This window comes from Bacillus sp. MT94, from assembly GCF_058792475.1.
In genome coordinates this window covers 173,014-230,684 of the sequence record NZ_JBXAEZ010000001.1, presented here as the reverse complement: position 1 = coordinate 230,684, position 57,671 = coordinate 173,014, and the positions used below count along the sequence as shown (strand labels likewise).

Below are 57,671 nucleotides of genomic sequence, written 5' to 3'. Positions count from 1 at the left end.
GGATGACGACTTGGTAAAAGTGTCGGTTCTACACTTAAATGAATGGCTGATCCTTGTTTTTCTGCTTTCCCAATTAACTTCATAGTAAATCCTAACTTTTCAGCCATTTGTAAATCTTCTTTTTCGACCTTTCGAATCCCTCTTACTTGCACATCATCTAATGAAACATTCATCGAAAAACCTAAGTTTGCAAGAATTGCTACCTTTCTCGCCGCATCTAGTCCATCTACATCTGCTGTCGGATCCGATTCTGCAAAACCTAATTTTTGTGCTTCCTGTAAAGCCTCTTCATAAGACCACCCATTTTGACTCATTTTTGTTAACATATAATTTGTTGTACCATTTACAATTCCCATTATTTTTTCAATTTGATCTGATGCTAGCCCGTCAGTTAGTCCTCTTAACACTGGAATACCGCCTGCTACGCTCGCTTCATAACATAAATCACAATCATTATCGTTTGCCAGTTGAAGAAGCTCTGCACCATATACAGCCATTAAGTCTTTATTTGCTGTTACGACATGTTTTTTATTTTCTAAAGCCTTAACAATATGCTGTTTTGCTTCTTCAATTCCGCCCATTACCTCTACTACAATATCAATATTTGAATCATTTAGAACTTCATCTGCATGACTTGTGACTGCAATTCCGTCAATACAAACATCGCGTTCTTTTTCCAAATCACGTACAACGACTGTTTTCACTTTCACTTCGTATCCTGTATCAAGGGCGATTTTTTTATAATGTTCTTTCAAAATATGAACAACACCACTTCCGACCGTGCCTAAACCTAATACCCCAACATTTATAACGTTATTCATCTTCTAATCTCCTCCTAAAAGTTTAATTGTTACACCTATAAATCACCTTACTCTGCTTTTTTGTCATGCAGGTGGTGGTTATTTCCGTACTTATAAATAGTTTCATGTTACCGCACCTCCCTTCAAAGTAATAAAAAAAACACACCCATCCCTAGGAAAGGGACGAATGTGTTTTCGTGGTTCCACCCTTGTTCCAATCTAGACGTATTTCTCCCTAGATTGCTCAAGTTCAGATAACGGCTGATACCGTCAATAATTACTAGATTACTCGTTCACTATTGAAGTTCAAAGGTGGTAAAATCATTTCTCGTGTTAGGAAGCTCACACCCTTGGCTTCCCTCTCTGTAAACCGTAAAAATGATTTCTTGTCCTTATCGTTACTTTTTCGTTCATGTTTATTTGTTAACTCATTATACTCGCATAAAAAACAAAATCAATACTATTTTTTAATTATTTTAAATTTTCAATCTATAAATCCGTAAAAAAACACACTCATCCCTAGGAAAGGGACGAATGTGTTTTCGTGGTTCCACCCTTGTTCCAATCTAGACGTATCTCTCCCTAGATTGCTCAAGTTCAGATAACGGCTGATACCGTCAATAATTAATAGATTACTCGTTCACTATTGAAGTTCAAAGGTGGTAAAATCATTTCTCGTGTTAGGAAGCTCACACCCTAGACTTCCCTCTCTGTAAACCGTAAAAATGATTTCTTGTCCTTATCGTTACTTTTTCGTTCATGTCTATTTGTTAACTTATTATAGTTATCAACTTTTTAAAAAGCAAGCCTATTTTTACTAACTATTTTCAAGAATTTTTTTTATTATATTTTACAATAGCATTATGCAACCGCCACTCAATTTACCTATTTTGTTATTTCTCCAGTTTATAAATCAACGGTTCATATATAAGTTCCCCATTCTAAAACCCGTACATATCCACCTTACAAAACTATATCAATAAAATTTTCAATACAATCTTTTTGTATAACTTTCTTCTAAAGAACGTGCAACATCTTCTTCTGAAGTATTCACTTTCGCATGCTCCAGCAACATTTTTGCTGCTGATGGTAACTCTTTTTTATTTAACCAAGATTCTGGATCCCACATCTTAGAACGAATAAACGCTTTTGCACAATGAATATAACACTCTTCTATTTCAACAACAATTCCAAGCAACGGATTGCGTCCATTCGCCTGCATTTCTTTCAAAATTTCTTCGTCGTTTGTAATATACGCTCGGCCATTTATTCTGAGTGTCTCCCCAAGACCTGGAATAAAAAAGATTAGTCCTACACGTGGATTTGAAATAATATTCAAAATGGAGTCTATACGACGATTTCCTGGTCTTTCTGGAATGATAATTTTATTATTATTGAGTACGTATACAAATCCAGGTGCGTCTCCTCGCGGTGAGGCGTCACACTCCCCCAACTTATTTCCAGTGGATAATACTAGAAACGGAGATTTAGAAAGAAAATCTACGCAATGGTTGTCTAATGATGAAATAACTTTTTTCAATGCTCGCTCACTTGGTTGCCCCAATATTTTCCGTAACTCTTCCTCTGTTGAAATAATCGATTTTATTTCCATACGCTCTATCTCCACTTATAATCGCCCCTTTTTCTTTATTTTCCCAAAATTCAATACGAATATTGTATAATAAAATTTGCAGAAAGGGGAATTAAAATGACAGAGTGGTTAACAATATTTGATTCTGAAAGAAATACACTTGGGAAGAAATTACGCGATGAAGTGCATCGTGACGGTGATTGGCACGAAACATTTCATTGTTGGTTTGTAGAAAAAGATAATGAAGATATGTTTTTATATTTCCAATTACGCTCTAAAAATAAAAAAGAAGCTCCATGTATATGGGATATTACTTCAGCTGGACATATTATGCATGATGAAGATGTACAAATTGGTGGTCTTCGTGAAATTGAGGAAGAATTAGGGCTTTCCTTTCAAACTAATGATTTAACATACAAGGGAATCTTTAAAATAGATTATGAAATTTCAAATCTTACTGATCGTGAATTTTGTCATATGTATTTTCACAATGTCATCAATCCACTTCCATTCGCACCAGGTGAAGAAGTAGACGATGTGATGAAAGTACATGCAACTTCTTTTCTACAACTATTAAAAGGAGAGATTTCATCTTTAACGACTATTTCAGTCTTAAACAATACATCGATTACGATAACATTTGAAGATATTTATCCGTATGATCTTGCATACTATGAATTTGTTATAGAGCAAGGAAAAGAATTATTAAAAAATAATAGTTTATAAATAAAATAGGACTCCTAGCATAATATTGCGTAGAGTCCTATTTTTTATTATTGTTCAAGTATTTTTAATCTACTCTCTACTTGTATAAATAAACGAATGATTAATAACAGCATAACCACTATAATCGCTATTATTGTATGTGGATATCTAAACAGTATACTAATAACACTTCCAATTAACATCATGATAAATCCGTTTTGCTTCATCACTTCTGCACTATACCTGTTACCCGCATCCCATAATTCCTTATTTTTCATAGATCGTTTCGTACGATAACCATATGCCGCATTAATATCGGTCGGTGGATTTTTTTGAAGAATAATTGCCGCAAGTATAAAAATAATACCAATCAATATGCTTATTCCTATGTTTACTAGTGCATCAATCAATTATATCCCCCCTAACTTACACTTTCATTATACGACACACCCCTTATTTTTCCAATTTATAACACATTCACTTTCTTTCTTTCGATGTCTGGAACATACTTGGAAGTGTTACAAAACGTGCCCCTTTCGTTTTTAACTGCGGAATGATTTTGTCTAGTGCATCAACAGATCCTTGTAAATGCCCACCTGGAGTAGAATGCTGCAGTATGACACTACCTGGAAATGAATTCCCTAACACATTATTTGTAATCGTATCGGCACTTACACCTTTCCAATCAACTGTATCAACACTCCACTGTACAATCATAAAATTTTGCTCAGTTGCCCAATTCAATTGATTTTCAAGTATTTCACCATACGGTGGACGTATAAATTTAGGAGCATAGCCGGCTAAACGTTTTAATATTTCTTCCGTTTTTATAATTTGATTACGGTACTCAGCGTCATTTACTTTCGCTAAATTCGGATGATTGTACGTATGATTACCAATTACATGCCCTTCATTTGCAATACGCTTTACTACGTTCGGAAATTTTTCTGCGTTTTCACCAAGTAAGAAAAAAGTAGCTTTTACATTATGTTGTTTTAACTTATCTAATATTTTTGGCGTGAATTCTGAATCTGGTCCATCATCAAATGTAAGAGCTACTTCCGCTTTATTATACGGTCCTGAAAATGCGTACGCATATTTTTCAACCCATGTAAATGGTGTCCACGATCCACGATCATCTGCTTTCATTTGTACTTCATAGCTTTGAGGGATATATGCGTATGGCAATGCGCTTATATAGTCTCCATAATAAAATGAGTTATATGGCATATAAGCATACGAAACATCTCGTTCTAGTCCCCATTGATATGGATCAAACATTTCTAGCGAATAAAAATAATACATGATAAAAAACCTCCCTAAATTTTCATATGTAATTCATCTGCACTTTGTTAGAGAAATTGTTATTCATAAACAAAAATAAGACTGTCCTTAATTAGGACAGTCTTACTGCTTACTATTATTAATAAATCGATGTACTATCTTTTGGCAAAGCTTTCACATGTTTTAAATAGTTCGTCACTTTATCATCATCATCTTGCGGATATTGATATTCATATGTGTTAGCGATTTCGTTCGCCACTTCCCTAAATAAATCACCCATGACAAAGAATGACTCCCATATGTTTTCATATTCTGCATTAGAAAATGTTCTTTTAAATTGCACCCACATATCTTTTTCAATATATTGCTCGAAATGCTTTCCAAACTTCCCTGCATTAACTGTAAAATCTGTTTTCATACCAATATACCATTCTAGCATTACGATGAACATATCTCGCACTGGTCCCTCAAGCATTCCTTTTGCATAAGAAAGCTCTTCTCTCCATAGCCCTTTTGCCACATTCGTACTACACCACCAAAATTCATTACAACAATCCAAAAACTCTTTTTCTGTAGGCTTTTTTATTAAGTAATCTTTATCGCTTGCTGGCGGGAATCCTTCCATACACTTATCTTTATCGAGAAGTAATTTACTTAAACTATCTTGTCCAACGAACTTTTTTATTAACTCAACTGGAACTAGCGTTAAATCAATCCGATTCCCATCCATGAACTGCATTAAATACGGAAACTTCCCATCTTCATCTGGTTGAACTAACGACATTTCTTCTGGCATTTGTACTATCATTATTTCTCCAAATCTATGAACCCAATTATGATTAGACGTAAAAGATTGTATATCATTTACAACATACATAATATCATAGTCTTGAAAACAATCTCTTTTCACATTTGGATTTACACGCGATCCATTCATGATAACTGCTCGAATTCTTCCATCCTCTTTTGCTGTATTAATAATTAAGTCTAGCATTTCTTTTTCAGTTCTCATCTACTTATAGCCTCCAATTTTTTGATATATAATATAGTGTTATGTATGTCGGAGGCCCACGAGCTAATCTCGTTATACAAGATACATGTTATAATTTTTCAAACATCTTTTTCATTCTATCTATCTCCTTACCTCATTCTTTTACGATTGCCATTACAAATCCATCGTATCCCTTACTTCCGACAGTTTGAAGCGCTGTAGCACTAACACGTGGCTCAGCAGCTATTAATTCATAGAAACGACGTATCCCTTGTACACGAGGATCGGTACTAGTATTGTCAATAACTTCTCCTTCACGTACTACGTTATCCCCAATAATTACAGTACCCGGTCGTGATAGTTTTAGTGCCCATTCAAAATAAGCAGGGTTATTTTGTTTATCAGCATCTATAAAAATAAAATCAAACGGTTCATACTTCTCGTTTTCTATTTGTTGTAAAGAATCTAACGCTAATCCTGTTCGTATTTCAATTTTATCAGTCAAATTAGCACGCTCAATATTGCTACGTGCAATTTCAGCATGTTTTTCACTTGCTTCCAATGTAACAACTCGGCCTCCAGATGACAATGCTCTAGCAAGCCATATCGTGCTATACCCGCCTAGCGTGCCAATTTCTAAAACATTACGAGCCCCTTGAATTTGTACTAATAGTTGTAAAAACTTCCCTTGCATTGGTGATACATCATGTGCTGGCAAATTAGCTGCAACATTAGTTTGAAGAACCCCTTCTAATGTAGAATCTTTCGGTATTAATACATCACTCATATATTGATCAACAGCCGTCCATTTTTCAATTGTACTCATGTAAATACCATCCCTTTCAATTTCCCAATGCTTTCTACCATTCACTTTTAATTATACCGAAAATTCTGTCTCCAATACAAAAAATAAAGAAGGGACATCTACCCCTTACAGAATAGATATCCCTTCTTTTAAAGTTAAATTTACTTCCTATGGATTAGTAGACCAAAGCCCAGCAGATTTAATAAATGTACGTTTATTTAATTTCAGCTGCGCTACGATAAATTCTGCAATATCTTCTGCTTGCATTACTTTATCAGGGTTTCCATCAGTTAACCCTAAATCTACAGCCATATCAGTCGCTACTGTACTTGGAGTTAAAGCTGTTACACGAATGTTATGTTTGCGAACTTCCATCGCTAACGATTCTGTTAGGCCAAGGACACCAAATTTAGAAGCACTATATGCACTTGTTACAGGTGCACCTTTTTGTCCTGCTGTAGATGAAATGTTAATGATATCACCAGATTGTTGTTCAATCATGCTCGGTAAAGCAGCACGAGTTGCATAATATACACCCATTAAGTTTACTTGAATGATTTTTTCCCAATCAGCAACATCTAGTTCTAAAAACTTACCGAATTTAGAAATACCAGCGTTATTAATTAAAATATCGATAGATCCTAAACCATTTTTTAACGTTTCAATCGCAGTTGTTACTTCTTCGTATGAAGAAACATCAGCAGTTGCAATAACGGCTTTTACACCTTCTGCTTCTACTTCTTTCGCTACAGCTTTTAAGTTTTCTTCTGAACGAGCTAATAAGCCTACATTTACGCCTTCTTTCGCTAATGCGATTGCTACAGCGCGACCAATCCCTCTACCTGCTCCTGTAATTAAAGCATTTTTACCTTGTAATAATTCTGCCAAGTATAACACTCCTTAATCATCTCTGTTATGTATTATATTAAAATTGTATCTATGTTTATGTAAAAAGGCAATGATGCACTTTCATGTGCGTAGGTTACTTGTAGGTAACTATAGAAAATTACTATTAATTCATTGCACATATTTATCCTTATTCATGCAAAATAAAGACACCCTCCTCATAAGAGAGTGTCTGCGTATGAAATAAAAAATGGTTCTTTATCACTACACTATTTTTCTTCATAATTAGGAATACACACAATAAATTCAGTGCCATTCCCTTCCTCACTCTCAACTTTTATTTCCCCATGATGAAGATCGAGTACTTTTTTTACAATAGCTAAACCTAAGCCACTTCCTCCATAGGCACGATTTCGTGAAGAATCCGCTTTATAAAAACGCTCAAAAATATGTTGTTTCTGTTCTTCTGATATACCGATTCCCGAATCATGGATGCGCACTTCCACTACTGTTTCATGTTCCTTTAACTGAATAGTAATCGTGCCACCGCTTGGAGTAAATTTAATACTATTATGAATTAAATTAATCCACACTTGACTCATACTTTCTTGGTCAGCAATAACATGTACTTTTTCTAAATCTAGTTCTAACTCGATTTCTTTTTCAGCCCAGAGCGGTTCACTATTTAACACAATTTGCTTTAACTGCTGATCTAATCGATAACTCACTCTTTCTGGTATATACTCTTCTGATTCTAAAAGAGTTAGCTTCAATAAGTTTTGACTTAGTTTAGATAATCTCGTTGTTTCAGTTTCAATAATGGTAAGATAATGTTTTCTTTTTTCCTCAGAAAGATTATCGTCTTGTAGTGCTCTAGCAAACCCTTTTATAGAAGTTAATGGTGACTGTATTTCATGAGAAACATTCGATACAAATTCTTGTCTCATTTTCTCCATCGTATTCAGTTCATCTGTCATATCATTTATACTTTTTACGAGCACACCAATTTCTCCATCATACTTTTCTTCATTTCGTATTTTTACGGAGAAGTCTCCTTTTGCAATTTTTTGTATCGGTTCAATAATAGTCCAAATCATTGCCTCTCGTTTTGGCCTCATTAATATTCCAATTAATGTCCAAATAAGAATAATAAATACAAAACCGACCATATCACTAATTAGAAAGGCAACAAATGGCGATACGTTTACGTCAAAAGCATTCAATATACTAGTTGCTACATAAAATGCGATAGACCAAATGATAGTAAGAAAAGAAAAGAGCGCTAATACCGCTCCAAATACTTTCAGCATCTTCAACTTACTCATCCGTTTTCTTTTTCTCATTTACTTACCTCTAAGCGATACCCTAATCCTCTTATTGTTTTAATACTAAAATTCGACTGTTCTTCTTGAAACTTCTCACGTAACCGATTAATATGAACGTCTAGTGTACGTTCATTCCCTTCAAAGTCATATCCCCATATTTCCTCAATTAATTGCTCTCTCGAACAAGTTCTTCCCGATTTAGACCCTAAAGTAAAGAGTAACTCAAATTCTTTTAACGGTAACGTAACCGTTTGTTCTCCAGATGTAACTTCGAATGTTTTACGATTTAATAATACATTTCCAACTTGAATCGATTGTGAAACTGTAATTTGGTAACGTTTCAATAATGCCTTTACTCTCACTACTAGTTCTATAGGGTCAAATGGCTTTACAAGATAATCATCTGTTCCAAGGTGAAATCCTTTTACTTTTTGTGATGTTTCCCCTTTGGCAGTTAGCATCAGAACCGGGATATCATAGTATTTTCTTAATTCAAAACATACATCAAATCCATCCATATTTGGCATCATGATATCAAGAATAACCATATCGACTTTTACGTCATCCATTTTCCGAAGTGCATCTACTCCATCAATTGCCTCATATGTTTGAAAACCTTCTCGTTCTAAAAATACAGAAACGAGTTCCCTAATGTGTGGATCGTCGTCTACTATTAAAATTTTAGGTATCAAAGGAACCATTTCCTTTCTACTTAGCATCTAATATATTTTTTTAAAATGCACCCTCTTTAATTTTCAATTGTTGCGTTGCAAACTCACGATACATATCATGCGTCTGTAATAATTCATCATGCGTACCACTACCTGTAAGATTCCCTTTTTCAATAAAGATAATTTTATCTGCATCTACAACAGTAGAAAGTCTATGCGCAATCACTAACGTTGTTCTGCCTTTCATTAAGTTATTTAACGCTTTTTGAACGACAGACTCAGATTTACTATCTAAGCTTGAAGTTGCCTCATCGAGCATAAGAATTTGCGGATTTCGAAGTAACGCTCGGGCAATGGCAATTCGCTGTCTTTGTCCACCAGAAAGCTTCACACCGCGTTCTCCAACTTCTGTTGCATAACCGTTTGGTAAGTCATGAATAAATGCATCAACATATGCCATTGCTGCTACTTTTTCAATTTCTTCATCCGTTACTTCACCTTCAACGCCGTAACAAATATTATCACGAATCGTTCCATCGATTAACGGACTATCTTGTGATACGTAACCGATTTGACGTCGCCATGACTGTAATGAATAACTCGTAATTGATTCTTTTCCTAATTTAATGGCACCACTAGTTGGCTCATAAAAACGTTCCAGTAATGAGAATAACGTTGTTTTCCCACTACCACTTGGTCCTACAATCGCTGTCACTTTTCCAGATTCAATTGTAAAATCAATATTTTTCAAAACTTGCTCTTCTTCGTTATACTCAAAATGTACATTTTCAAGAACGATCGGTTGCTTAGCATTTGTCACTTTCACACCAGTTTCATGATCTTCTACTTTATATTCTAAAATCGTACTAATTCTTTCCGTTGCACCAATTGCCTTTTGGAATTGTGTAAAGAACATAGATAATTGACTCATCGGCATTACAATTTGAACTAAATACAAAATAAACGCTACAAGTTCACCAGTTGTTAATGCACCGCTAGAAACTCTCATCCCGCCATATCCTACGATAATAACAAGTAGTGCCATTAAAACAAACGACATAACTGGCGAAATTAATGCTTGCACTTTTCCTTCTTTCAAACCAAATTGTAATAACTTTTGTATGCCTGTATTACCCGTTTCATATTCTCTTTTTTCTGTATTTGAAGATTTCACTAAACGAATTTCTGATAACACTTGCGTTAACACACTTGTAAAAGATGCCGTTTCATCTTGAAGCGCTTTTGAAATCTTATACATTTTTCGTCCAAGTGGAACTAAAATTAATACAGACAACGGAATAACCGTTAAAAGTAACGCAGTCATTTTCCAATCTAACACAAATAATACAATTAACGATCCAACAATTGAAATACCACCTGTTAATAAGTTTGACAAATGCTCAGAAATTAACGTTTTCACAACACCTGTATCATTCGTCATACGGCTAATGGTATCACCTGTTCTATTTTGATCGTAATAAGATACCGGCAAGATAAGTACCTTTTTCCACAAACGTTCTCTTAGTCCCGCTACAATCTTCTGCCCAATATAATTTAGTAAATATATAGACAACCCTGCCGCAATAGTTTGCATTACAAAGAAAGCAACTAACCCAACAATTTGTCCTGCACTAATTGAAGAAAGCGAAAAATTATCTACTAATCCTTTTGTTAGCATAGGAATAAATAAACTCGCTCCCGTAGAAAGCAAACTCATTAATAACGCAAAAATTAAAATTCCTTTCGGAGGATTTGTATCTTGAATAAGGCGTAAAAACTGCCTCCAGCTCCCTTTTTTCTTCATTTCATTTCTAACTTCCATTCCTGTTCATCTCCTCATGTTAAACCAAACTATTCTTTCTAAAATTAGAATACGATACAAATGTAAACTGAATGTAAACACACTTTTTCTATTTTTACAAAATATACATAAAAACTCATCTTTACAACAGATATAAACATCTGATATTATTACCTGGTACTTAATATTATTCTATGTGAATTATAGATAAATAATTTAAAACACGATATAAATCTCCAGTTAGTGAAAGGAGTATCCTTTTTGCAAACAAATATACATTCTGAAAAGGAAACAATTATTTTTATTCATGGATTAGTTGGCAATCGTCGCGCCTTCAAAAAGGAGCAAAAACGATTTTCTGCCTCTTACAACATTATAACTTATGACTTATTAGGTCACGGTGATGATAAAGGAGAAGCAATCGACTTTTCATTACAGCGTCTCGTAGATCAATTATTAAACTTATATGAACAAGAAGGTATTAAAAAAGCTCATATTTGTGCGCTAAGTTACGGCTGTTACATCTCTACAATTTTTGCACAAATGCATCCAGAAAAAGTATTAAGTATTTGTCATATTGGAGGACATTACAATAACCCTTCTCGCTTATATAGCGTCTTCCAAAATTTTTGGGAGAAGCGAGGGGATGAATACTCTAAATGGCTCTCTCAATACGCAAATACTATTTTTCCAAGTGGTATACTAAAAGCAAATCCGTTTGCAGTCATTTCAAGAAATATTTACTACCGTTTCGGATTACAATTACATTCATCCATTATTGCCCAGTCATTACGACATCGGTTAGAATTCGATTTAAAGTCTAAATTAAAATCACTTCCTCACCCTATACTATGGGTAATGGGAGAGCATGATCATCTCTATAAATCTTGTCTATTTGATTTGAAATCTATTTTACCTAACGTTCTATATAAGGAAATACCTTTAGCAGGACATGCAGCGAACTTATTTCGTCCTAACTATTTCCATGACTTATATGATCGATTTTTAAATGGAAATTTAAAATAAAAACTATTAAACTTCCAATTTATACAACTATAAAAAGGCTTCCCAAGTTTCCTTGGAAAGCCTTTTCTCTATACGAAAAGTATATAAAACTACTTTTTCTTAGTATGCTTTTGTGTAACCTAATAGATGCTTGCTCCAGTAAGAGTTACTTACAGAACTAATACGTACACCAGTTGCATCTGTTTCTGCACTAATGAACTGACCGTTTCCTAAGTAAACACCCATGTGAGAAGGACCTGATTTATAAGTATTTTGGAAGTATACTAAATCACCTGGTTGTGGATTGCTAGTTTTTGTTTTAGAGCTCCAGTATCCAGCAACTGTTTGACGAGCGCCTTTATGACCAGTTTGATTTAATACGTAGTGAATGAATCCACTGCAGTCAAAACCAGCAGGTGTTGTACCAGCAGTTCTGTATGGTGAACCATTTAAAGATCTAGCGAATCCAGCGATTGAAGATGTATCTCCACCTGTTGTTGGTTTTTGTACGTCTTTACCTGGTTGTTGAACGTTATTTGTAACGTTATTGTTATTGTTATTTGTAACGTTGTTTACTCCGCCTTTTACAAACTTAACGAAGTCTGCACTTACGTAACCCGTGCGGCCGTTATGGTTAATTTTGTACCAGCCATTTTCAGCGCCAGTAACGTTTAGTACTTTACCATTTGTTACTCCACCGATTACAGCGTTGTATGTAGCTGGGCCTGTACGTACTTTTAAAGCACCAGTGTTAACAACATAAGAACCACCAGTTTGAACTGTTGTAGTATTGTTGTTTGTAGTTGGTTGTTGTGTTTGGTTAGATACAGCAGAACCACCTTTTGTTACGAAGTCTTTGCTTACGTATCCAGTTCCACCATTGAAGTTGATTTTAAACCAATCTTGTACTTCACCTACAACTTGTACTGTTTTACCTTTGTTTACAGAACCTAATACTGTATGAGATGTACTTGGGCCTGTACGTACGTTAAGTGAAGAAACGTTTACTGTGTAAGTACCTGTTCCTTGTTGAACAGTCGTTCCTGTTTTGCCACCAGTCGTTACGAAGTCACCACTTACATAACCTGTTTGACCATTTACGTTTACTTTGAACCAACCGTTTTCTTGTCCAACTACTTGTAGCACTTGACCTGATTTCACTTTAGAAATAACGTTATGTCCTGTACCAGCACCTGAACGAACATTTAATACATCAGCAGTTACTGTGTATTTTAATTCAGAAGTTGTTTCTACAGTTTTTGTTTCAGTTACAGTCGTTTGAGTTTGAGTTTGAGTTTGTCCATTAATTTCTTTTAGCGCTTCATTTGAAACTTGTGCATGAGCAGAATCCATTCCTGGAACTGCAACGCCAGCTACAGAAGCTGCTGCTAAACCTGCAATTACTTTTTTCATAAGTTGTCTTTACTTCCTTTCCCTACTATCCTCTTAAAAAAAACTTAAAACTTTAATACTTTACAATATTATCAAAGTAAAATATTCATCCAGTTCCATTTTTTAGCAAGAGTTTTATTTTTCACACAGAGTTCATTTTAAATGAACAAAGTGAAATCCGTGTGAACTTCATGTGAACTTTATCATTAATTATAGTGTTTTTGCAATGATTTTTTCAAATTTCTTATATATCGCATGAAAATTCGACATTTCATTTAATATCTCAATATAAAACATCCCTTTTCTATCTTCTATAAAAAATTCTATTAACCTAATACAAACCACATTATGTATTTCCTTATAAAGCTCCTTACATGAAGTATACTTTCATCATGACAAAAATCACTCTATTTATCAATAGTATAATATTTTTAGAAAACTAAATTTCTATACTATCTACAATTTTGAAATAATTTGACGAATTGTAAGATTTATTTCACAAAAACCATTTCTCCTTTAAAGAAAACACACACTATACCAACTGTTTTCTTTTCCGATAATGGAATTTATAGGATAATCATAGTATTATATATCATAATAAAACTTTAATTAGTAAAGGTTTTATCCCCCCGCTAATTATTAACCCTCACTACTCGGGCTACCCATTAATGCGGAATTTTATTGGAATAAAAAGAGGAGGCATATTTGTGAGAAATATAATAGATGATCCAATACAAAAAAATATAGAGCTATACTATGCTTTTATTCAATTCGTTTCAATGATAACATTACAAAAAGTATCAGCTATTGAAATACGTAAAAATGAATTAAAAAATCAGATGAAAAATGCTGGACAAAAAAACCCTTATTACGTATAAAAAAGGTGAACAGGTTATATTCCTGTTCACCTTTTATCAAATTATTTTATTTATAAATTTTCACACGGTTTTCTAACGGTTGGAATTCTTTTTCACCAGCATGTACTACCGGTTTACCAAATGGCATTTGCGCAGTGAGCTTCCAATTTGCTGGAACATCCCACTCTTTTCTCACTTCTTCATCAATTAGCGGATTGTAATGCTGCAACGTAGCACCAAACCCTTCAATTTCTAAAGCTGTCCAAATTGCAAATTGTAACATTCCTGATGATTGCTGAGACCAAGTTGGGAAATTATCTTTATATAATGCAAAGTTTGCTTGAAGGCCTTCCACAACTTCACTGTCTTCAAAATATAAAACCGTTCCATAACCACTTTTAAATGCATTCATTTTTTCTTCAGTAGGTGCAAAGTTATTTTCAGGTACAATTTTTCTTAATGTTTCTTTCGTAATATCCCATAATTTATCATGTTGTTCTCCTAATAAAACAACAACGCGAGCACTTTGAGAATTAAAAGCTGAAGGTGTATGTTTTACAGCATGATAAATCACTTCTTGAATTTTTTCATCAGAAACTACTTGCTCTTTACTAATTGCATAAATAGATCTTCTGTCTTCAATTGCTGAGTAAAAATCTTTTGCCATCATAATTCCCTCCAATTTTCAATTGAGGCTATTTCATATGTATATGTCATATTACGCCCCTCAAACTTATTATTAATAAGCTTATAACTTTATAATATCACAGCAACAAATAAACTCAAATGATAACACTTGTATTTAGAATCTTTTTCCTTTTTAAAGTTAAAATAAAAAGACCGTTTGTTGTTATCTAAAATTAGTAACAACAAACAGTCTTACTTATGTAGCGATCTAGATTCGTATTTTACTTAATTAACTAATCCAAATGCATACGACATTAACTTATTTGTCTCTGTAAAACGTTTTGTTTTACTTGATGTCCCCATGACCACTGTAATAATTCGATTATCACCTTGCTTTGCAGTCCCCGTAAAACAGTATCCTGCGCTATCTGTAAATCCAGTCTTTAGTCCATCCATTCCTTCTATATATAAACTTTTATTATTTTTATTTAACATGTCGTTTGTGCTTATAACATTAATATTATTAAATGCTAGCTGACTTTGACGTAAGTGAGTCACTTCTAATATTTCCGGATAATCTTTTATAAGATGATACGCCAATTGTGCTACATCACCAGCCGTCATTTTTGTTTCACTTCCATCTGGCTCTTGTAATCCAGAAGCATTTGCAAATTTAGCATGTTCCGACATTTTTAACTGTTTCGCTTTTGCATCCATAAGCTGAACGAAATCTTTCTCCGATTTTGCCATATGTTCTGCTAAAGCCACAGCTGAATTATTAGCTGACTCAATCATTAATGCATGATATAAATCTTTAACAGTTAATGTGTCATTAACTTGTACTGGGATTCTCGCTCCCTCTGTTTGTGCCGCCTTCGCACTCATTTTAACTGGATCTTCCCAGCGAACTTTCCCGTTATGTATACTCTCTAGTAGGAGATACGCTGTCATCATCTTAGACATACTAGCCGGTGCAAAAGCTTCATTTTCATTATATTGATAAATAATATCTCCATCACTCGCATCGATAATCATAGCCGCTTTTGCGTTAATTTCTGGTGGGATGTACTTTGGCGGGACTACTTTTTCAGTAAATCCTGCTTTAGGTAGTTCTGCCACTTGCAAAGGTTGTCCTTCTACATTCGCTACGCTCTTTTGATTTCCTTGGAATAAGAACCAACATATCCCTAAAATAATGACTAATAGGACTGTCATCCTTCCCCATTTTAACCGATTCATTTCAAAACTCCTTTAGCAAACCTTTTATACACTCACATTTAACCTTAACAACAATTCCTTTATACAGTCAAGGTAAAAAGTATATTTATTCATATACAGTAATTATTATTTTAATTTGTTTATGTTACACTAATAATACTGAAATATAAGAATATTCAACAATAAAATCTTGTAAATAAACTATTTAATAGAAGGGATTCATACAAATGCTACTTCCAAAATCATTAAAATATGGAGACACAATTGGGATCTACTCTCCTTCTTCACCAGTAACCTACACTTCCCCAAATAGATTCGGACGAGCAAAATCTTACTTACAACAGAAAGGGTTTCATATATTAGAAGGTTCATTAACAGGTCGATATGATTTTTATCGTTCTGGTAGTATACAAGAGCGTGCTGATGAACTAAATGCCTTGATAAGAAACCCTAATATTTCTTGTATTATGTCAACAATTGGTGGGATGAATTCAAATTCAATATTACCTTATATTGATTATGATGCTTTTCTAAATAACCCTAAAATAATGATTGGATATTCAGATGCAACTGCTTTATTACTAGGAATTTATGCTAAAACAGGAATCCCTACATTTTATGGGCCAGCTCTCGTCCCTTCCTTTGGCGAATTTGAACCTTTTGTTAATTGTACATACAAATATTTTGCAGAAACTTTACTACATGATCAATCTCTTCCTTATCATATAAAACAACCATTATTTTGGTCAGATGAATTTATTAATTGGGAAGAAAAGACGAAGGAGAAAGAACTTCGACCAAACAATTGGATTTCAGTAATTGACGGAAAAGCTACTGGTCGTATTATTGGCGGGAATTTAAACACGATACAAGGAATTTGGGCTAGCCCCTATATGCCACATATTCAAGAAGGCGATATTCTCTTTATTGAGGACAGTTCAAAAGATGCAGCTACTATCGAAAGAAGCTTTTCATTCCTTAAAATTAACGGTGTATTCGATAAAATTTCAGGTATCATTCTTGGAAAACATGAGCAATTTGATGATTGTGGTACAAATCGAAAACCTTTTGAAATACTGTTAGAAGTACTTCAAAATCAAAGAATTCCTTTTCTAGCTGACTTCGATTGTTGCCATACACATCCAATGATCACCATGCCTATTGGTGTTCAAGTAGAGATGGATGCAACAAATAAAACGATACATATTATAGAACCTTGGAAAAAATGAATGCATGGCTTCTATTGTTTTACAATAAAAGCCATGATACTATGTAATTTGGAATGTGAAAGATTAAACAAAATAGGTTCCAATATCTATTATTAGAAAAATTAGGTATAAATATATATTTATATGCAAAAGAGAGTGAATAAATGAAACCAACTATTAAAAATTATGTATTTTTACATGTAGCTTTTTGATATATTCTATCATTATGGTTTACATGAAATGGGCAGCTCAATTCCCAATTGCTTCCACCTAATTTTTGTTACTTATTTCGGACTAGTTGTACTTTTATTCGGATATGCAATGTTATGGCAACAAGTAATTAAACATTTCGAAATTTCAAAAGCATATTCACATCGCGGGATTATTATACTATGGTCAATGCTTTGGTCAGTATTTCTATTTGGAGATACGATTTAGTGGAATCATTTACTTGGTGCAGCTATTATTATCGTTGGTGTAATCGTTTATTGTATCCAATAATAAAAAGCTCCGTTTATCACAAACGGAGCTTTTTACTATTGACCTAAATTTTGCACCTTATCTTTCAAATCTCGAACTTGATCTACCGTCTGCATAAGCTCTGAGTTTTTAAATTGCTCTACATCCACTTTTCCTTCTTCTATCTTTGTCATCGCCGTATCAATTAACGTATTTAACTTTTCGTTATATCCGACGATTTGTTGATGAAGATCCTTTGCTACATCAGGTGGCGTTAATTCATTGAATGCGGGTATATCTTGTTTAATTTCACTAAGCTTCGTTTCTAATTCTTTTCGAGCCTCGCTATCATTAACGGCCTTTTCTGCTAATGCTGGTGCATCGTTTGCAAATGCACTTATTTCATTTACATAGTCTGTCGCCTTTTGAGCATAATCTATGGAGTTCTTTCCTTCTTCCACTATTGAACATCCCATTAAACCAATTGAAACTATAAATACTAATAAAATTGATTTTATTTTCATTTTAGACTCCCTTCGTCTTTATCATTGTCTGTAATTTTCTCTATACATAACTTCTAGCTAAATTGTTTATAACCTTTTTCAAATAGCTATTTATCCTCTTACATGCCCTATTATCGTTACAACATCTATTTCTATATGTACGCTTATAATATCTTCAATTATATCCATATATCCTTGTCCTATAGCTGTTCCATAGTGTAATGTAAGCCCCTTCTTTTCATACACTGACTTTGGCACTGAAAAAATAAATCTCCTCAAGTTTCTTTCATCAGCTGGTTCCATAATTAAAACAATCCCATCCTCATCAAACATATACGCTCGCCCTCCAACTTTACATTCACTATGGCTCAGTATTGCCTTGGTCAGCAAAATTTAAAACATAATAAGTTAAGATACACTCCGCTCTATCATAAAGTGAAACTTTAATTAGCCCTCACCAGTCGAATCTTTACCAGCAAATAGCGGGATAAAAATAAAAAGCATTCATTCTTTTTTGTTAAGAATGAATGCTTTTTAAAAAATCAATTTCTAACTCTAGCATCTTTTTTTGACGAGGTTTTACTTTCCTTACGGGAACTCCAGCGTAAATATACCAATCATCTAAACTCTCTTTTACCATACTCATCGCGCCGACTGCCGTTCCTTCTCCTACCGTTACATTTGGAAAAATAATAGAATTAGCACCAATAATCACATGTTTTTTTAAAATAACTTTTTCTGCTTTCACATTCCTATATTGATTCGGGACGGTTGGCCCCATTAATGTATTTCCACTGAAATCATCAAGTACTGCATATACGATTGTTTTAGCTGAGATGTTTGCAAAATCATGCATTTCAATCCCAACTTCCCCTCCATATAACGCTGTATACGCTGATATGTGCGAATAACTTCCAATTGTGATTTTACCACTTAAAATGCAAAAATCATCAATTCTTACATGATTGCCAACTGATATAGCACTCGGATTATATATACTTGCTTTTTTACTAACCAATACATTTTTCCCAACAGATAAAAATCCAATTTTCTTTAGTTCTTCTTGACTATAAAAACTATTCATCTACCGACACCACCTTCTGCTCTAAACAGATTACAATTTGCTCTACTAGTTCTTTCGTCATTCCTTCCCATAAAGGTAAACTTACGATTCGTTTTGCTATTTTATTCGTTTTTGTTAAATCTGTAGACTTATAGTTTTTAAAAAGAACTTGTTGGTGGCAAGATGGTGAAAAGTATAATCTAGCTTCTATTTTCTGTTTTTTCAGTTCTTCTATTACTTGTATGTTGCGAACTTCTTCTGGACAAATGATAGGCATAAATTGGTGAATAACTGCTTCTGTCTTTTGGACATTCCACCCTTTTTTCATTAGCCCAGTATTTTGTAACAACTGTTTATACCATTCAGAAATACGGGTGCGTTCTTTTAATTTTTGATCCCACTTTTTTATAGTCGCAATCCCAATAGCTGCTGCGTATTCAGACATTTTACAATTAAACCCCATCATCGTGCATTCACGATTTTTATCAAATCCGAAATTCCCCATTCTTTTAATACGTTGTATATCTTCTTCGTTTTTACTATATATGAGCCCTCCTTCACCAATTCCGAACGGCTTTGTTGCATGAAAGCTATATACGATCATTCCACTAAAATCTTGACCGTAATGCATCCCTCCATTCATTAATCCAAATCCCGGCGCCGCATCTACGACAACCGGAATCCCCTTCTTCTCTAATTCTTCATATTCTTCTAAGTTCATCCATGATCCAAAGGTGGCGTACGGGACAACAATCGCAACCTCTTCTTTTAATTCTTCTATCTTATCCAAAAGTACCGTTTTATCCATATACCAATCATCTATTGAAATATCAATAAAGTAAGGTTCCAATCCACACCAAATAGCGGCTAAGGCAGTCGCAGGGAATGTAAAGCTAGGCATGAGAGCATACTTTCCCTTTCTTCTTTTCTTTAGTTGAATAGCCGCCATTAACCCTAACGTTGCGTTTGCTACTGTTGTAACAGCTCCCCTGTTTTGAAAAAATGACGACATAATTGTTTCCTCAAAACGTTGATTTATAGGTCCATAATTCGTATATATGTGAGATGTATCAATTTCCTTCAATTCGTCCAAATACTCACTTACAGGTACAGTTGAAGCACGTAAAAAAGGAATATTCTCCATATCTATCTATTCCTTCCTATCATTTTCGGACAATATAGAGCATATCTGTTTCAGATAATCCAAATTTCCTAGCACTTTTCATTCCTTGTTTTTCTGCTATGTTATATAATTCTACCTTAAATCCTGCATTCATTAATCGTTGAATAAATCCCGATTGATTATAAATTCTCACATGATCTTCTTGACCAAAAGCTAGTTTCCTCAATTGTGGTGTTACAATTAATTCATTCTCTACAATAAAATCTACATTCATTACGATTGGTACTTGAATAATTCCCCATCCATTTGGCTTTAACACTCTATATAACTCTCGCATTGCTTTGTCATCATCAGGAACGTGTTCTAACACATGACTACATAATATTACATCAAAAGTATTACTATCATATGTAATCCTTGTAACATCAATTTCCTTCATTAATGGATCCTTTGGTTCTAAGTCACCACATACATACGTAATATTTTTATACTCGTTAAACCAATCTCTTAACTTCGCTTCAGGTGCAATATGAAGCATTGTATGGTTTCTATTTAACAAGTCCGTTTCCGTTTCAATGTACGCACGATACAATCTTTCACGATCCATCGAATTACAAACTGGACATATCCCTGTATCTTTATTCCACATCTCAAATTTATATTTCGGAAAATCATAATGTGCTGGCCAAGGTGAAAATTTTTCAAATTGTTGATTGCAATATTGACAATAACAACATTCTTTCTCGAACATATGAGCAACTAACTTGTTTAAGCCTTTTTTTATCTTTTCATTATAAATTTGATCTAGTTCGCCATTTCTTACTGCATCCTTAACTATAAATCCCGCATTTTCTAAACAATAAGATAAACTCTCTTTATACTCACTTTCGGAGCTTAAAAACCCACTATTATATGCATCTATAATTAATTCAATCCACTCTTCAATTGTCATTAAAATAAAATGCATTTGTTTTTGATTTTGTCCACTATGCTGTCTAAAATAACTAAGAGGTTCATGTATATAAACTACTTTTCCTTTCCTCATCATATCTAGCCAAGTTGCAATGTCATTAATAGCAGAATAAGCCTTTCCTTTAAAATATCCAAACTTCCCGTCAAACAAATTCCGATTAAACAAAACAGTTGTCGGCTCACCAACTACATTTTTCAAGTTTTTTAACATATAATTCCCTAATTCTTTTCCTTCAAAAAGTGTAGTTTCTTTCGCGATTTTCATATTCAATGTTGAAGGTGGTAATATCTCTCCATTCTCATCAATCAGTTCACGATATGACGTCACAAATGAAATATTTTCTAACGTCAAAAAGTATTGCATCATTCTCTCGATCTTTTCATGATGAAATAAATCATCATCTAATAAAAAGTTTATATAGTCCCCATCCGCAAGTTCTACACACTTATTAAAGTTTTCGGCAACTAACGGCGTTTCATTTTTAACATATGTAATACACTCATATTCACGTAAGTACGGTTGAATCATAGCATTGACTTCATTATTTGTACTGTCGTCAGAAATAATAATTTCAATATTTTCATATGTTTGATTCAAAGCGCTGTTGAGTGCTAATTCCAAGTAATAAGGTCTATTGTATGCAGGAATAAGTATACTTACTTTCGGTAAAGAAGAATTATTATTTATATGTTGTTTTTTCTTTTCTATGTTTATTTTCTTCGCTCTAATTTTTTGGTAATAGTCTAATGTATATAATATTGATGATGGAACTATCCTTCTTGCATAATCTAGAAAATTAGTTATCGCTTTGTCTAACTCTTTTTCAGTGGATAAGAAACCATATTGTTCTCCTGCTATAATACTGTGTGAAAAATCTTCTAACCCATCCATCATTTTATTAGATTCATTTAACTGTTGATCTGGATGTAATCGAAAGTAACTAAGTGTCTCTGCTATATATACAGCTTTTCCTTTACTTAATAAAGATAACCATGAAGCTATATCTACGTTACATAAATACCGCCTCTTATCAAAAATCCCAAACGGTTCTTGTAAATCATTTTTACGAAATAAAACTGTTGTCGGTTCTCCAATATAATTTTTTTGATCCACAATTACCTTATTTCCTAATTCTGTTCCCGCTATAATGGTATCCTCTTCAAATAAACGGACAGTCGAATAAATATGTCGTAGCTCTTTCCCTTTATCATCAATGACTTGACGATGAGATGTTACAAGCTTAATTTCATTATCTAAATCATCGAAAAAATACTTCATCATTTTTTCAATTTTATTCACATGAAATACATCATCATCCATTAAAAAATTTATATATTCACCGTTCGCTTCATTAAATAACATTAGCGCATTTTCAAATTGTCCGAGAGTTGATCTATTTTTTATATAAATAATATTTGAATGATCACATAAGTATTTTTGTAACACTTTTTCTGTTTCATCATTCGTGCTGTCATCTCCAACTATAATTTCTATATTAGGGTACGTTTGTTCTAACACACTACATAGCGCCTTTTCAAAGTAACGAGGACGATTATACGTAGGAATTAATACACTTACCAACGGAAGTTGCTCTACCACCTCTTCAGTTCTTTCAATACGAGTTCTCATTTTAACTCTCTCACCTCTTCGCATATTATTTATATACGCGACACAAAAATCACATTACTTTAACTGTATGGAGCCTATATACTTTTATGCAAACATGAAACAAATTATCATACTTTTCGTTCCTGAATAAACATATTTAATAATGCGGACATTTTATTTGCACCTTTTTTATTCATATGATCACTATCATAAAAATCATCGTCACAAAATAATGGCGAATCAAATAGATCTATAATTTGAAAAGAATATTGAGTTTGAAAATCATTTATAACTTTATAAAAATCTTCTTTTAATTTTTTACTACTACAATTGAAATAATGTGAAGTAACAGGGAACACAACAATTAGTGGCTTTATATCATTTTTTAACAGTAAATCTAAATATTTTTTAAAAATCATTTTATTTTCAACTAAAGTATGAGGGTACGACAATTTAGCATGTGAAGCTGCTCTTATTTTCCCGTGTTCTTCAAAAGGAATGTGAAGAGGAGTGGTATTCCACTCAGCATTTATCCAAGGCAGTATCAATGATTCATCTTTTAGTTCATCTAATAAAATATATTCAAAATGCAAATTAAAAATAGAAAGAAGTGGTTTCGGAGTATTTAGATGTGAGAATCCATCAGTGGGTAGAGGAGAGTGAACTACAGTATGATGACCATCTTGAAACAATGGATAATATACTTTGTGAATTCTATATGATTCGGAGGATAACGACATATCAAAGTAAAACGAGAAATAGGCTATTCCTATTAAACAATATTGAAATGAATGATTGTTTGATAAAAGTTGTGACGCTATTAAATAATCATAGTATAGATCTTGCGATGGAAGTGTTAATTTTATTGACTTTTTTGAGAGAAGCTCCGTACTTATGCCACAATGCGGATAAGACAAACCGGTAGCAAACAATTCATACGTCGGATCACTCTTTGCTTTTTTCATAGAAATGTATAAAGACATAAGATCCGGATTTATTTGATAGATAGAAATTAATTTATCCTTCCATTCATACATGTATTTTGTTAAATTAATAATTTTTGAACTTTGCACGCCCCTATTTATCAAGTCATTTGTAAGTTTTTCTGCGTCCCCTCTCCAAATGACTATATATTGAAAAGAACTTTCTATACGAACAACATCTGAAACGTCCACAACATGAACTATTGTTTTACATTTATTTTTGTCTAACGTATTTCGAATCCTATCCCCTGATAATTCATCACTTAAAACAATGATTTTATATTGCTCCTTCATGTACATCCCCTCCATTATATGTATAATATGAAATTCATTTTTAATTCGTAACAATCATATACACCTGCAATCTAACAAAAAAAATAGCTCCACCATTAGGCGTAGCTATTTTTACAATTATTGCTTATTCAAATTATATTCCTTTATCTAACTCATAAAGTTTACGATACTTTTCATTTTCTTTCAGAAGTTGTTTATGACTACCTTGCATGACAATTTGGCCACGATCAAGGAATATAACTTCGTCTACATGTTCTATTCCTACAAGATGGTGCGTAATCCAAATAACCGTCTTTTCTTCCGTTGCAGAAAACATTGTTTCAATTAAAGACAATTCTGTTTTTGGATCTAAACCGATAGTCGGTTCATCAAGTACAATAATTGGTGTTTCTTGCATAAGAGTTCTAGCAAAAGCAACCCTTTGTCTTTCCCCACCAGAAAACCGCTTTCCCATTTCATGCATTTTTGTTTGTAATCCGTCTGGAAGAGAAGTAACATGTGAAGCTAATTGTGCTTTCTCTAAAGCTTTCCATATCTCTTCATCCGTCGCCTCTGGTTTGCCAATTCGTACATTATTTCCAATTGTCGTATCAAACAAATGCGGCTTTTGATTTAATACAGAAATATATTTAGATAAAAGATTCGTATGAGCTCGTTCACCATTTAGTACAACTTGGCCATTTACTGGGCTTAACGCCCCTGTTAACAATTTTAGTAAAGTAGATTTCCCTGTCCCACTTCTCCCTAAAATAGCAATTTTCTTCCCTGCTTTTATTTGTAATGATACATCTTTTAATACAATCTCATTACTATCTGGATAACTATACGATACGTGATTCAGTTCAATATCTACATGTTTTGGTTCAATATAATCTTTCTCTCCATGCAAATCCGTTTCATCATGTAAAACACTATCACTTTCTACGCCATTAAGACGATGGGTAGATTCTACATACGACGGTATTCGATCGATGGCATCTGCAATAGGAATAAGCGCGTTCGTTACAGATAAAGTCATTAATACGAAAGCTGCGATAACTGTAGGAGCAATTTGTTCACTTGCCGCTTCATTCCCAGTCCATATGATCATCGAAATAACTACAATACCTACTACTAATTGAATGATACTGTCCCGAATATGATACCAGCGTTTCACTCTCTTTTCGATTTTTAACAACTGATCATTTTGTTTTACATACTCATTAATAAATTCATCTTTACGACCACTTGCTTGCCAATCAGATAATCCAAAAACAGCATCTGTCAGTTGTTGATACAAACGGTTTCTTCCTTGCTTTAAAGTAACATGATGTTTCTTCATCAAAAGTAATGATACAAACGGAAGAAGAAAAACGATAATAGCTAACATACAACCTACAATAAGTGCAAAAACAAAATCAAATGCACCGATAACAAGTACGAAGATACTATAAACAACTAGCGCTAATATGCTAGGAAATATTGTACGTAAATATAGGTTTTGCAAATGCTCTATATCTTCGGATAACACTCCTAACATATCACCCGTTTGAAATCGAGAACGGAAAAATAACGCCTGTGGTTCTACTATTCTATATAGCCTCGTTCTCATTTTTTCTAATATACGTAGTACGACATCATGTCCAACTAAGCGCTCTATATAATGAAATACAGCTTGCCCTATACTAAACGCTCTTGTTGCAACAATAGGAACATATACAGCCATTACATTTTCTGGTCTAAGGGCAGATTTTGAGATCAAATAACCTGAAATAAAAAGTAACATCGCTCCTGAACTAACTCCAAGAAGACCAAGGAAAATAGTTAAAGTCATTCTACCTTTATTTTGTTTTATATAAGGTTTAACCCAGTTACTCATTTCTCTCCCCTCTCTTCCCTATGAAAATGTAATGTCTCATTCTCTAAAAGTTCTTCATACGTCCCACTTTCTTTCATTTCCCCTTTATTTAAAATAAGAATATGGTCCATTTGTTTCATCCAATGTAGACGGTGGGTTGCTAAAAATACTAACTTTCCATTAAATAGACGTAACATCGCTTGCTTTATTTCAAATTCGGTTTCAATATCAAGATGTGCCGTAGGCTCATCTAATAAAATGATTGGTTTTTTACTTAAAAGCGCACGCGCCATAGCAACACGCTGTTCTTGTCCGCCACTTAGCATACGTCCACCTTCCCCAATTCTTTCGTGCATCCCATTTGGAAGTGATGTAACGAGTGAACGAAGGCCGACTTCATTAATAACTCTTTCAACTTCTTCATCTGTTGCATTTGTTTCATAAAAACGAATGTTATCCTTTAATGAAAGCGGAAAAATATAAGGTTGCTGCGGAATATAAGCGATATTTTTTTGCCAATCTTCACGAGTAGATCCATCAACTTCTAGACCATTTACTAACATCTTTCCACTCGAAGGAGATAAAAAACCTGCTAATACGTCGATTAACGTCGATTTGCCTGCACCACTTTCACCAATAACACCAATAGCACCGTTACCTTCCCAAGTAAAATTAATCCTTTCTAATATAGCCTTTTCAGATTCAGTATTATTAACTTTGATATCTTGTAATTTCAAGCTACTAGAGGCATTCCATACTATGTCTTCGTTTAAATCTTTCTTTTGTATTCCTTTTTGTTGTTGCAAAATCTCTTCTATTTGCTCCATCGCAATTTGTCCATCTAATGTCGCATGATAATTTGCTCCCACTTGTTTAATCGGCAGAAAATATTCCGGAGCTAAAATCAAAATTGTAAGGGCTGGTAATAGTATAATCGTTCCATCTATTAAACGTATCCCTAATCCAACTGCCACAAACGCGATTGATAAACTCGTAAAGAAATCTAATGCAAAAGAAGAAAGAAAAGCAACTCGCAAAGTACGCATCGTTGCTTTTCTATACCTTTTACTTACTTTTTCAATCTTTCCTTCGTGCTGTTCACTTTTCCCTAAATACTTTAATGTTTCTAAACCTTTTAACGTATCTACAAAATGGTTCGAAAGTACACGATATATCTCGTACTGACTATCTGCCATTTTTTGCGCTGCTAATCCGAGAAGAATCATAAATATGATCACGATAGGAATCGTTACAACTAAAATGATTCCAGACTCAATATCTAGCGTAAAAACGTATAGTGCAATTAGACCTGGAACGATGCTACTTCTAATCATTTTAGGAATCGTTAATTCAATATATGTTTTAAATTTCTCAATCCCTTCAATTGATAAGGTAACCAGATGACCAGTTCCAACAGTTTGAACATACCTTGGACCTAATGTGAAATATGCCTCTATTAGTTGTTTTCTTAGTAACGACCCTGTTTTTTCAGCAAAACGTTCCACTAATATTTGTGATGTTCGAACTACTATGTGACGCGCTGCAAACGCGATACCAAAATAAACAATTTCACTTAATATTGTTTGTACTGTCTCTCCATGAAATAAAAACGTAATAGCTCGTGCTAAAAAGATTGTTTGCGCAATAATACTAAAAGCTTCTAAAATACTAATAATCGTTAACGCTACATATAAAATACGGCTACCGGGATAAGACGGAAGTCCTCTTTTTCTTTTCATTAGTACTCCAAATCGTTGTCTGACTTAACAGGTTGTCTAAATACATAATAACTCCATATTTGACTTCCGATAACGAAAGGCAAAATAGCAATCGCAAAGTAAGTCATAAGTTTTAATGCATAAGCTCCTGATGCTGCGTTGTAAATTGTCAAATCATTCATTGCTCCTAAAGAGCTAATCATAACACGTGGGAACATACCGATAAATACACTCGCACTTAGTAAAATGATTGTTAAACTCGTCATAAAGAAAGCCCAACCATCTCTTCTTCTTTTATTTAATAAAGTGGACACTAATAGTGCTACAAAAGCTCCGATTGGCACCATAATCCATTCTGTTCCATGAGCAGTGAAAATGTCGGTTTTCCATAACCCCACACCAGCAAAAACAAGAAGTGTAATTAATGAAAATGGTGCAATTTTTATTGCAGCAATTCGTGCACGTTCTCTCAATTTACCAGTTGTACGTATCGTAAGAAATTGTAATCCGTGAACAATACATAGCAGGAGAAACATTACTCCTCCAAGTAACGCAAATGGATGAAGTAATTGCAAGAATCCACCTACAACATTTTTACTCTCATCAATAGGTACACCTACCATAAAGTTTGCAATCGCAACTCCCCAAAGGATAGGAGGTAACATACTTCCAATAAACATCCCCCAATCCCATGCACTCTTCCATTTATGATTATCTATTTTCGCGCGAAATTTAAAAGAAACACCTCTTAAAATTAAAGCAAGAAGCATAAATACAAATGGAATATAAAAACCACTAAATAAAGTTGCATACCAGTGCGGAAATGCTGCAAACATCGCTCCGCCAGCACAAACAAGCCATACTTCATTCGCGTGCCAGAACGGTCCTATTGTATTTAAGTAAACTCGTTTTTCAAAATCATTCTTTCCTAAAAACCTCGAAACCATTCCTACCCCAAAGTCGAAACCTTCCAGTACAAAGAATCCAACAAATAAGATTGCAATAACTAAAAACCATAACTCATTAAGAGATAACATACTCTTCCTCCTTATCAAATGGATCATGGCTTTGATAATCCTTTTTCGTTTTCTTATTCTTGTGGCCCTTAATGGTACGAACAAATAAGTACACACAAATTCCACCCATAATTAAATACATTGATGTGAATGAAATAAGTGAGAATAATACTTCACTGAATGTTACATTTGGTGATACAGCATCTTCTGTTTTCATTACACCAAATACAACCCAAGGTTGACGACCCATTTCAGTCATAATCCACCCTACTGTATTACCGATGAATGGAAGAGAAATTGCATACACCATTAATTTTAAATACCACGTTTTTTCCGCTAAACGATCTTTTCTTGATAAGAACCATCCGTAAGCTCCTAGAAGAAGCATGAATGTTCCACTCATTACCATCGCTCTAAAACTCCAAAACATTGTATGCACTGGAGGAATATAATCTCCAGGTCCATATTTTTCCTCATATTGTTTTTGAATTTGATTCATCCCTTCAACTTGACCGCTAAACTTATCATACGATAATAGACTTAGCATATAAGGGATTTGAATTTCAAACGAATTTTCTTTCTTCTCTGTATCAATTTTCGAAAATACTGTAAATGGTGCTGGATCCTCACTTGTATTCCATAGCGCTTCGGCTGCCGCCATCTTCATTGGATGTGTCTTAATTAATTGTTGCGCTTGTGCATGACCGAAGAATAATACAAGCGCCGTTGTAATTGTTCCAACAATGATAGAAATTCGGAAAGATTTTTTAAATACTACAGTTTCTTGTCCTTTTGTAATTTTCCATGCACTTACACCAGCAATAAAGAATGCACCTGTTGCAATTGCCGCTGTAATTGTATGCGGGAATTGTACCCATAGTTGTGGATTTTGAATAATGGCTAAGAAATCATTCATTTGCGCACGACCATCAGCTGCCATTTCATACCCGACAGGTGACTGCATAAATGCACTTGCAGTTAAAATCCAGAATGCTGATAACATCGTTCCAATTGAAAGGAGCCAAATACACATTAAGTGAATTCGCTTCGGTAATTTATCCTCACCGAATACCCATAAACCCAGGAATGTAGACTCAATGAAAAATGCCAGTAATCCTTCAATCGCAAGTGATGGACCAAATACATCACCTACAAAACGTGAATACGTTGACCAGTTCATACCAAACTGGAATTCTTGTAAAATACCTGTTACTACACCTACTGCAAAGTTAATAAGGAATAATTGCGTCCAAAACTTTGCCATCTTCTTATATACTTCTTGCCCTTTTACCACATACAACGTTTGCATGATCGCAATAATAAAAGCTAAACCAATTGACAGCGGAACAAAAAAGTAATGGAAAATCGTTGTTGATGCGAACTGTATTCGTGCCAATTCGAGCGTTTCCATACTAAAATCACTTCCTTCATAGTTTTTATAATAAAAGTTAATTGAGCAATCTTATCAAACTCAATTATTAAGAAATACGAAAAGACAAAAACATTTTGTATGTATTGTCGAAAAATATGAAGTTTCAGTTTTTCAAACTATTGTAATGCTATTTTTTACCTTTTCACTATTTCTGTAGTGTTTTATTCGTTAATCGAATTGTATAATATACCTGCATAGTAAATTCAGGTTATTTTTGACGTATTATTGACATCATTTTGTCTGAAATATGTCTTTTGTCATTTTTTTGAATCAGATTTTTCTCATTAGAAAAATGTGTTTTTTCAATATACTTCTTACTTTTATATCTATAAAACAATCGTTTTTCTCTTCATACACTTGACTTTCACCCGAAAAAATGTCCTCGAAACTATCCTCGATAAATGCTTGTTTTTTGTCAAGAGAAAAATGTATTTTCAAAATTCAAACTCGAAATAATGTTATTCAAAAATAGAAAATAACTTCCCTCTTCCTCGACTAAAAGTTCATTTTTTTGTCATTTTTCCAGAATAAATAAAAAAAACTGAAAGTCGATTAGACTCTCAGTTTTTTATTTATTTTGCTGTATGTTTTCTAACGGCTGGTAAAATTTCAGTAGCAATTAATTCAATATTTTTCTCAATTTTATCAAATGGTACACCGCCAAAATCAATTTGTGCCATAAAGCGTTGTTGGCCAAATAATTCATATTGGTAAAGCATTTTCTCAATGATTTGTTGTGGGCTACCAACCATTAAAGCATCACGGTAATCTATTGCATTTGTAAATTGCTGTTTCGGATACCCACCACCGCGCAGTGTAAGCATACCAGCATTAATGTGAGGGTAATATTCACTAAGTGCATCTTGTGAATTTTTTGCCGTATAAAATAAACTCGTTGTCGCAACTGGTAAACTAGCTGGATCAAATCCACTTTGCTGAGCAGCCTCGCGGTAAGCATCTACTGACACTTTAAAGTTAATTGCTGGACCACCAAGTGTTGTTATCATCATTGGCACACCTGCACGTCCTGCTTTAATTGCACTAGCTGGCGGTCCACCAACCGCACGCCAAATTGGTAGGTTATTATTTTTAGCTCTAGGGATAACTGAAGCATGCTCAAGTGGTGCTCTGAACTGCCCATTCCATGTTACATGTTCCTCTTTATTAATTTTTAATAAAAGATCCATCTTCTCTTCAAATAACTCTTCATAATCATTCACATCATAACCAAGTAAACTATATCCTCCAATACGAGATCCACGACCAGCTACGATTTCAGCACGACCATTAGAAATCAAGTCAATGGTAGCGAAATCCTCATATACACGAACTGGGTCAGATGTACTTAATATCGTTGCGGAACTTGCAATTTTTATATTTTTCGTAGCTTGCGCGACCGCACCTAAAATAACTGTATGAGCTTGCGTTGTAAAATGCGTTTGATGACTTTCGCCTACAGCAAACACATCAAGCCCTGCCTCATCTGCTAACTTAGCTGTTTCAATTAGTTCGTGAATTCTTTTTTCTGGCGTAATTTTCTCCCCATTATGTGGATTTAAAACATGATCGCCAATTGAATATAACCCAAACTCAATTCCTTTTCTTGTATCTATACGGTATTTTTCCATAGTTACTCTCCCCTTTAATAATGTAGTATTAGTTTTTCTTCTAAAAACGTTGGTAAGTCAAGTATATCTCCGTATTACCTACCTCATCACTTGATTAGTCAATTGATAAGGTAAAAAAAATTACTCTTGCGGTAATTCTTTTTTTTCGCTATGCTTATGAACTTTCGTCATCAGCTCGTATAATATTTTCTGCTCTTCTTCATTTAATACATCATCAAAAAACGAAGATTGAAATGCAAGTTGCTCTGGCAATGCTCTCTCTAAAGCAGCTTCTCCTTGCTCTGTAAGACTAATTGTTTTCGTTTTCCAATCTTGTTTTCGTACAATATATCCTTCTTTTTCAAGACGAGTTAACATTCGAGAAATGCCACCTTGTGTAACAGTTACCTTTTCAGCTAACTCCATTTGTGTGAGTGGTTGATACGTACGTATTTGCAAAAGCACATCAAATTGAGCTGTCGTTAAATCAAAACGTTTTAAAAACTCATTTGACATTTGATTACTTTGGTTCGTAAATCGTATTAAACGTAACCATATTAATGATCCTATCGTATTATCACGCATGTTTCATCACTTCCTAGCGTTCATCTTACTATCACTTTACTACGCAAGTGATAAAAAAGCAAGATAAAATGTAATAAATATAGCGATAGAGTATTGCATAAATAATGATAAGTAAGAATTCATATAAACATGAATTCTTACTTATCATTATTCTTAACTTTTCATTTCATTCATTACTATATTTAAAGCTGCCATAGCTTTTGGCCAACCAACGTAAAAAGCCATATGTGTTATTAATGCAACCAATTCATTCTCCATAACCCCATTTTGTTTAGCTAGCTTCAGATGAAATTGTAATTGTTCTGTATTACCGAGACTGATTAGTGCTGACACAGTACACAAACTTCTTTCTCTTAATGTTAAAGTGGCATCCCGCCACACTTCCTCAAATAATATCTTTTCACTATAATGAGCAAATGCAGGTGACATTTCTCTCATTTTCTTTTTAATATGTACTTCAATAAGTTCATTTTTCATTTTTTTCTCCCTTTATTTTCACCATTTGTGCTATCCCTTGACCAAATGACCAGTTTTCAGCAGCTGTCTCATTTAGTGTAATAAAAATATCCGAAGTTTTAACGTCGGAATATTCCGTAATTTTTAGGGAAACCGATTGATACAAATCTTTTTTCTGTTGCACCGTTCTTCCCGGTCCACATGTAATAGAAACATAAATCATATTCTCTGTTCTCTTTTCTCCTCTTTCCAACAAATAATATGGATTATATAAAAATTTGTTTTGTTGGTAAGGTAAGAACATTTGAAAATAATCATTTTCAGGGATGTTAAAATGTTCAATTAATGAAAGATGGATACATTCACCCATTTTTTCCAACTCTTCTTCATTTAATATGTTTTCAGAATAATAAATCTTCACAAAAGGCATAGACTTTCATTCCTTTTCTTATTTTTAATATACAACAAAATTTCATCGTGAAATGTGTAAAATCTCATATACTGTAACACCCTTATTCACTACAATATCAGGCTTCTCTTCATAAAACTCAAACCTACTATATCCCCATTTATCCGGATTATAAACGATTACATTCCCTAAACACTTTTCGTTGTTTTGTACATCTTCATTCATAGTGCTTAATTGAGTCCCAATCAGTGTTTTACTTTGAGAAATACTTCCTGCATATTCAACAACATATCTACTTTTCTTAAATCCATCACTTAGATTAACCACTAATGGAACACCTATATGTATTTGTTGCCATCCAAAAGATTGTAAAATGTTATCGTAATACCCTTCAAAGATAAATTTATTCATCCCTTCATGACCATTCCAAATATATAAAGGTGCATAGCAGTTATAAAAATTCCCGTCTTTCTCCGTTTCCGTAATTAAATAAGCTTTAAAATTTAGTTCTTGGAAACCATCAGTTTTATAGCCATTATCCTTTACCCTTTTCTTAATAATTTCCATGTCATAATCCTTTGGAAGAATGACCTTATATTGCATTCCAATCATGTTTATCACTCGCTTTCAATCTTATATACATTATGATAACTCGATAAGTAGCTAACGTAAAATAGGTATAAATTATGTTTGGTATCATTTATAATGATAGTGCATAAGGGGCTGAGATATATGGAAATAAATGATCTTATTATATTCAAAACTGTAGCCAGTGAGGGTTCTATTAGTAAAGCTGCTAAAGAGTTAGGTTATGTTCAACCGAACGTAACTGAAAGAATCAAAAAATTAGAACAAGAATTAGAAACACCCTTACTACATAGAGATAACAAAGGCGTTTCCTTATTACCTTCTGGTGACATTTTATTAGATTACACGAATCAAATATTAACTCTATTAGAAGAAGCGAAAGATAAAATTAAAACAAGTGGGTCTTCTTATATAATCGCGACGTCACAATCGATTTTGACTAATTATTTAAGTAAGCGTATTAAAGAAAATTTCATGAATTATCAAATATATGTAGAAAATAGTAGTCATTTGCCAAAATTACTGCAGCAACAAAAAGTTGATATGGTCATCACTTATGAGGATGATTCTGGTACAGGTTTTAAAAAAGTATTTACTACTTCAATTTCTATAGGCTTACTAAAAGATCAAGAAAAATGTATCATTGACTATTCAAAGGAACTCTTCTTCGTTAGTAATGACAAAAAGTGCCCTTTTAGAAATAAGACGATACAATTTCTAAAAGAAAATAATTTATCTCAGCGTCAACTTCAACAATTAGATTCTTATTCGCTTATGGAAGAGTTTATTCAGGATGGAAAAGGGATAGCCTTTTTGCCGATTAAAAATGATAAATTGGTACCAATTGAAGATTTTCCAGTTGAGAAATTAGCTGTTCATTTCTTTACAAATCAAAACTCTTTCAAACAAATCCCTGATGAACTATTTGGTTAATAAAAAATCCCTCCTTTATGAATCTAAAAGAGGGATTTTCATATTCTATACAATTGATTTTTCACACATTTTGCTCCACTTCTGCACTTTTCTCCTTCTTATTCCGTTTCATATTCTTCAGTCCCTTAACCGTGCCAACTAATCCTTTCGGGAAAACTAGCAATACGATAATGTACAATAAACCAAGAATAATCGTCCATCGTTCAAAGATCGGATACTCTGTAGCTAGTTCTGATAAATAATATTTTAGAGATTCAATAATTCCAGCTCCTGCAATTGCTCCAATTAACGTTCCAACCCCACCAATCATCGTCATCAATAATGCATTTAATGTCATTTCAATTGAAAATACAGTCGTATTAACAAAACGCAATGTGATAACAAATAAACCACCGCTAATCGCAGCTACTACTCCTGCAACAATGCTAGCAATAATTTTATAATGAAGCACTTTATATCCTAGTGCTTCAACACGTTGCTCATTTTGGGAAATTGCCTTTAATACTTTTCCAATAGAAGATTTGGTGAAAAGACGTAACAGAACAAAAATGATAAGTAAACATATAAGTGTTACATAATAAAACGTAAAACGATCACGGAATACGTCTGGTACACCAAATGTAAAACCATCTCCTCCGTGAGTAAGCCCACGCCATTTTTCAGCAAGTACAAAAAATAACTGTGAAATAGCAAGTGTTAACATTGCATAAAAATGACTTTTCAATCGTAAAGAAAGCAAACCAATTATATAACTAACGATTGCTGAAACGATAATTGCAGCTACTATTCCAATTAAAAAGTTCGTTATTGATACGCCTTGTCGATCAAATAAAAGCGCTACCCCATATGCTCCTATCCCAAAGAACATACAATGACCGAACGATACAATTCCTGTATACCCAAGCAATACATCAAAACTCATTGCAAAAATAGCAAAGATGAAGATTTGAGTGAACAAAATTAACAGGCTCCGTGAATCATTTACGAACGGAAATACACTTAAACAAATGAGCATACATACTCCGAAGTATACTTTAATTCGGTCCGATGTGTTGTTCACCATTTCACCCCTTTTCACCAACAAGTCCAGTTGGCTTCACTATTAAGAAAAATAGTAACATTAACATATTAATTGCAAGTGATAAATCTGGTATAAAATACGCTGTAAAAGCACCAGCTAATCCGACAATTAAAGAAGCAATAGCTGAACCTTGAACACTTCCTAATCCACCGATAATTACTACTATAAAAGCTAAAATTGCATACTGCATGCCCATCTCGGCGAAAATAACGCCCGAATACGGCGCTAATAAGAATCCTCCCAAAGCTGCCATCCCTGCCCCTAATAAAAAGACGAAAGAAAATATCGCTTTTACATTAATACCAAGCGCTTGAACCATTTCTTTATCCATTACACCTGCACGGATCATAAGACCTATCTTCGTCTTTTGGAGTAATAGTAGTAGTGCAATGTAAATAATTATCCCAATCAAAATAACAAATAGACGATATTTAATTAATATAATACCTCCGAATGTAAAACTTCCTTGTAACCATAACGGTAATTTTGCACTAATAGGGTTTGGCCCCCAAAATATTTTAATACACTCACTAAGAACGAGCATTCCTCCAAGCGTAACGAGCAGCTGTCGAACATGATTTCCATATACCGGCCTAATAAGAAACCTTTCTAAAATAAATCCTAGGAACATTCCCATGGCTACTGCTCCAACTAAAGCTAATATATAACTTCCTGTCATATTAAATAACCAAACACCTGTAAATGCTCCCCATGCAAATAAACCACCGTGTGCAAAGTTTAAAACGCTCATTAAACCAAAAATAAGTGAAAGACCTGATGCTAACAAAAAAATGAGCATCCCTGTTGAAATCCCATTTACAAATAAATTGATTAACACATCCATCCTTTTCACCTCGGATTCATGTTAAGAGATTCCTAAATATTTATGACACATTTCCTTATCCTTTTTTAATTCATTCATAAAACCGTTATGAACAATTCGTCCGTTATCCATAATGTAAAAATAATCGCCAATTTGACTAGCCATCATAAAATTTTGCTCAACAAGTAAAACTGTTGTTTTCTCTTTCATCTTCAAAATAGCTACCATTAATTTCTCCACCATTATCGGGGATAGCCCTTTGCTCGGTTCATCAATAAGTAATAATCCATCACTATTAATAAACGCTCTTGAAATAGCCAACATTTGCTTTTGCCCTCCGCTCAAGAGCCCACTTTTCTTATTCCAAAACTGCTTTAAATCCGGAAATAGTTCCAGCATCCACTCTATTTTCCCTTCTACTTCCTCACCTTTTCCCCTAGCAAGAGCGAAAGTTTCTTCTACTGTCAAATCATGAAAAATACCTTGATTTTCTGGTACATACCCTATTCCTTTCCTTGAAATTAAATGTGTAGGTAATCCACTCACTTTTGCACTATCATAATAAATTTCACCATCTGCAATGCGGTGAAACCCCATCACTGAACGTAATGTCGTTGTTTTCCCTGCCCCATTTCTACCAAACAGTACAGTAATCGTCCCTTTCTCAACAGCAAGAGATACTCCTTGCAAAATATGAAACTGATCTAAATACGTTTCTATATTATTCACTTGTAATAGTGCCACTATATAATCCCCCTAAATAAGCACTTTGTACACGCTCATCTTTCATAATTTCTTCTGGCAATCCTTCAGCCAATAACTCTCCATGAAATAAAACGATAAGATGATCTGACAAACCTAGTATCATATCCATTTTGTGTTCGATAAGTACAATTGTGCTCTCTGGATGTTTCTTAATATTTTCAATCACTTGTAATATAGCAGGGACTTCCTCAACCGAAATACCTGCCGTCGGCTCATCAAGTAATAACACATCCGTTTTTAAAGCTAATAACATCGCAAGTTCTAGCTTCCTTTTCTCTCCATGTGCCAAATCTTTCGCTAATACGTTCTCTTTTTCATGAAGTAATACTGTTTTTAAGAAACGTCTCGCCTCTCCAACTTGTTGCTTTAATTTTGCTGAACTCGGGAAAAAACTATAGTAATCTTGTACGAATGATTGAACACTTAAACGGACATTTTCAAGTACCGTTAATTCTGGGAATATGTTTGTAAGCTGAAAAGAGCGACCGATTCCTAAGCGTGTTCGATCTGAAATCGATAGTTTTGTAATATCTTGCCCTTTAAAATACACTTGACCTGTTGTGGGTGAAATCTGTCCACTTAGTAAATTAAATAACGTTGTCTTACCCGCACCATTTGGCCCAATAATAGAAATGAGTTTTCCTTTTTGGACAGTTAAATTTACATCTTTAATAACTTGATGTTCACCAAAAGATACGCTAAGATTTTTCGTCTCTAGCAAATGTGTCACGAAATCCCTCCCTTTAAAGCCGTGAGTATGAAAGAAATATGTATAAAGAGGGTCCCCCCTCTTTATACAAAAACAACAGAAAATTCAGTCTATTTATTTTGAACTGGTGGTTCTGTTTCTTTCATCGTTAATTCTCGCTCTAACACTGGCACCGGATAATCAATACCGTCTTGCTTTTTCAATGTGATAGAATACAGTGTCTGCATCGCTTGGTGGTCCTTCTCTCTAAACTTCATCTTTCCTTTCGGTGTATCAAATTCCATTCCTTCCATTTTCTTAATCAAGGTATCTACATCTGTATCACCTTTTGTTTTCTTTAAGGCTTCTACAATAGAAATTGCTGCTGACATTCCTCCTGCTGTAAACAAATCTGGCACTGCACCATTAAAACGTTTTTTATGCTCTTCAACTAGCCAATCATTCACTTTATTTTTTGGAAGTGTGTGATAATATACAGAAAAACCTTGCATACCTACTAATGCATCCATTGTTTTTAATGCTGGTATATCTGGCGCACCTGTAGAAATTTTAATACCTTGCGCTTCCACATTCATATCTTTCAACTGTTTCCAAGGTGAATTTGCCCCTGCCCAAACGATAAATAAATAATCTGGTTTTGAACTAATGATATTTTGAATATTCGCTGTAAAATCTGTTGAATTTGTATCCGCGTATTGCTCATTCACAATGTTCGCACCTAATTTTTTCGCACCCGCTTTAAATGCAGCAATCCCTTCACGACCAAAAGCGTTATCTGGGGCAAATGTCGCAATCTTTACATCTTTTTTCGCAATTGCTGCTGCTCCTGCAATCGCATCTTGTGAGGAACTTCTTCCAGTTCTAAAAATATATTTATTCCAGTTCTTCCCGGTAATACTATCCGCAACTGCCGGTTCTACAACCATAATCTTTTCATATTCTTCAGCCAGTGGTAAAACCGCTAACGTATCACTTGAACTAGACGATCCAACTAAAAAATCAACTTTCTCTTCTTCTAATAACTTCGTAGCTTTTTTAACTGCTACATCCGCTTTCGTTTCTGTATCTTCTACAACAAACTTAATCTTTTTCCCATCTACTTTCCCAGTTCCACCAGTTGCATAATCTAACCCTAATTCAAATCCGTTCACTGTTTGTTTTCCATACGATTCTAGCGGTCCTGTTAAAGAAGCAAGGACTCCTACCTTAATCGTTTTTTCATCCTCTGTACTTGTTTTCTTTCCTGAACAAGCTGCCGTTATTAATAACGAACCTAAAACACAACCAGTAAACATTGTCTTTAGCCACTTACGTTTTTTCATCGACATTGTGATCCTCCCCATACTTTACTTTCTGATAGAATCAAACACGCCAAAATCCCCTGTCCGTAATCATGACTAACTAATTCGATAGATAATGGAAAACTCTTGTAGTACCCTCTACATTCGGCACAAATATATAATCACCTTCCTATGTAATGGAAACGGACATACAATCAATATATATTCTGCAATCCAATTGAAAATACTGTTTCATTTCAGCAATGACCATACAAAAAGACTAACTTATTTTTAAGTTAGTCTTTTCCCCTTAATTAGAGTTAAGTTCTACTTTCTCTAACCCTTCAGCCAATTGTTTCTTATCTAGTCCTTCTCCTATTACTACTAAGTTTGTCGGGAAACCGAAGTCTTGTTCTAATAAAGTTGGTACTCCGAACGAATATTGGAATAGGTGAGGGTATTTATCTCCACGGAATTTCACAAAACCTTTCACTCGATAAATACTATCTGGTAAATTCGAAAGCCATTCATATAATTTGTCTTGATCAATCGGTTTCGTAAATTGATATGTCATCGTTTGTATATGTAAATGCTGTTTGACATGTAGTGTCTCATGTTCCTCATCATTTGGAAATTCTGCTTCTTCTATATCTTTTAAAGATATATTACAATACTTTGTCTCATACATTTTCGCATGATCATTTATTGCCTTTACTTCTTCAAATACTGTGTTCTTATCTTCATCTGTTAGTAAATCTGCTTTATTAACAAGAATGTGACTACCAAATTTAAGTTGCTCATGCAATAGCTGTTGTACATTTGCACTTAATATACTTCGGTTTAACCACCTTACTGCATCTAAAACGACTACAATTGATTTCACTTCCAGAAAAGGAGCTAAAATTGGCGAGACACACGCGTCTAACACTTCAATTGGATGCGCAACACCTGTCGTTTCTATATAAATTACATCTGGTCTTTCTTGTTGGTATAACGAATGTAATTGTATTTCAAGCTCTTCTTTTAACGTACAACAAATACATCCTTTAAGAAGTTCTCTTAAAACATTCTCTTTTCCAATAATATCTGTATCTACCGAGTATTCACCAATTTCATTCATTAATACTGCAACTTTTCTATTCTTCTTTTTCTCTGCTAACAATAAATTTTGTAATAATGTTGATTTACCACTACCTAAAAAACCACCTAATATATGAATCTCCACTTTATTCATTCAACCGACCATCCATTTCTTTACTTCAAATGTATTCAAAGCGTAATAATTACGATTTATATTTATCATTTTATTAAAAGAATGACCATTTGTAAATATAAGAGATTCACTGTTCATTTACTTCATATGCAACTCTAACTCCAGACTCAATTGCCCCTTGCATCCACCCATGTGTTAATGTCGTATGCTCTCCTGCAAAGTGTACTTTTCCAGATGGTGGTGTAATATACGGAAATAACTCGAGCTCTTGGCCTGGTTCGAAAGCTGTAAATGCACCGCAAGAATACGGATTTTTACTCCAGCTAAAAGATGTTCCAGTGACAAACTCACTATAGACGATGTCACCGTATATTTCCGCTAAATTTTTTAATGCGTAACGAATACGATCTCTTTGCGGGAGACTATCCCATGTTAACGCCTCATCTGCCCACGTATAACTTGCTATAACGATAGCTGGTCCTGGAGTATGAATGCCATAACTCGGATAGTATGTAAACCGTATCGGTAAATCAGTAATAGATTTACCTCCACACTGTCCCGCTTTCTCCCAAAATCTACTTTTAAACTCTATTGCAATTTTAGTTGCAGCAATATAATTTAATTCACGAATTGCTCTTTTTTTAAAATAAGAGAATAAATAGTATGGCTGAACTTCTACAAATCTTAACGCTGAAAATGGAATTGTAATAATAGCAAAATCACTTGTTATTGTAAATTGCTCTAACGTTTGTTCATGATTTCCTTGTAACATTACTTTATTATCTTCTTGTATAATTTTATCAACCTTATACTGCATTAAAATATGTTCCCTTAATTGTGGTAAGAATGCATTCGATAACTTATCCATTCCACCAGTTATTTCATAATATTTCGTTGTTGAAGTAAAGAAAATCATTTCACGTAATACTTCAATTAAGGACATTCCCATATAAGCTTCCATATCAAGAAGTACCCCAATCATATCTATTGCACCATCTGAATAATACTCCATTAAAAATGAACCAAGCGAATACGTTTTATACTTTTTTTCAACGATAAGCCAGTTTTTATCAGGATCCTTCTTAATATAATTTAGTATTGGTTCTAATACTTCGATCATTAGCTCTTCTGCCGTTTTTCCTTTTTCTTTATCCAAAACCGGATATTCAAGTACACTTGGATCATTTTCAAACACATTCAATCTCGTTTGAATGTTATTCGTATAAATGATATCTGCAAAAGTTTTATTTATAAAAAGGTTTAAAGGTAGTTTAAATTTATGAATATACGCTAAGGTTAACTTATGGGTGTCAGGGATTCTCATCGGTCCCGCATTAAAATATAAACCCACACTAAATGGTTCCCGAATCGTATACACTCTGCCACCTATTCTGTTATTTGCTTCTATAATCGTTACTTCGTGCCCAGCCTCTTTTAATAAAGAACCTGCAACTAATCCAGAAATCCCTGCACCTGCAATCGTAATCCGTTTTGGGTTATTCTTTTTAACAAGCCCTGCATGAATAATATGAAGCATTTCTTCCATTGTTAATGGGTTCCCCATACCATTTCCCCTTTTACAAAGGATTTTACTGAATTATATTCGGTTCACTGAATTCCTATGTTTTGTTCGCAGATTTGCACGGATACATTTTCAAATACTTGAATATCTTTTATAAAATGTAATAAACTAGATATGACTCTATAGAAGTAAGACGTATTATCTTACATAACAAAACCAATGAAATTGCGAGGAATTTTGAAATGAAAAAAGGTATTAACCGTGTTGTATTAGTAGGAACAGGAGCAGTTGGATGTAGTTATGCTTACTGCATGATTAACCAAGCCGTAGCTGAAGAATTTGTTTTAGTCGATGTAAATGAAGCAAAAGCTGAAGGGGAAGCAATGGATTTAAGTCATGCTGTTCCATTCGCCCCAGCTCCAACTAGAGTATGGAAAGGCAGCTACGAAGATTGTAAAGATGCTGACCTTGTAGTTATTACAGCTGGATTACCACAAAAGCCAGGCGAAACACGTTTAGATTTAGTTGAGAAAAACGCCAAAATCTTTAAACAAATCGTTCGCAGTATTATGGATAGCGGATTTGATGGCATCTTCTTAATCGCAACAAACCCTGTAGATATTTTAACTTATGTAACTTGGAAAGAATCTGGTTTACCGAAAGAACGTGTAATCGGTTCTGGTACAACGCTTGATTCTGCTCGTTTCCGCTATATGTTAGGTGAGTACTTCGATATTGGTCCACACAACATTCACGCTTATATTATCGGAGAACACGGCGATACTGAACTTCCAGTTTGGAGCCATGTTTCCGTTGGTATCCAAAAACTACAAACACTGCTTGAAAAAGACAACACGTATAATCAAGAAGATTTAGACAAAATTTTCATAAACGTCCGTGATGCAGCTTACCATATTATTGAGCGTAAAGGCGCAACTTATTATGGTATCGGTATGTCACTTCTACGTGTTACAAAAGCAATTTTAAACGACGAAAATAGTGTATTAACTGTATCAGCTTACTTAGAAGGTCAATACGGTCAAAAAGATGTTTATATCGGGGTACCTGCTGTTTTAAATCGCGGCGGTGTTCGTGAAATTTTAGAGGTTGAATTAAGTGAAGATGAAGAATTAAAATTCGACCACTCTGTTCAAGTATTGAAAGAAACAATGGCTCCGGTTCTTTAATTAAGATAAAAAGCAATCCAATTTATTTTGGATTGCTTTTTATTTTCATTATCTCCTATGACTTTTTAGTGATTTTCTATCATTTCTTATTTTTTAGTCGCATCCTCATTATTTATATCAAGTACATCTAATAAAAAGATAAAGATTGGTATCCCGATAATAAGCCCCCATATTCCGAGGAAATGCTCTGAGAAGATAAGAATCATAAATGTGTAGAATATTGGTAAATTTGTTTTTGCAGACATAAACTTCGGATTTAAAAAATAACTTTCAAGAGCATGGATTACTGTTATGAATACGAGTATGTATACTACGTACATAACTCCGCCTACGTTGTAAGCAATGATACAAAGTGGAAACAAAGAAATAATCACACCTGCAACAGGAATCAACCCTAGTAAGAAAATCATAACAGCTAATACAAGTAGCTGTGGAAATCCTAAAACGATTAATGCAATGACAGTAAGAATACAATTTACAACGGCAATTAAAAACTGAGCCTCAATTACTTTGCCGAACGATCTTGCAAATCTTTCACCAAAATATGCAATTTCCTCATAAAAGATTTTTAACTTACTATCTTTAAACTTAGATGTAAATGTAATAATACGCTCTTTTTCTAATAAGAAAAATAAGCTTAAAATTAGAGATAATAATATTTGTAAACTTACCTTCCCTATATTTGCTATCGATTGATAGATGACATCCACACCTTGTTCTATATATTTTGATACTTCCATCCCATTAATTGTCGAAAGTGCATATTTAACGATTTCATTATCAGGTGGATTTTGAAAAAATAGTTTAAACTGATAAATTAATTGTGAAATTTGTATCGTCAGCACAGGTAAATATTTATATAACGTTGTGCCTATAAAGGAAACTAATATTATATATAAACATGCAATAACAATTTTCCGGTTTACTTTCAATTTTCTTGAAATAAAACGTTGAAATCGATCCATTAAAAACGTCAGTATAAACGTAATTAATATTAAATTAATCATACTTTTTAATGCGTATAATACAAGCGCTACTATTATTAAAACGAGAAACCGTTGAAACCCTCTACTTCGAAAAAAACTCTTTACTTCATTCATTAAGAATTAACCTCCCCCTTCAATGGATGGAAATTGAATATATTACATTTTATGAACTCCTATAGACAATCTTTCTTACTAATTGAGAAGAATCCTTTTTTTCTTTTCATATTGTTAGATTCCAGTTATTTTTCATATAATCTTTTATAAACTAGGTAATTTTCTATTTTTAGACTGCTGTTCATACGCATATCCAATATTGAAAAGCTCTTTTTCACCAAACTGTTTCCCTACAAACACTACACCGATTGGTTCTCCATTTTTATCATATCCAGCAGGAACCGCTAATTCCGGATAACCAGCTACAGCTGATAGAAGAACTTCATCGTTATTAATCATAACTAGAGCATCCAAACCTTTTTCTACTAAATACCTATCTAGCTCTTTTCTTGCATTTTCTTGACTCGTTTGCACTACGTTTTCAAACTCTTCTTTCGTTATAACAGATTTTTCAGACCCTTCAATTAATGTTTGTCCGTATTTTATTCGTCTTTTACTATCCTTTTTATTAAACGCTATAATCTCTTCTAACGATTTTACCGGTACATTCTTTTGCTGTGAAAGATAGTCGTTTACATTATGCTTGAACTCATATTCTAATGTTTGCAAATTATCTACACCCTCAGCACTTAACTGGATATTATCAGTTAATATCGCACCTGCATCTTGAAGGTCTTTTCTAATTTTTTCTGCTACTGCTTTTCTATTTTCATCTTGTTGGTCTACAGAAAAAAGAAGCCCTATCTTTTTCCCTTTTAATCCATCTATCGATAAATCCTTTGTATAATCAATTCTTTCTTTATCTTTCATTTTTTCTGTCATAACATCTTTTTCGTCATAACCTATCATTGCATTAAATAATGTTGCTGCATCTTTTACCGTTCTTGCCATAGGTCCTGCTGTATCAAGAGTTTCAGCTAACGGAATAATTCCTGTTCTGCTTACCATACCTAAAGATGGACGTAACCCAACTACTGATTGCTGCGCCGCGGGTGCAACAATCGATCCCGTCGTTTCTGTTCCAATTGCAAGCGGTGCAAAATCTGCTGCAACTACTGTAGCAGATCCTGAACTTGATCCTGAAGTATCGAATGTAATCGGACCGTACGGGTTTAAATTTTGTCCTTTCTTCCCGCTATACCCGCTTGGCATTGTAAAAGATAAATAGTTCGCCCACTCAGACATATTCGCTTTTCCTAAAACAAATGCTCCTTCTTCTTTCAACTGCTTCACAATTGTTGCGTCTTGATCTGCAATCCAATCTTTTAATACATAAGTTCCTGCACTAGTCGGCATCACTTTTTCCGTCTGTACATTATCTTTTACAACGACAGGAATACCATATAAATTCGAATTTTTGTTTCTACCCCGCTCTTGATCTAACTTTCTTGCTTCTTCCATCGCATTAGGATTTATCTCTGTAACAGAATTTAATGTTATTCCATTTTGATCATGTTCTTGTATTCTAAAGAGATAAATACTCGTTAATTCTTCATATGACAACTTTCCATCATCAATCATTTTTTGAAGCTCATCTACAGTCGCATTTACGACTTCTTTTTCTTTTATCTTTACATTTTCTATATTGATTCCTTTAAGCTGATTATGTATCGGTTGTAGCACTCTTTCTTTATCATATACAATACGCTCAGGTTCCTTTGGAAAATAATTTTTATACACGTAATATCCACCAGCACACGCTAATAAGACAATGCCTCCAGTGATAGACAGCGTTACCTTTACCCATTTCTTCATGTTGCTTCCTCCACTCTATAAGATGCTTAGCTATACAAAAAAGAGAGTTACCTTTTACTTAACTCTCTCCAATCAAAATGCTAAATGAAAAAATGAAAGATTTCAATCTAATTACTTCTTTTTTTGCATTTGCTTTGCTAACATTTCTTTCACTTGATTATACGTTAACCCTGAATTTTTATTTAAACGCTTTACTTCCTCAACATCAGTACCTACCACTGTATATTTTTTCTCATCATTCATTTTTCTAATTCCCTTCTCACCGTATTATTTCTTATATTTCTTCCCTAAATACGCATAAATTAACACCACTACAAAAAAGGAAGCTGTTTTTAAGCACAGCTTCCTTCTCGTTACATATTGTATTTCTTAATAAAATTTCACTACATCTTCAGTAGGTAAGAACGTTCTTTCTGCTGGTTGTTCGTTTGGTTCACCAAATGGCATTTGACCTACTAAGCTCCACTCTGCCGGAATGTTCCAAGTTTCTTTCACTTCAGCATCTACGATTGGGTTGTAATGTTGTAATGACGCTCCAATTCCTTCAGCAGATAATAGCATCCACACAGTATGTTGTAACATCGCATTTCCTTGATGAGACCAGAATGGGAACTGATCTTTATATAATGGCGCATTTTCTTGCATTTTTTCTACAGTTGCTTGATCTTCAAAGAATAGAACTGTTCCTACACCTGCATGGAAGCCTTTTAGTCTTTCTACAGTCGCTTCAAAGTTTTCTGCTGGTACGCGGGCTCTTAGTGTTTCTTTAACGATATCCCAAAACTTTTCATGCTCTCCATCCATTAATACAACCATACGACCACTTTGCATATTGAAAGATGTTGGTGCGTGTAAAGCTGTTTTTAACACTTCTTCAATTCTTTCTTTCGTAATTGCATCGTTTTTTGCTACTTTACGAATTGAACGGCGGTTCACGATTGCTTCTTTTAAGTTTGTTGTAGTTGCTGACATTTTAATTCCTCCAAATGTTTGTTTTATAATTTATTTTGTTATTTCATAACAAGCGAATTAGCAATATCCATCGTTATTACATTGCATACCTTCAAATGAATTTGTTTTATCCTTTTCAATTTCTTTATCAATGACCCTTTCTAGTATTTCTTTACTAGCAAGCCCTTGAATGACTTCATCTCCAATCATGACAGTTGGAACAGCCATAATATTCGCTTCATCATATGCGTGTTGAATTGCTTCTTGATGCTTTTCTTTATATTTACGAGTTACTAAAGCATCTTTAAATTCCGCCTCAGGAAGTCCTACTTCTACCGCTAATTTTGTTAACACATCAATATCTTCAATGTTTTGCTCTTCTTGGAAAAATGCTGTGAATACGCGGTGATGATACTCATTACCTAGTCCACGTTCTTTCGCAAATTGACATCCTTCGAAAGCTAAATGTGTATATGGATGCGGTGAAACACGTGGCAAGCGCATATCAATTCCTAACTTCTTCGCTGTCGGAAGAATGAAAGCATCCCATGAACCTAATTTTTCTGGTTCATTCCATGGATCTATTTTTGAATATGGACTTGGACGTAATTCAAATGGCATCCATTCAATCTCTACATTTTTCTCTTTCGCTACCTCATCTAATGGACCTTTTGCTAAAAAACAAAACGGACATATAAAATCTGAGTATACTTTCATTTTTACAGTCATAACTTTTACACCTTACCTTTATAGTTGTAACTCAATCAGTTACATTAGTGATAAAAAAATATAAATATTATTTAAGCATTCATTTTTTCTTGCAAAGTTTCAAACAACTGCTCCATCGTAATATTTCTCAAAACTTCTTCCATCGCGGATTGTGCTTGAATTAAAATAATTTCTAACACCGCTTGAATGTTCGCCCCAATTGGACAATCTGGATTCGGTTGGGCGTGAATATGAAATAGCTTGTCTTCTTCCACTACGTTCACTGCATGATACACATCTAACAATGTGATTTCATGTAAATCCTTTAGTAATCCCGCGCCACCCGGTCCACGATTTACGTAAACAAAGCCAGCTTGTTTCAAGTACGACATGATTTTACGAATGACTACTGGATTTGTATTGACACTCTCAGCCATATAGTCTGAAGTACAAAGTGAAGATGGATTGTTTTTCAAAATAGATAAAATATGAACAGCTATGGAAAAGCGGCTACTAATTTTCATCGTAATCACCACCTTGATGTAATCATTATAGTTACAACTAAAAAATAAGTCAATCCTTTTCATAGATTTTTTATAAGTAAATTAAAAAGTGTCCCATTATGATATATGAGACACCTCTTTTTATTCTGCAAATAGCGATTGAAATTCTTCAATAAATAGCTGCACAGCGATTGAAGAATCCTTTAATGAAGGAATAGCTAAAGCAATTTCTCTCCATACTTGTGGTTCCAATTCTCTCGTTTGCACATTTTTTGGTAAATTCGTTAAAGATAATTCAGCTAATATTGCAATGCCTAATCCTTCTTGAATCATATTTAAAGCTGTAGTAACTGTCGAAATTACATACTCAGCCCGAAGTGGTACGTTTGCTTGTTTAAACATATCAATAATAGGTGGTTCGTATCCGCCCTTACATAATATGATCGGTTCATTCTCTAAATCACAAATTGTAAGAGCGTCCTTCTTACAGAGAGGATGATCCTCTCTTAAGATAGCAACCATTTTCCCCTTCGTTAATGGAACAATCTCCATATCTTTATTAGGCAAAATAACAATTCCTATATCAATAACCCTCGATACTAACCAATCTTCAACTTCTTTAATCGTTCCTTCACAAAGAACCACTTCTAATTTCGGATACTTCTCCTTAAAAAGGTTTATCATTTTGGGTAAGAAATGTGCAGAAGCACTCGGAAAACTACCAATTCGAATCGTCCCAACTTCGTGTCCTTTCTCCATCGCAACTTCTTGTTCAATCTTCTCTACACCGTTCAAAATCTCTCTAATATGTACAAGAATCCTGTTTCCTACATCCGTAACGAGGAGCCCTTTTCGTTTATCACGTATAAGAATAGTAACTCCTAACTCTGACTCAATACTTGAAATCGCATGACTAACAGCTGGCTGCGTCATATTTAATACCCTGGCAGCTTTCGTAAAACTACCTAACTCAACAGTTTTTATTAATACTTGCAGTTGTGTAATGGTCATAACTAATCACTTATACTCCTCATAAAAAAGATTCATTTTATTTATTACAGTCGATATCATATCATAGTGAAATGAATAACAACAAGGAGGTCTTTCAGTGACACAGCTTTCTCGAACTAAGACGGCCATAATCCTTACCTTTCTCGTTTTCATGTGGGGAATCAATTGGCCTTTATCAAAGTTTGCCCTGCATTATACACCACCTGTTTTATTTGCAGGCGTTCGAACTTTAATTGGAGGATTCATTTTACTCCTGTTCGCATTACCGAAATACAAAGAGTTACATTTAAAAGAAACGTGGCATTTATACGTTATTTCTTCTTTACTTAACATCATTATATTTTACGGATTACAAACTGTCGGCCTTCAATATATGCCTGCTGGGTTATTTTCCGCCATTGTATTTCTACAACCAGTTTTACTCGGTATTTTCTCGTGGATATGGCTTGAAGAATCAATGTACGGCTTGAAAATTTTCGGGCTTGTTCTCGGATTTATTGGTGTAGGTGTTATTAGCTCTAGCAGTTTAACAGGACATATTTCTATTATTGGAATCCTTCTCGCGTTAGGATGCGCTATCGGCTGGGCACTTGGCACAGTATTTATTAAGAAGACTGGTCACCGTGTTAATGCCATTTGGATGGTAACACTTCAGCTTATTATTGGTGGCCTTTGCTTAATTGGATTTGGTTCAGAGTTTGAAAGCTGGTCTAGTATCGCTTGGAGTATACCATTTGTTAGCGTACTTCTCTTTATTTCGTTCTTCGTTATTGCAATGGGGTGGCTTGCATACTTCACACTTGTTGGAGCTGGTGAAGCAAGTAAAGTTGGGGCTTATACATTCCTCATTCCACTAATAGCTATTATTGTAAGTTCAATTTTCTTACATGAGGCTATTACCATTAGCTTATTCATCGGACTATTATTTATTGTTGTGAGTATTTGTTTTGTAAATATAAAACCGAAAACACTTGCTGTAAGGCAGCAAGTTGAAGTGAAATAAATATGGGAAAGAGCCTACTGTTTGTAGGCTCTTTCTTACGTTTTACTTTTTACGACGTACTACAAAAACACACGCACTTACCGACGATACTATCGCCAAAATAGATAAGACAATTGCTATCAATTGCATATTACTAGTACCTTCATTCTTTTCTACACTAGACACTTCACCATGTTCTCCTGTTAATGACGTACCTTTTGCAATTGTAGTAAGTGAATGCGGTTTTTCAGCTTTTTCATCACCTGTCCATTCAACAATTTCTCCATCTTTATATTGTTGATATGCGTCCCAAGCTATTTTTTGTTCCTTATTTGGATTTTTAGCGACGAAAGTAAATCGTTGAAACTGACCAGGTAAAATCCCTTCTCCTGTCGCTTCCCATACTACAGTTTTAACTTTTCCATCTGTATCTTTTTTCTCTTCCACTTTCCATCCTGGCACTGGTTCATACTGTTGAAACTCGACGCCAGCTGGTATTTTCAGCGTGACTTTTGTCGTTGCCATATTTTTTTCAACTGGTACTTTTATCGTATAAGTCTCCCAAGAGTTAACATCTGAAATTGCTGGTTTCACAGTTACGTGAGCACTAACAGGTAACGAAAAAATCCCCATTGCAATAATTGTTGCGATCATTGTTGTTCCTAATTTTTTTATACGTTTCATTTTCTATTAGCTCCTTTTCATACATAGCTTCTTTTTATCTGCCACCGACAATAAATTTAAAATCTGTATCGAAACTATCAAGAGATTTTGTTAATCCATGAACATGTATATTCCAGTTTCCTGTCATGTTAATATACGTACCTTCTGCTTCATATTCTCCCGGTGAAACTACTGAAACTTTAAATGAACCGTTTCCCATGTTCATATCTAATGATTGAGTCGTCAATATCATTTGTTCCATATCAGTAATAGGCTGTCCCTTTTCATCCTTTAGTGTAATATGGAATTTATTTTGACCTACCTTATTCGGACTTACATTTAGCGTAAGTTCATATCCATTATCTAATTGCTTACTCTCTGTAAATGGTCCAGTAGGAGGCATCGGTGGTGTTTGTACGTTTGTCATAAAAGCTACGATTACGAAAATGATAATTCCAATGACAAACTCTACTTTCACCGTAGCTCCTAATCCTTGCTGTGCTCGCATTCTCCCTTTCACATAATGAATAATTCCCAATATCCCCATGAAAATGAATAAAAGTATCTTTGTTAATAAAGCCAATCCATACTTCGTATCAAATAACGAGTGGATTGTTGGAATAAAAAATGTACTGTTAAAAAGGCCTGTTATTAAAATCACGATGACAGCACCTGTTGCCCACGGTGAAAAACGCTTAATCATATCCCAATACATATGCCACTTGTTATCCTCATTACGTAAAAGAAGAATAATAGATGATAAACCACCCACCCATAATGAAGCTGCGAATAAATGTAGAAAATCCATAACGACAGCAATGTTTTTAAACTTTAAACCGTATGCGTGACTATTAAAGGCCTTCATAACAAGTAGCCCTATAAACAATAGTATTGGAATACTCCATACTTTAAACGACGAAAACTTCTCATGCTTCACCGCAAAATACGTAACAATTATAAGCGTACTAATGAGAACCATTTGAGTAATCCATACATAACCAAAAACAGAAAGCTGTAATGTTTCTTTTAATAGTAAAGGATTGAATGCTTCTAGCCATGAAACATCAGCATTTATTTTCGCTTGCAATGGTAGGTTGAATAACAAGCTAATAAATATCCCAAATAAGGAGATCCATATTATGTTCTTACTCCTTGATCGAACCGAGGTTGCATTCCCTTTATACATAATAAGATTAAAGAAGAGAACTCCTAAAAATAGCGAGAAACTCGCATATAAAATTCCACGTTCCATAATCATATCGATTTGCGGGACATACCCCATCTCTTCCACTTGTACATCGTCTGTTCCCGCTTCTGCTAATCCAATACGGAATGGAATAACCCCTTGAATTGGATGTCCATCAGCTGAAATAGCTTTCCACTGAATAGAGTAGAGACCATTTTTGAGATTTTCTTTTAATCCGGCTTCTAATAGTTTTTTATTTTTTTTATCAATATGAGCATCTTTTAAATCGACTCTTTTACCTGATGTATCTCTCACGTACAATGTATTAAAACGTGAAACTTGTATGTCCTCATCGAATTCAATTTTCACAACAGATGGTGCTCTCTTCAACGTTTCATTTTCCATAGGGTTTGATTTCACAACGTACGCATGAGCAGATGCACTTTTCGGTATCAATATGATAAGCACACATGCAAGTAATAACCATGTCCCTAATCTTCTCATTACTTTCACACTCATTTCACTTCTTTCTTCCTCATCGCTCTATTTTCATTACTTTAACTTCCGAAGTTTGATTCTCGGGCGAAATATTAACCTGATTAAATATAAACTTCTATAAAGTATAACTCTTATTTCTCTTCCACCTCTAAACTTCTAATATAATAGTAACTATCACTATAGATACAACTTACATTTTTAAAGTCGATTGTTATTATATCATAAAATATATTTATGTAAGTTATCAAAGAAGAAAAGTTATCGTGAATCATTTGTGAAGAAAATGTGAAATGCATAAATAAAAAGGTGTTACGTAATAACGTAACACCTTTTTAAAAATATCCTTCTTCTATTTCTCTTCCGGATAATCACAATACTCGATAATCGTTCCTTCTGTATCCGCTGGGTTAAGATAAATTAATCTTCTGCCGTGTTTATTAATTCGAAGTGTATGCTCTAACGTTCGAATGCCTTGCTCCTTTAACTCTTCTAAAGCTACATCTAAATCATCTACTCGATATGCAACATGATGTACACCTTTACCTTTTTGTTTGATGAATCTGGCAATGGGCGACGTCGTATTATTCGTCGGTGCAAGTAATTCAATTCTATCTCCATCCACTTCAAGAATGGCTACTTCGCTTTCCACACCAGGAGCTTCACTTACGTAACGATCTATTAAAGTTCCTAGTAACACATTTTCATAAAAACGTATCGTACTATCTATATCTCGAACTGCGATGCCGATATGATCAATTGTTTTTTTCATTTTATTTCCCCTACTACTTTATTTTTTCTATCCTTATCAATAGTAACAAAAAAAGTTATAGAAACAAGTTCTATAACTTTTTTATTTAACCTATTTTCTTATCCGCTCTAGTTGCTGGTTGAACTTGATTTTTTGCTTTTACAACGCTAATGCCATATCCGATAAATCCACCGATAATCGCTGGGAAGATCCAGCCTAATCCTACTTCCTGCATCGGAAGGAATTTAGTGAACACTTGGCTTACTACTTCAATGTTAACTCCAGCTGCACTTAATCCATCAAATAAGCTGATGATAAATGTTACGATTAAGCTTACTTGATAAACTTCAGCTCTTCCTTTAAATAATGAATGGAAGAATGTTAAGAAAATCAATACGATTGCTAGTGGATAAATTGCTGTTAATACTGGAACAGAAACTGCGATCAATTGTGTTAATCCTACGTTTGCAACAATTGCACTAAATACACATAGCGTAATTGCAATTGCTTTGTAAGGAACATTTGGGAATAACTTATGGAAGAATGAAGAACATGCTGATACAAGTCCCACACTAGTTGTTAAACAAGCTACTGTAATCATTAATCCTAATAATACTCCGCCATATGATCCGAAATAGTAGTTAGAAACTTTCGCTAATACTTCTCCGCCGTTCTCTAAATGTCCAAGCTTTGCAACACTTGAAGCACCCATATAAGAAAGTGCTGTATAGATAATTGCTAAAATAGATGCTGCAATAATTGTCGCTTTTGCACAAACGACCATAATTTGTGTTTTCGTTTTCGCACCTTTTTCTTTAATAGCATTGATAATGATAATCCCGAATACAAATGATGCTAGCGTATCCATCGTTAAGTATCCTTCTTGGAATCCTTTAAAGAATGCATGTGATGTATAAGCTTCCACTGGTGCTTGCATATCTCCAATCGGATGTATAAAAGCAACGATTACTAAAATACCGATGAAAGTCAACTTAATTGGCGTTAAGATTTTTCCAACAATATCGACAATTTTCGCGGGATTTAGCGAAAAAAAACAAGTGATACTAAAGAATATAATTGTGAAAAGAATTAAAGGTGTAGAACCTACTCCTTCTGGCATAAACGGCTTAAGACCAATTTCATAAGAAACATTTCCTGTTCTTGGTATTGCAAATAACGGACCAATCGCTAAGTATAAAACTGTTGTAAACACAATCCCAAACACTGGGTGAGCACGACTAGCTAACGACTGCAAATCATCTTTACCTGAAAAACCAAATGCTAGTACACCTAGTAATGGTAATCCAACACCAGTTACTAAAAATCCAGCGTTAGCAATCCATACATTCTCTCCAGCTGATTGACCAAGCATCGCTGGAAAAATTAAATTTCCCGCTCCAAAAAATAGTGCAAATAACATTAATCCAATAACTACTATGAACGAAAACGGTACTTTATTCGCCATAATATAACCCCCATTCAAGTTTCCTTATCTCATTTTCCAATTTTAACTAATTGAATTTTCTGAATATTTAATTTAAGTATCAACTATTCTTGAATTCATTATAGTTTGCTATATAATATTTTGCAATACTATTTTCGAACTTTTCTTTTATTTTATAAATATACATTTTTTAACATGAAAAATAGACTAAAAAACCAACACGGTCATCCATGTTGGTTTTTCCATTTACTATCATAAATTAAAATTTCGCTGCTACTTTTTTAACGTTTTCTAGACCTTCTTCAACAATTTGTTGTGAACGATCTGGATATTGATTGTGCCCTTCAATTACAACTGTCTCTGGATTTGTAATTCCCCAGAATCCAAGTACAGTTGTTACGTAATTAACTGCCATTTCCATAGGAGCCATTTGCTCTGAAGAGTAATCTGAACCACGAGCACCTAACACAACTACTTTTTTACCACCAACTAAACCTTCTGGGCCATTTTCTGTATATTTAAACGTTTTTCCAGCTTGAGATAAGTATGAAATATATGTGATTAATGGTGCTGGTACTGTAAAGTTCCATAATGGGAATGCAAATACAACCTTATCAGCTTCTAAAAACTGATTTAAATATTGATCTACTATAGCAACTGCCTTCTCTTCTTCAGCTGTTAACTCCATGCCTTGGCTACGTTTATATCCACCTGAAATCGCGATATTTCCGTAATAAGGAAGATCTAATGCAAATAAATCTAATTCCGTAATTTCTGTATTTGGATTTGCTTCTTTATAAGTACTTACAAATGTTTCATACATTTTTGAACTAACTGCTTGCTCCGCTGGACGATCGTTTGCTTTTACAAATAATACTTTTGACATTTTTTTATTCCCCTCTACATTCGTATTTTCTTCTTTTTTACCAAATAATGAGCTAAATAGTCCCATTTTCTTCACCTAATCTTTCTTTTCATATTCATTATTCATCATCATAAAAATTCTTATTCTAAGAAAAAGTTCCAATAGATACCTTAAGTTAAGCCGCTGAAACTTTTTGTTATTTAATTACCTTATGTAAGTGATTGTAATATAGTCACTTACTTTAGTCAAGTAACTTTTAATAAAAAATAAAATCTCAATTTAAAAATATTAACTAAAATACAATTGAACACCAAATACATCTTTATTACTTGTATAATAAACTTAGAGAGGAAAATTCATATATAGAAAGGATTTATTCATGAGCACTATAGAAAAGATTCAAACTTTTATTATTCTTTTTGCTGTTACATGCGGCATCGTACTCGGACAATTTAATATGATACATACGTATTCAGACAAATTTATTGTCCCCTTCTTATTTTTCATGCTATATGGATTATTCCTCAGCATCCCATTAAAAGAAATAAAAAAAGGATTTCGCAATTTAAAATTTGCTGGAACAAGTCTTACTATTAACTTCTTATGGACACCTTTACTCGCTTGGGGGTTAGGGGCACTATTTCTTTCCGATCATCCAGCACTTTGGGTTGGATTTATAATGTTAATGGTTACTCCATGTACAGATTGGTACTTAATCTTTACTGAAATAGCGAAAGGTAATGTAGCACTTTCTACTGCAATTTTACCTGTAAATTTAATTTTGCAAGTTCTACTCCTTCCCATTTATTTATTTTTATTTGCTGGTGTCATGAAAACTGTAGCGGTTTCTGTTTTAGTAGAAAGTATTGTTATCGTAATCGTCTTACCATTTATACTTGCACACGCTACAAAATTCATTATGAATAAAATAAAAAAAGCTGAAACTCTCGAGAATAAACTCATTCCGTTTTTTAGCTCTGCTCAAATTGTATTTTTAAGTTTAGCAATAGTAGCGATGTTTGCATCACAAGGTAAATATTTACTACAAAATATGAATGTTGTTTTATTATTACTCGTCCCTGTTCTATTGTTCTTCATCATTAATTTTTTACTAGGACAATTTATCGGGCGCATGATGCATTTATCTTACAAAGATACAGTAAGTCTAAGCTTAACAACGTTAGCAAGAAACTCACCTGTTGCACTCGCTATCGCTGTGACCGCTTTTCCAGATGAGCCTCTTATCGCACTTGCACTCGTTATTGGACCATTGATTGAGTTACCAGTACTAGCTTGTGTGTCACAAGTTTTGTTGCTTATTAAGAAAAAACGGCAATACGCATAATAAAAAACGTCCCATTTTGGGACGTTTTTTATTATGGAAAGATTACATACAACACTTATTTCTTATTTATCATTACAAATGAAATTACCAAAACTACAAACATAATAATACCAATTATAATAAAGTGAAACTTTAATCATTGGGGGTTTTGTTCATCCCCCAATGATTATTAGCCCTCACCACTCCCGCATTAACAGATCCTTTCTAATTAAAAATGATAGGAAACGTAAATATAACGAAAGCTGCCCAAAGTCCGTATATTGGCAAATACTTCGTAACGGCATCTTGGATAGCTTTTGGTCCTGATTTGTTTTGCAAGAAACGCATATAGGAAAACATAATCCAAATGAGATTTGCCCAAATCAGTATGTTTACTCCTAAAACAGCAAGTCTATTAGGTGTAATCCCGTAAGAAGAAAGTCTAAATACTATGGCTGACAATGCGACAGTGTCAATAATAAGCGCCAGAACAATTAAGGAAAAATTTATATAATCTGAAATATTCTTTTTCTCGTCCGAGTCACTTTCAACGATAGAAAATATGGTAACAGCCAATACACCAAGGAGGATTCCGTTGAAGGCCATTAGGAAATTGCGATCCAAGAACGGATTTTTCCCG

56 protein-coding genes, 1 pseudogene and 2 other annotated features (2 of these 59 only partly in view) are annotated in these 57,671 nt (G+C 34.0%); of the genes and pseudogenes, 9 read left to right on the top strand and 48 right to left on the bottom strand.

Annotation, left to right across the window (positions count from 1 at the left end; translation table 11 throughout):
* Positions 1 to 821: the 5' portion of a homoserine dehydrogenase gene (locus AC1Q51_RS01070; protein ID WP_001066894.1), read on the bottom strand. Its footprint begins 475 nt before the window's first position; 821 of the gene's 1,296 nt are visible here — the first part of the coding sequence; its start codon is at positions 819 to 821; its stop codon lies beyond the left edge, outside the window.
* Between the two features lie 155 nt (positions 822 to 976).
* Positions 977 to 1,208, bottom strand: a binding site (T-box leader).
* A gap of 115 nt (positions 1,209 to 1,323) precedes the next feature.
* Positions 1,324 to 1,555: a binding site (T-box leader), on the bottom strand.
* 233 nt (positions 1,556 to 1,788) lie between these two features.
* The gene (locus tag AC1Q51_RS01065) at positions 1,789 to 2,427 is read right to left on the bottom strand and encodes a pyridoxamine 5'-phosphate oxidase family protein (protein ID WP_061660378.1); all 639 of its coding nucleotides are present in this window, start codon (positions 2,425 to 2,427) and stop codon (positions 1,789 to 1,791) included.
* Positions 2,428 to 2,508: 81 nt separating this feature from the next.
* On the opposite strand from AC1Q51_RS01065, the gene AC1Q51_RS01060 reads away from it, so the two are divergent.
* On the top strand, positions 2,509 to 3,117 hold the full coding sequence (locus AC1Q51_RS01060; protein WP_097924379.1) for an NUDIX hydrolase: 609 nt from the start codon (positions 2,509 to 2,511) through the stop codon (positions 3,115 to 3,117).
* Positions 3,118 to 3,164: 47 nt separating this feature from the next.
* On the opposite strand, the gene AC1Q51_RS01055 is transcribed toward AC1Q51_RS01060, so the two are convergent.
* The 8 genes from AC1Q51_RS01055 to AC1Q51_RS01020 all read right to left on the bottom strand — a co-directional run bounded on the left by AC1Q51_RS01055 (position 3,165) and on the right by AC1Q51_RS01020 (position 10,840).
* On the bottom strand, positions 3,165 to 3,503 hold the full coding sequence (locus AC1Q51_RS01055) for an SdpI family protein (RefSeq protein WP_025118474.1): 339 nt from the start codon (positions 3,501 to 3,503) through the stop codon (positions 3,165 to 3,167).
* A gap of 70 nt (positions 3,504 to 3,573) precedes the next feature.
* Positions 3,574 to 4,401: a peptidoglycan-N-acetylglucosamine deacetylase gene (locus AC1Q51_RS01050; protein ID WP_492331319.1), complete on the bottom strand. Its 828-nt coding sequence runs from the start codon at positions 4,399 to 4,401 to the stop codon at positions 3,574 to 3,576.
* 118 nt (positions 4,402 to 4,519) lie between these two features.
* Positions 4,520 to 5,392: an aminoglycoside 6-adenylyltransferase gene (locus AC1Q51_RS01045; RefSeq protein ID WP_097924375.1), complete on the bottom strand. Its 873-nt coding sequence runs from the start codon at positions 5,390 to 5,392 to the stop codon at positions 4,520 to 4,522.
* A gap of 133 nt (positions 5,393 to 5,525) precedes the next feature.
* Positions 5,526 to 6,197 (bottom strand): O-methyltransferase, encoded by a 672-nt coding sequence (locus tag AC1Q51_RS01040; protein WP_090976720.1) that lies wholly within the window; start codon positions 6,195 to 6,197, stop codon positions 5,526 to 5,528.
* A gap of 147 nt (positions 6,198 to 6,344) precedes the next feature.
* Complete coding sequence (locus tag AC1Q51_RS01035) at positions 6,345 to 7,064, bottom strand: 3-ketoacyl-ACP reductase (protein WP_000818985.1); 720 nt, start codon at positions 7,062 to 7,064, stop codon at positions 6,345 to 6,347.
* A gap of 227 nt (positions 7,065 to 7,291) precedes the next feature.
* Complete coding sequence (gene hitS, locus AC1Q51_RS01030; protein WP_139213212.1) at positions 7,292 to 8,365, bottom strand: envelope stress sensor histidine kinase HitS; 1,074 nt, start codon at positions 8,363 to 8,365, stop codon at positions 7,292 to 7,294.
* Positions 8,362 to 9,039, bottom strand: coding sequence for an envelope stress response regulator transcription factor HitR (gene hitR, locus AC1Q51_RS01025; protein WP_100910588.1), 678 nt, complete (start codon positions 9,037 to 9,039; stop codon positions 8,362 to 8,364). Before hitR ends, hitS begins: the two co-directional genes overlap by 4 nt.
* A gap of 40 nt (positions 9,040 to 9,079) precedes the next feature.
* The gene (locus AC1Q51_RS01020; RefSeq protein ID WP_053564725.1) at positions 9,080 to 10,840 is read right to left on the bottom strand and encodes an ABC transporter ATP-binding protein; all 1,761 of its coding nucleotides are present in this window, start codon (positions 10,838 to 10,840) and stop codon (positions 9,080 to 9,082) included.
* Between the two features lie 240 nt (positions 10,841 to 11,080).
* On the opposite strand from AC1Q51_RS01020, the gene AC1Q51_RS01015 reads away from it, so the two are divergent.
* A complete protein-coding gene (locus AC1Q51_RS01015) occupies positions 11,081 to 11,845 on the top strand; it encodes an alpha/beta fold hydrolase (RefSeq protein ID WP_023521720.1) in 765 nt (254 codons plus the stop codon).
* A gap of 99 nt (positions 11,846 to 11,944) precedes the next feature.
* Here AC1Q51_RS01015 and entFM read toward each other — a convergent pair whose 3' ends face one another.
* Positions 11,945 to 13,237: an enterotoxin EntFM gene (entFM, locus tag AC1Q51_RS01010; protein WP_098289385.1), complete on the bottom strand. Its 1,293-nt coding sequence runs from the start codon at positions 13,235 to 13,237 to the stop codon at positions 11,945 to 11,947.
* A 686-nt stretch (positions 13,238 to 13,923) separates the two neighbouring features.
* Here entFM and AC1Q51_RS01005 point away from each other — a divergent pair.
* Positions 13,924 to 14,094: a hypothetical protein gene (locus AC1Q51_RS01005; RefSeq protein ID WP_063547083.1), complete on the top strand. Its 171-nt coding sequence runs from the start codon at positions 13,924 to 13,926 to the stop codon at positions 14,092 to 14,094.
* Between the two features lie 46 nt (positions 14,095 to 14,140).
* Here AC1Q51_RS01005 and AC1Q51_RS01000 read toward each other — a convergent pair whose 3' ends face one another.
* Together AC1Q51_RS01000 and AC1Q51_RS00995 are read right to left on the bottom strand one after the other, a co-directional pair.
* Complete coding sequence (locus AC1Q51_RS01000; protein ID WP_002093949.1) at positions 14,141 to 14,743, bottom strand: nitroreductase family protein; 603 nt, start codon at positions 14,741 to 14,743, stop codon at positions 14,141 to 14,143.
* 242 nt (positions 14,744 to 14,985) lie between these two features.
* A complete protein-coding gene (locus tag AC1Q51_RS00995; RefSeq protein ID WP_001080881.1) occupies positions 14,986 to 15,939 on the bottom strand; it encodes a D-alanyl-D-alanine carboxypeptidase family protein in 954 nt (317 codons plus the stop codon).
* A gap of 206 nt (positions 15,940 to 16,145) precedes the next feature.
* Between AC1Q51_RS00995 and AC1Q51_RS00990 the strand changes: the two genes are divergently transcribed.
* Positions 16,146 to 17,147 carry a S66 family peptidase gene (locus AC1Q51_RS00990; protein ID WP_090976228.1) on the top strand — a complete coding sequence of 334 codons (1,002 nt, stop codon included), beginning with the start codon at positions 16,146 to 16,148 and terminating at the stop codon, positions 17,145 to 17,147.
* Positions 17,148 to 17,290: 143 nt separating this feature from the next.
* A pseudogene (locus AC1Q51_RS00985) lies at positions 17,291 to 17,561 on the top strand (hypothetical protein); the annotation flags it as partial.
* Between the two features lie 101 nt (positions 17,562 to 17,662).
* Here AC1Q51_RS00985 and AC1Q51_RS00980 read toward each other — a convergent pair.
* The 15 genes from AC1Q51_RS00980 to AC1Q51_RS00910 form a co-directional block, all read right to left on the bottom strand.
* Positions 17,663 to 18,109: a DUF6376 family protein gene (locus AC1Q51_RS00980; protein ID WP_000695203.1), complete on the bottom strand. Its 447-nt coding sequence runs from the start codon at positions 18,107 to 18,109 to the stop codon at positions 17,663 to 17,665.
* Positions 18,110 to 18,199: 90 nt separating this feature from the next.
* Positions 18,200 to 18,421, bottom strand: a complete 222-nt coding sequence (locus AC1Q51_RS00975; protein WP_000459099.1) for a hypothetical protein — start codon at positions 18,419 to 18,421, stop codon at positions 18,200 to 18,202.
* Between the two features lie 184 nt (positions 18,422 to 18,605).
* Positions 18,606 to 19,172 carry an acyltransferase gene (locus AC1Q51_RS00970; RefSeq protein ID WP_001084185.1) on the bottom strand — a complete coding sequence of 189 codons (567 nt, stop codon included), beginning with the start codon at positions 19,170 to 19,172 and terminating at the stop codon, positions 18,606 to 18,608.
* Positions 19,165 to 20,295 (bottom strand): DegT/DnrJ/EryC1/StrS aminotransferase family protein, encoded by a 1,131-nt coding sequence (locus AC1Q51_RS00965; RefSeq protein ID WP_078993415.1) that lies wholly within the window; start codon positions 20,293 to 20,295, stop codon positions 19,165 to 19,167. The genes AC1Q51_RS00970 and AC1Q51_RS00965 overlap by 8 nt, the downstream gene beginning before the upstream one ends.
* Positions 20,296 to 20,314: 19 nt before the next feature.
* On the bottom strand, positions 20,315 to 22,876 hold the full coding sequence (locus tag AC1Q51_RS00960; protein WP_492331318.1) for a glycosyltransferase: 2,562 nt from the start codon (positions 22,874 to 22,876) through the stop codon (positions 20,315 to 20,317).
* A gap of 107 nt (positions 22,877 to 22,983) precedes the next feature.
* Positions 22,984 to 24,132: a hypothetical protein gene (locus tag AC1Q51_RS00955; protein WP_000664248.1), complete on the bottom strand. Its 1,149-nt coding sequence runs from the start codon at positions 24,130 to 24,132 to the stop codon at positions 22,984 to 22,986.
* Positions 24,133 to 24,265: 133 nt separating this feature from the next.
* The gene (cydC, locus tag AC1Q51_RS00950) at positions 24,266 to 25,990 is read right to left on the bottom strand and encodes a thiol reductant ABC exporter subunit CydC (protein WP_000073645.1); all 1,725 of its coding nucleotides are present in this window, start codon (positions 25,988 to 25,990) and stop codon (positions 24,266 to 24,268) included.
* Positions 25,987 to 27,708, bottom strand: a complete 1,722-nt coding sequence (gene cydD / locus AC1Q51_RS00945) for a thiol reductant ABC exporter subunit CydD (protein WP_065228659.1) — start codon at positions 27,706 to 27,708, stop codon at positions 25,987 to 25,989. Before cydD ends, cydC begins: the two co-directional genes overlap by 4 nt.
* Positions 27,708 to 28,724 (bottom strand): cytochrome d ubiquinol oxidase subunit II, encoded by a 1,017-nt coding sequence (gene cydB, locus AC1Q51_RS00940; protein WP_000950083.1) that lies wholly within the window; start codon positions 28,722 to 28,724, stop codon positions 27,708 to 27,710. The genes cydD and cydB overlap by 1 nt, the downstream gene beginning before the upstream one ends.
* Positions 28,711 to 30,114: a cytochrome ubiquinol oxidase subunit I gene (gene cydA, locus AC1Q51_RS00935; RefSeq protein WP_492331317.1), complete on the bottom strand. Its 1,404-nt coding sequence runs from the start codon at positions 30,112 to 30,114 to the stop codon at positions 28,711 to 28,713. Before cydA ends, cydB begins: the two co-directional genes overlap by 14 nt.
* A gap of 593 nt (positions 30,115 to 30,707) precedes the next feature.
* On the bottom strand, positions 30,708 to 31,763 hold the full coding sequence (locus AC1Q51_RS00930; RefSeq protein ID WP_079519245.1) for an LLM class flavin-dependent oxidoreductase: 1,056 nt from the start codon (positions 31,761 to 31,763) through the stop codon (positions 30,708 to 30,710).
* 120 nt (positions 31,764 to 31,883) lie between these two features.
* Positions 31,884 to 32,327, bottom strand: coding sequence for a MarR family winged helix-turn-helix transcriptional regulator (locus AC1Q51_RS00925; protein ID WP_001205523.1), 444 nt, complete (start codon positions 32,325 to 32,327; stop codon positions 31,884 to 31,886).
* Positions 32,328 to 32,480: 153 nt separating this feature from the next.
* Positions 32,481 to 32,804: a carboxymuconolactone decarboxylase family protein gene (locus AC1Q51_RS00920; RefSeq protein WP_000787201.1), complete on the bottom strand. Its 324-nt coding sequence runs from the start codon at positions 32,802 to 32,804 to the stop codon at positions 32,481 to 32,483.
* Positions 32,794 to 33,213 carry a tautomerase family protein gene (locus AC1Q51_RS00915; protein WP_023521709.1) on the bottom strand — a complete coding sequence of 140 codons (420 nt, stop codon included), beginning with the start codon at positions 33,211 to 33,213 and terminating at the stop codon, positions 32,794 to 32,796. The genes AC1Q51_RS00920 and AC1Q51_RS00915 overlap by 11 nt, the downstream gene beginning before the upstream one ends.
* 42 nt (positions 33,214 to 33,255) lie before the next feature.
* Positions 33,256 to 33,804 carry a DUF4865 family protein gene (locus AC1Q51_RS00910; protein WP_000579908.1) on the bottom strand — a complete coding sequence of 183 codons (549 nt, stop codon included), beginning with the start codon at positions 33,802 to 33,804 and terminating at the stop codon, positions 33,256 to 33,258.
* 120 nt (positions 33,805 to 33,924) lie between these two features.
* Between AC1Q51_RS00910 and AC1Q51_RS00905 the strand changes: the two genes are divergently transcribed.
* On the top strand, positions 33,925 to 34,713 hold the full coding sequence (locus AC1Q51_RS00905; RefSeq protein WP_097924368.1) for a LysR family transcriptional regulator: 789 nt from the start codon (positions 33,925 to 33,927) through the stop codon (positions 34,711 to 34,713).
* A 61-nt stretch (positions 34,714 to 34,774) separates the two neighbouring features.
* On the opposite strand, the gene AC1Q51_RS00900 is transcribed toward AC1Q51_RS00905, so the two are convergent.
* The 7 genes from AC1Q51_RS00900 to AC1Q51_RS00870 form a co-directional block, all read right to left on the bottom strand.
* On the bottom strand, positions 34,775 to 35,728 hold the full coding sequence (locus tag AC1Q51_RS00900; RefSeq protein WP_002040965.1) for a branched-chain amino acid ABC transporter permease: 954 nt from the start codon (positions 35,726 to 35,728) through the stop codon (positions 34,775 to 34,777).
* 49 nt (positions 35,729 to 35,777) lie between these two features.
* On the bottom strand, positions 35,778 to 36,638 hold the full coding sequence (locus AC1Q51_RS00895; protein ID WP_090976216.1) for a branched-chain amino acid ABC transporter permease: 861 nt from the start codon (positions 36,636 to 36,638) through the stop codon (positions 35,778 to 35,780).
* Positions 36,639 to 36,659: 21 nt separating this feature from the next.
* Positions 36,660 to 37,361 carry an ABC transporter ATP-binding protein gene (locus tag AC1Q51_RS00890; RefSeq protein ID WP_001196696.1) on the bottom strand — a complete coding sequence of 234 codons (702 nt, stop codon included), beginning with the start codon at positions 37,359 to 37,361 and terminating at the stop codon, positions 36,660 to 36,662.
* Entirely contained in the window at positions 37,339 to 38,112 is a 774-nt protein-coding gene (locus tag AC1Q51_RS00885; protein ID WP_098841848.1) for an ABC transporter ATP-binding protein, read from the bottom strand. The genes AC1Q51_RS00890 and AC1Q51_RS00885 overlap by 23 nt, the downstream gene beginning before the upstream one ends.
* A gap of 89 nt (positions 38,113 to 38,201) precedes the next feature.
* Complete coding sequence (locus AC1Q51_RS00880; protein ID WP_000061995.1) at positions 38,202 to 39,419, bottom strand: substrate-binding domain-containing protein; 1,218 nt, start codon at positions 39,417 to 39,419, stop codon at positions 38,202 to 38,204.
* A 262-nt stretch (positions 39,420 to 39,681) separates the two neighbouring features.
* Positions 39,682 to 40,605 carry a CobW family GTP-binding protein gene (locus tag AC1Q51_RS00875; protein WP_001044941.1) on the bottom strand — a complete coding sequence of 308 codons (924 nt, stop codon included), beginning with the start codon at positions 40,603 to 40,605 and terminating at the stop codon, positions 39,682 to 39,684.
* A 106-nt stretch (positions 40,606 to 40,711) separates the two neighbouring features.
* Positions 40,712 to 42,148, bottom strand: coding sequence for a flavin monoamine oxidase family protein (locus AC1Q51_RS00870; RefSeq protein ID WP_000528024.1), 1,437 nt, complete (start codon positions 42,146 to 42,148; stop codon positions 40,712 to 40,714).
* A gap of 200 nt (positions 42,149 to 42,348) precedes the next feature.
* Between AC1Q51_RS00870 and AC1Q51_RS00865 the strand changes: the two genes are divergently transcribed.
* The gene (locus AC1Q51_RS00865; protein WP_000715321.1) at positions 42,349 to 43,293 is read left to right on the top strand and encodes an L-lactate dehydrogenase; all 945 of its coding nucleotides are present in this window, start codon (positions 42,349 to 42,351) and stop codon (positions 43,291 to 43,293) included.
* Between the two features lie 86 nt (positions 43,294 to 43,379).
* On the opposite strand, the gene AC1Q51_RS00860 is transcribed toward AC1Q51_RS00865, so the two are convergent.
* The 7 genes from AC1Q51_RS00860 to AC1Q51_RS00830 form a co-directional block, all read right to left on the bottom strand.
* Positions 43,380 to 44,393, bottom strand: a complete 1,014-nt coding sequence (locus tag AC1Q51_RS00860; RefSeq protein ID WP_001006597.1) for an AI-2E family transporter — start codon at positions 44,391 to 44,393, stop codon at positions 43,380 to 43,382.
* A gap of 144 nt (positions 44,394 to 44,537) precedes the next feature.
* The gene (locus AC1Q51_RS00855; protein WP_000759469.1) at positions 44,538 to 46,148 is read right to left on the bottom strand and encodes an amidase family protein; all 1,611 of its coding nucleotides are present in this window, start codon (positions 46,146 to 46,148) and stop codon (positions 44,538 to 44,540) included.
* Positions 46,149 to 46,259: 111 nt separating this feature from the next.
* Positions 46,260 to 46,391 (bottom strand): hypothetical protein, encoded by a 132-nt coding sequence (locus tag AC1Q51_RS00850; protein WP_000997344.1) that lies wholly within the window; start codon positions 46,389 to 46,391, stop codon positions 46,260 to 46,262.
* A 126-nt stretch (positions 46,392 to 46,517) separates the two neighbouring features.
* Positions 46,518 to 47,120, bottom strand: a complete 603-nt coding sequence (locus AC1Q51_RS00845) for a nitroreductase family protein (protein ID WP_001277011.1) — start codon at positions 47,118 to 47,120, stop codon at positions 46,518 to 46,520.
* Positions 47,121 to 47,177: 57 nt separating this feature from the next.
* A complete protein-coding gene (locus AC1Q51_RS00840) occupies positions 47,178 to 47,828 on the bottom strand; it encodes a DsbA family oxidoreductase (protein ID WP_492331316.1) in 651 nt (216 codons plus the stop codon).
* A 71-nt stretch (positions 47,829 to 47,899) separates the two neighbouring features.
* On the bottom strand, positions 47,900 to 48,331 hold the full coding sequence (locus tag AC1Q51_RS00835; protein ID WP_097821607.1) for an Rrf2 family transcriptional regulator: 432 nt from the start codon (positions 48,329 to 48,331) through the stop codon (positions 47,900 to 47,902).
* 120 nt (positions 48,332 to 48,451) lie between these two features.
* Positions 48,452 to 49,321: a LysR family transcriptional regulator gene (locus AC1Q51_RS00830; protein ID WP_097821606.1), complete on the bottom strand. Its 870-nt coding sequence runs from the start codon at positions 49,319 to 49,321 to the stop codon at positions 48,452 to 48,454.
* A gap of 97 nt (positions 49,322 to 49,418) precedes the next feature.
* On the opposite strand from AC1Q51_RS00830, the gene AC1Q51_RS00825 reads away from it, so the two are divergent.
* Positions 49,419 to 50,324 carry a DMT family transporter gene (locus AC1Q51_RS00825; RefSeq protein WP_097821605.1) on the top strand — a complete coding sequence of 302 codons (906 nt, stop codon included), beginning with the start codon at positions 49,419 to 49,421 and terminating at the stop codon, positions 50,322 to 50,324.
* A 42-nt stretch (positions 50,325 to 50,366) separates the two neighbouring features.
* On the opposite strand, the gene AC1Q51_RS00820 is transcribed toward AC1Q51_RS00825, so the two are convergent.
* The 5 genes from AC1Q51_RS00820 to AC1Q51_RS00800 all read right to left on the bottom strand — a co-directional run bounded on the left by AC1Q51_RS00820 (position 50,367) and on the right by AC1Q51_RS00800 (position 55,794).
* A complete protein-coding gene (locus AC1Q51_RS00820; protein ID WP_071714428.1) occupies positions 50,367 to 50,987 on the bottom strand; it encodes a YcnI family copper-binding membrane protein in 621 nt (206 codons plus the stop codon).
* Between the two features lie 34 nt (positions 50,988 to 51,021).
* A complete protein-coding gene (locus AC1Q51_RS00815; RefSeq protein ID WP_142317836.1) occupies positions 51,022 to 52,671 on the bottom strand; it encodes a copper resistance CopC/CopD family protein in 1,650 nt (549 codons plus the stop codon).
* 328 nt (positions 52,672 to 52,999) lie between these two features.
* Positions 53,000 to 53,419, bottom strand: a complete 420-nt coding sequence (locus AC1Q51_RS00810; protein ID WP_000750850.1) for a VOC family protein — start codon at positions 53,417 to 53,419, stop codon at positions 53,000 to 53,002.
* A gap of 85 nt (positions 53,420 to 53,504) precedes the next feature.
* Entirely contained in the window at positions 53,505 to 54,863 is a 1,359-nt protein-coding gene (gene brnQ, locus AC1Q51_RS00805; protein ID WP_001284785.1) for a branched-chain amino acid transport system II carrier protein, read from the bottom strand.
* A 238-nt stretch (positions 54,864 to 55,101) separates the two neighbouring features.
* Positions 55,102 to 55,794: an FMN-dependent NADH-azoreductase gene (locus AC1Q51_RS00800; protein WP_087875201.1), complete on the bottom strand. Its 693-nt coding sequence runs from the start codon at positions 55,792 to 55,794 to the stop codon at positions 55,102 to 55,104.
* A gap of 292 nt (positions 55,795 to 56,086) precedes the next feature.
* Here AC1Q51_RS00800 and AC1Q51_RS00795 point away from each other — a divergent pair, with 292 nt between their 5' ends.
* Positions 56,087 to 57,052, top strand: coding sequence for an arsenic resistance protein (locus AC1Q51_RS00795; RefSeq protein WP_000103804.1), 966 nt, complete (start codon positions 56,087 to 56,089; stop codon positions 57,050 to 57,052).
* A 204-nt stretch (positions 57,053 to 57,256) separates the two neighbouring features.
* Here AC1Q51_RS00795 and AC1Q51_RS00790 read toward each other — a convergent pair whose 3' ends face one another.
* On the bottom strand, positions 57,257 to 57,671 hold the final stretch of the coding sequence (locus AC1Q51_RS00790) for a DUF4153 domain-containing protein (RefSeq protein WP_097821604.1). The gene runs 833 nt beyond the window's last position; 415 of the gene's 1,248 nt are visible here — the last part of the coding sequence; its start codon lies beyond the right edge, outside the window; it ends in the stop codon at positions 57,257 to 57,259.

Excerpts from the sequence above, each read along its gene's own strand:
- AC1Q51_RS00855 (WP_000759469.1), bottom strand. The coding sequence starts at position 46,148 with ATGAAGAAATGGGTAAAGGTAACGCTGTCTATCACTGGAGGCATTGTC.
- AC1Q51_RS00995 (WP_001080881.1), bottom strand. The coding sequence starts at position 15,939 with ATGAATCGGTTAAAATGGGGAAGGATGACAGTCCTATTAGTCATTATT.
- AC1Q51_RS00960 (WP_492331318.1), bottom strand. The coding sequence starts at position 22,876 with ATGAGAACTCGTATTGAAAGAACTGAAGAGGTGGTAGAGCAACTTCCG.
- AC1Q51_RS00920 (WP_000787201.1), bottom strand. The coding sequence starts at position 32,804 with ATGAAAAATGAACTTATTGAAGTACATATTAAAAAGAAAATGAGAGAA.
- AC1Q51_RS00815 (WP_142317836.1), bottom strand. The coding sequence starts at position 52,671 with ATGAGTGTGAAAGTAATGAGAAGATTAGGGACATGGTTATTACTTGCA.
- AC1Q51_RS00840 (WP_492331316.1), bottom strand. The coding sequence starts at position 47,828 with ATGACTGTAAAAATGAAAGTATACTCAGATTTTATATGTCCGTTTTGT.
- AC1Q51_RS00835 (WP_097821607.1), bottom strand. The coding sequence starts at position 48,331 with ATGAAAATTAGTAGCCGCTTTTCCATAGCTGTTCATATTTTATCTATT.
- hitS (WP_139213212.1), bottom strand. The coding sequence starts at position 8,365 with ATGAGAAAAAGAAAACGGATGAGTAAGTTGAAGATGCTGAAAGTATTT.
- cydC (WP_000073645.1), bottom strand. The coding sequence starts at position 25,990 with ATGAGTAACTGGGTTAAACCTTATATAAAACAAAATAAAGGTAGAATG.
- AC1Q51_RS01050 (WP_492331319.1), bottom strand. The coding sequence starts at position 4,401 with ATGTATTATTTTTATTCGCTAGAAATGTTTGATCCATATCAATGGGGA.
- AC1Q51_RS00810 (WP_000750850.1), bottom strand. The coding sequence starts at position 53,419 with ATGAAAAAAACAATTGATCATATCGGCATCGCAGTTCGAGATATAGAT.
- AC1Q51_RS01000 (WP_002093949.1), bottom strand. The coding sequence starts at position 14,743 with ATGATGGCAAAAGATTTTTACTCAGCAATTGAAGACAGAAGATCTATT.
- AC1Q51_RS00925 (WP_001205523.1), bottom strand. The coding sequence starts at position 32,327 with ATGCGTGATAATACGATAGGATCATTAATATGGTTACGTTTAATACGA.
- brnQ (WP_001284785.1), bottom strand. The coding sequence starts at position 54,863 with ATGGCGAATAAAGTACCGTTTTCGTTCATAGTAGTTATTGGATTAATG.
- AC1Q51_RS00900 (WP_002040965.1), bottom strand. The coding sequence starts at position 35,728 with ATGCTCATTTGTTTAAGTGTATTTCCGTTCGTAAATGATTCACGGAGC.
- AC1Q51_RS00930 (WP_079519245.1), bottom strand. The coding sequence starts at position 31,763 with ATGGAAAAATACCGTATAGATACAAGAAAAGGAATTGAGTTTGGGTTA.
- AC1Q51_RS00850 (WP_000997344.1), bottom strand. The coding sequence starts at position 46,391 with ATGAATGATGAGAAAAAATATACAGTGGTAGGTACTGATGTTGAGGAA.
- AC1Q51_RS00955 (WP_000664248.1), bottom strand. The coding sequence starts at position 24,132 with ATGAAGGAGCAATATAAAATCATTGTTTTAAGTGATGAATTATCAGGG.
- AC1Q51_RS00880 (WP_000061995.1), bottom strand. The coding sequence starts at position 39,419 with ATGTCGATGAAAAAACGTAAGTGGCTAAAGACAATGTTTACTGGTTGT.
- entFM (WP_098289385.1), bottom strand. The coding sequence starts at position 13,237 with ATGAAAAAAGTAATTGCAGGTTTAGCAGCAGCTTCTGTAGCTGGCGTT.
- AC1Q51_RS00970 (WP_001084185.1), bottom strand. The coding sequence starts at position 19,172 with ATGAATAGTTTTTATAGTCAAGAAGAACTAAAGAAAATTGGATTTTTA.
- AC1Q51_RS00965 (WP_078993415.1), bottom strand. The coding sequence starts at position 20,295 with ATGGAGAATATTCCTTTTTTACGTGCTTCAACTGTACCTGTAAGTGAG.
- AC1Q51_RS00910 (WP_000579908.1), bottom strand. The coding sequence starts at position 33,804 with ATGATTGGAATGCAATATAAGGTCATTCTTCCAAAGGATTATGACATG.
- AC1Q51_RS00915 (WP_023521709.1), bottom strand. The coding sequence starts at position 33,213 with ATGCCTTTTGTGAAGATTTATTATTCTGAAAACATATTAAATGAAGAA.
- AC1Q51_RS01040 (WP_090976720.1), bottom strand. The coding sequence starts at position 6,197 with ATGAGTACAATTGAAAAATGGACGGCTGTTGATCAATATATGAGTGAT.
- AC1Q51_RS00895 (WP_090976216.1), bottom strand. The coding sequence starts at position 36,638 with ATGGATGTGTTAATCAATTTATTTGTAAATGGGATTTCAACAGGGATG.
- AC1Q51_RS00830 (WP_097821606.1), bottom strand. The coding sequence starts at position 49,321 with ATGACCATTACACAACTGCAAGTATTAATAAAAACTGTTGAGTTAGGT.
- AC1Q51_RS00865 (WP_000715321.1), top strand. The coding sequence starts at position 42,349 with ATGAAAAAAGGTATTAACCGTGTTGTATTAGTAGGAACAGGAGCAGTT.
- cydA (WP_492331317.1), bottom strand. The coding sequence starts at position 30,114 with ATGGAAACGCTCGAATTGGCACGAATACAGTTCGCATCAACAACGATT.
- AC1Q51_RS01060 (WP_097924379.1), top strand. The coding sequence starts at position 2,509 with ATGACAGAGTGGTTAACAATATTTGATTCTGAAAGAAATACACTTGGG.
- cydD (WP_065228659.1), bottom strand. The coding sequence starts at position 27,708 with ATGAAAAGAAAAAGAGGACTTCCGTCTTATCCCGGTAGCCGTATTTTA.
- AC1Q51_RS00860 (WP_001006597.1), bottom strand. The coding sequence starts at position 44,393 with ATGAATGAAGTAAAGAGTTTTTTTCGAAGTAGAGGGTTTCAACGGTTT.
- AC1Q51_RS00795 (WP_000103804.1), top strand. The coding sequence starts at position 56,087 with ATGAGCACTATAGAAAAGATTCAAACTTTTATTATTCTTTTTGCTGTT.
- AC1Q51_RS01045 (WP_097924375.1), bottom strand. The coding sequence starts at position 5,392 with ATGAGAACTGAAAAAGAAATGCTAGACTTAATTATTAATACAGCAAAA.
- AC1Q51_RS00905 (WP_097924368.1), top strand. The coding sequence starts at position 33,925 with ATGGAAATAAATGATCTTATTATATTCAAAACTGTAGCCAGTGAGGGT.
- cydB (WP_000950083.1), bottom strand. The coding sequence starts at position 28,724 with ATGTTATCTCTTAATGAGTTATGGTTTTTAGTTATTGCAATCTTATTT.
- AC1Q51_RS00875 (WP_001044941.1), bottom strand. The coding sequence starts at position 40,605 with ATGAATAAAGTGGAGATTCATATATTAGGTGGTTTTTTAGGTAGTGGT.
- AC1Q51_RS00975 (WP_000459099.1), bottom strand. The coding sequence starts at position 18,421 with ATGTTTGATGAGGATGGGATTGTTTTAATTATGGAACCAGCTGATGAA.
- AC1Q51_RS00990 (WP_090976228.1), top strand. The coding sequence starts at position 16,146 with ATGCTACTTCCAAAATCATTAAAATATGGAGACACAATTGGGATCTAC.
- AC1Q51_RS00980 (WP_000695203.1), bottom strand. The coding sequence starts at position 18,109 with ATGAAAATAAAATCAATTTTATTAGTATTTATAGTTTCAATTGGTTTA.
- AC1Q51_RS00870 (WP_000528024.1), bottom strand. The coding sequence starts at position 42,148 with ATGGGGAACCCATTAACAATGGAAGAAATGCTTCATATTATTCATGCA.
- AC1Q51_RS00845 (WP_001277011.1), bottom strand. The coding sequence starts at position 47,120 with ATGTCAGCAACTACAACAAACTTAAAAGAAGCAATCGTGAACCGCCGT.
- AC1Q51_RS00820 (WP_071714428.1), bottom strand. The coding sequence starts at position 50,987 with ATGAAACGTATAAAAAAATTAGGAACAACAATGATCGCAACAATTATT.
- AC1Q51_RS01020 (WP_053564725.1), bottom strand. The coding sequence starts at position 10,840 with ATGGAAGTTAGAAATGAAATGAAGAAAAAAGGGAGCTGGAGGCAGTTT.
- AC1Q51_RS00800 (WP_087875201.1), bottom strand. The coding sequence starts at position 55,794 with ATGGGACTATTTAGCTCATTATTTGGTAAAAAAGAAGAAAATACGAAT.